A 57,671-nucleotide genomic window follows, 5' to 3' on the forward strand; every position below is an offset into this window, starting at 1 on the left:
AGACTTTTTGCAGGTCTTCAATGCTTATTATGTCGTTAAGGCTAGCGCTAGGAGAAATAACTGCGTGGAAAGTAGGCGGTAAGTTAAAAAATCTAGCATCATCATGAATAAATCTAGCATTAGGTGCATTTTCACGAGCATATTGCAACATTGGTTCTGAAATATCAAGGCCCGTTACTTGATAGCCTTGCTCGATTAATTCCTGTGCTATATGTCCTGTACCACAACATAAATCAAGAATATTTGCTCCTTCAAGAATCTTATATTGTTGTAGTAATTTTTCAAAAGGAGGCAAATTATGCTGGCAATACTTTAGGCCCCAATATTCATTATAAATCTTAGCCCAAGAGTCATATTGAGGATTAGAATTGATTGTAACCATTTACCTGTACTCCGATTTTTAATTTCTTTTTTAATTAAAATTACTAACGTTATAACTATGGTAATAAACCACCTTTTCGCAGTTCATTGATAGTACTTTTAACTGCTTCAATTACATATTCCAGGTCTTCATCGGTGTGCGCTGTCGACATAAAACCACCATTTCCTATTAGGAAAACTCCTTGATATAGAAGATGATAGGATATCAAGTCTATATTCTCTGAAGTAGAATTTCCAGAATCAGAAGTATTTCCTAAAGGAATAGAATTAAACATAGAACCGCAATTTGCTAACCGAATTGGTACTCCATCTGCTTGAAAGTAACTATTCAGTTTTTCTACAAACTGGGAAGTACGTTGATTTACCTTTTCTTGAAGAGCAGTGCCTTGATTTTTTAAATAGTTAAGCACTGCCTTAGCAGCAGCCATAGCTAAGGGATGTTTGCAGTAAGTACCGCTAAAAAATGTTGTTTCTACTTGCGGGAAAGAAGCATCCCCGTAGCTCCATATTCCACCATCAATTCTATCCATGTAGTCTGCTTTGCCTGCTATAACTCCAATGGGCAAACCACCACCTATAATTTTTCCATAAGTTGCTATATCTGCTTTAACACCAAACCATGCTTGCGCTCCACCTAAATGAAGGCGAAAGCCTGTAAGCATTTCATCAAATATTAATGCTGTACCGGATTTTTGGGTGATTTCTCTTAATTGCAACAAAAACTCTTGAGGCTGTATATTTGGTCTTTCATCTTGAATAGGTTCAACTAAAACAGCAGCTAATTCATGTTGATAAGCTTTGATTACTTCTAACGATTTAAAATCACCATAATCCAAAACTAAAACATCTTGAGCTACATTAGGCAATACACCGGGAAAACGTGGAACTACAACTAGATTGTCGTCTAATTTCTGTCTTTTAACTAAAGTGCCATCAAAATGTCCATGATAAGAGCCTGCAAACATAGCAATTTTTTGGCGGCCTGTTGTAGCGCGTGCTAGACGTAGTGCCGTCATTACGGCTTCTGTACCTGTATTACTAAAAGTTACCCGTTCCATACCAGTTAGTTTACAGAATAACTCTGCAACTTCACCAGCTAAATCTGATTGTGGGCCTATATGTATACCTTGTTCTAGCCGCTCTTGTATGGCTTCTTTAATAAAAGGTGGATTATGACCAAAAAAACTTACTCCAAAGCCCATCAACAGGTCTATATATTCATTTCCATCAACATCCCAAATTTTAGAACCAGAAGCACGTTTGCCAATAATGGGATAGACTATTTCTTTAATAGTTTTGTTAAATCCGATAGAATTTCTTCTATCTGCAAGCACAGAACGATATGCTTGAGTTAGCTGTTTCGATGTTTGTGTCCGTTTGGAATAACGGGCAATAAAGTTTTCTAGATACTGCTGTTGAGGATTCACCTTGGCTGTAGTTGTTGAATTTGTTAATTGCATAGTATTAATGTGTGGCGAATTTTATAAAGCATTAGATGTTGATCAATTTATGTTTGGGAGCCTCCAAAAATCCTTTTTGCATAAGATAAGACAAGTAAGTATTAAGCAAACTATCATCGATTGGTGGGCAAATAATAGAGGTATTTGCTAGCCCATCGAGTGTATTCTGGCAATCAAACTTTAGTACTGCTGAGTTATGATTCTGTTCACTCAGCAAGGGTACAAGTGGATATAGTGGATGTTCTGGGTAGTGTTCAGCAATGTTAATCAAATCTGCTTGCCATTGGTCATTAGAAATTTGTTGCAGTGGATAGCCAAGGGAGCGGAGTAATTTGATCAGCTTAATTGAATGAAAAGGTTGGGAATTTACAAAGTGAAATGCCTTCCCTATAGATTTTTCTTGTCTGGATAAATAGACTACGGCTTTGCTCACATAATCTACAGGAGCCATATCTTCAATCATATTGCCATCTGGCACTTTTTCAAGTTTTATACAGCCGATGATTAATCTGTATAAAAAGTCATTTTGATTGAATACTCCGGTTTTGCTGTGTCCAGAAACACGTCCTATCCTATGTATAGTTACAGTAAGGCCGCGATCGCGTGCAATGTTAACTAACTTTTCGGCAACCCATTTACTTTGCGTGTAGCCGCCAGATGGCACTTGATAATCATTGAGGTTATCTTGTTCTTGAACTATTTTTATGCCAGAATAACCTTCGGGAGAGAATACCCCATTAGTTGATATAAAATGTACAGGTTTGATTTTAACTTGACTTGCTAGCCTCAAAACTTCTTGAGTTCCTAATACATTCGCCCCCTTGAGTGTGGAATATGGAGAAGTATGATGAACCCATGCACCATTGTGATAGATAACATCAATTAATTCAGTCAATTCTTGAAATCCCTGTCTCGAAAGTCCTAAAAGTGGTTTAGACAAATTTCCGACAACGGGAATAATTCTATAACTAAAAGTTTCATTCCAAAGCAAATATGATTCGAGGCAGCTTTGAATTCTTTTTTTGCCTTCTTCTGCATTAGCAGCACGTACTAAACAATAGATATCTGCATGAGTTTGTTGCAGTAGTTCATAAAGCAAAAATGCTCCGACAAAACCTGTAGCTCCAGTTAATAAAATGTTAGTAGGCTGAGTTGGATATTTAATTGGTATTTCCAGACGGATTGTAGGATCAAGAACAGCCTCTGTTTGCCAATCGATTTGATTATTCGGAGTAATAGCAAGAGTAGAAAAACCCATTTTTTGAGCTGTTTCAATACTCTGTGTTAAACTAGCGATTGTCGGCATTTCAAACAAACTGCTTAAAGGTAGTTCTATTTTCCAAGTTTGTCGAATCTGAAAAATAAGTTGTGTTAGTAGTAATGAATGCCCTCCCAATTCAAAAAAGTTGTCTTCAATTCCAACTTGTTTAACCTTTAGCAATTCAGCCCAAATTTTCGCTAGTTGTTCTTCGATGGCTGTACGTGGTGCTATATAAGTTGTTTCAATATTAGAATAAGTCTGGCCAGGTAGAGGAAGTGCTTTGCGGTCTATTTTACCATTTGGTGTAAGTGGTAATTTTTCCAGTAATACAAAAGCAGAAGGAACCATGTACTTTGGTAAATTCTCTTTTAAGTATTTGCGTAAATGTGGTATTAGTTCGGTATTATTTACTGAATCAAAATTGCCAGTATTAGGAACAATATATGCTATTAAACGCTTATCACCAGGTTTATCTTCCCTAATTACAACCACACTATGTTGGACAACGGAATGTTGAGCTAATTTAGCTTCGATTTCTCCTAGTTCAATCCGGAAGCCACGAATTTTTACTTGATGATCAACGCGTCCAAGAAACTCTATATTACCATCAAGTAGGTAACGCGCTAAGTCACCAGTTTTATATAGACGCGCACCGTGCTTATTACTAAAGGGGTTGCTAATGAACTTTTCTGCTGTTAGTTTTTGGCGTTTAAGATAGCCTCGTGCAAGACCAGTACTACAAATGTATACCTCACCAGGTATACCAATTGGCAACGGTTGTAAATGACTATCCAATATATAAATTTGGGTGTTAGCAATTGGGCGACCAATGGTGACTAGATCATCTTCTGGCTTAATACAAGAAAATGTAGAATAGGTTGTGTCTTCAGAAGGGCCATAAAGATTAAAGACATTTTGCACAGAAGTTTCTTGATACAACTGCTGCACCAATGGTTGAGGCAAAGGTTCACCTGCTAAGTTAATGGTACGTACAGAAGCGGGTATACTATCAATTTTTAGTAATTCAGCGATCGCAGATGGAACTGTATTGATTAAAGTTACTTCTTGAGCAGCAACTGAAGTCTGTAAATGCAACAAATTTTCTGCAACAATTACCTTGCCACCCCAACTTAGAGGCACAAATATTTCAAATATTGATAAATCAAAACAGATAGACGTTGATGCTAAAACACCAGCTATGTCTTGGTCGTTAAATACTTCTTTTGCCCAATATATTAAGCCAATAGCATTTTGATGTTCAATAATAACTGCTTTTGGTTGACCCGTTGAGCCAGATGTATAAAGAATGTAAGCGTTATTAATAGGTGAAACTTGATTATTGATATTTTCTTGGCTTTCATTATTAATAATTTTCCAGTCTCTATCAACACAAATTGCTTCGGCTTGATGAGGAGGTAATGTATCTAACAGGTGTGCTTGAGTAAGTAGTATTTTTACTTGAGCGTCTTGGAGCATGAAAGCTAAACGTTGAGGGGGGTAATTTGGATCTAGTGGCAGATATGCCCCGCCAGCCTTGAGAATTCCCAAGAGTGCAACTATCATATCTAAGGAACGCTCTACACATATCCCCACCAGTACCTCTGGCTCTACTCCCAGTTTTTGCAGATAGTGGGCGAGTTGATTTGCTCTTTGATTTAGTTCTTGATAAGTAAAATAGTAATTTTCGTATACTACCGCTACAGCATTAGGTGTTTTTTCTACCTGTGCTTCAAATAATTGATGAACGCACTGGTCTTGTGGGTAATCAATTTCAGTATTATTCCACTCAACTAATAAAGTATGCTTTTCTGCTTCTGTCAATAGAGGCAAGTCTGACAAGCACTGCTCAGGATTAGCTAGAATACCTGCTAACAAATTGCCCAAATGTCCTAACATCCGAGTTATAGCATCATCATCAAAGCGATCGCCATCATAAGCAATTTCTAATGACAACTCTTGGCTAGGTACGGCTGTCACCGTTAAAGGATAGTTTGTCCGTTCATCGGTAACAACATTCAAAATTTCTAGATTATCAATTTGCCGTTTTGAAGTGTCCACCGGGTAATTTTCAAATACCAAGATGCTGTCAAATAAAGACATTCCCCGTGGGACTTCACTCCACCCTTGCACCTGTACTAACGGACTGTATTCATATTGAGAAATTTCTGCCTGTTTAGCTTGAATCTGTTTGAGCAAAGCTACAACAGAAGTATCTGCTGCTACTTGCACTCTCAGAGGTAAGGTATTGATGAACAATCCTACCATAGATTCTGCACCCGCCAGCGTTACCGGACGACCAGAGACGGTGACACCAAAAACTACATCTTTCTCGCCACTGTAATAGCTCAACAGCCAAGCCCAAGCACCTTGTACTAAAGTATTGAGGGTAATTTGCTGCTGACGAACGAGCGATCGCATTGCTGCGGTTTCGCTAGCTGATAATTTTATTTGTTGGGCTGCATGGTTTTTTATTTGGCTATGACTAATAGTCAGTGTTTTTTCAATACGGAGGTTAGTAGGAGCAGAAAAACCATTCAATGTCTGTCGCCAAAAAGTCTCAGCCTTTGACAAATCCTGTTTCTGTAGCCATTTTATGTAATCGCGGTAAGGACGGGGAGGCTCTAACCGTAATTCTTCATTTTGGCAGAAGGCAGTATAAAATTTAAAAACTTCTTCCAGCAACATTGATGTAGACCAACCATCGGTAATTAGATGATGGGTGTTCCAGACAAAATGGTAAGTATTTTCGCTGGCTTGAATTAACGCCAAACGCATCAACGGCGCTTGGGAGAGATCAATACCTAAAGTGCGATCGCTTTCTAAAAAAGCTTCTAACTTTTCTTGCTGCTCAGTAGATGAAAGACCCGTCCAGTTGTAATGTTTTAAAGGCAGTTGCACTTGACGCAGCACCACTTGTACAGGTTCTTTTAAACCTTCCCAGCGAAAACAAGTCCGCAAAATTGAATGACGCTGAATTACCAGCTGCCAAACTCGTTCAAATACAGGAATATTCAGTTGTCCAGAAAGAGTACATACTAACTGATTAAAATAAACTCCTGTATCTGGTGCAGATAGGGTATGAAAAAGTAATCCCTGCTGCATTGGTGAAAGAGGATAGAAATCCTCTACATTTTGCATACCCATTTTAAACGTCTCCAATTGCTGCAATGATGTTTTCGAGGTCAGTTTCACTCCACTGAAAGTCTGATAAATCTGCTGGGAGCGAGTTATTTTCAGAAACTTGGTGAATTAAAGAGAGTAATGCCTTGATAAAATTCTCAGCTAGATTCTCAACCGTGCTTTGGCGATGAATCGCATTGCTGTAAGTCCAACTGATTTGTAATCGGTCTGCAACTACAATGGCGTTGATATCTAGTAAATGGCGACGGCTTCCCTTTGGACTGCTTGCAGAGCCAATATCTGCATCAGCTAAACTAAAGGTTGATGATTCTGAAAGGACTTGATCAGATTGTCCTAAATAGTTGAACAACACCTCAGCTTGAGGTAGAGTTTGCAGTTTTTCTGCAATTGATTCGTCATCGCTAAGATAACGCAGTACACCATAACCAATTCCGCGATTGGGAATCTCGCGTAACTGTTCCTTGATAGTTTTTACCGTCGTGGCTGAGTCAGAAGTTGCTGGCAAGTTTAATAATACTGGGAAAATGGTCGTAAACCAGCCGACAGTTCGTGACAAATCCACATCATCAAAGATGTCTTCCCGCCCATGTCCTTCTAAATCTAAAAGTAGTGTTGGCTCTCCCATCCACTCAGCAAAAGTTTGTACCAGTGCGGTGAGTAATACATCGTTAATTTGAGTTTGGTAAGCGGCTGGTACTTTTTGTAATAAAGCTTGGGTATCTTCCACACTTAAGGAAACAGATATAGTACGAGCCGAAACAACTGTGTTTTCGCCTCCGGGAAAATCTACTGGGATGCGGGAAACGTGACGACGGGATTCTGCACACCAGTACTCTAGTTCATTTTGAAGTTCATCTAACTGGGCGTAGTTTTTTAACTTTTGCGCCCACTGCTGGAAGGAAGTTGTTTTAGCTGGTAATTTAATTGCCTCACCCGCTTGTAGTTGGGTGTAAACAGTTTGGAAATCTTCTAGGAGAATGCGCCAAGAAACACCATCAACAGCTAAATGGTGAATGATTAGTAGTAGGTAACTGGGCTGATTTGCACCACGGTCAAAAATAGCCGCTTGTACTAACGGACTCTCTGAGAGATTGAAACTAGCTTGTGATTTTGTGGCTGTAGAGGCGATCGCTAATTCTTGTTCCTGCTGTGGCAATGTAGAAAAATCGCAGCGTGTCACTGTAATATCTCTAGGAGGAGCAATAAACTGCTGCCATTCAGAAACTTCCTTGACAAAACGCAGCCGCAGTGAATCATGATGCAATATCAACTGCTGCATTACTTGTTCTAAAACCTCTGTGTCGAAATTTTGCCGCATTTCCAGCAGAATTGCCTGATTACAGTGGTGTGGCTCAGGTTGATTTTGCTCAAAAAACCAGTGTTGAATCGGGGTGAGAAATACATCACCTGTCACTAATCCTTGTTCTGCTTGGATAGTGCGAACCGTACCCGCCACTGCTGCCAATTTTGCAATTGTCTGGTTATCAAACATTTGCTTGGGAATCAATTGCAAACCAGCTTGATTAGCTTTAGCAATAATTTGGATACTCAAAATAGAATCGCCGCCCAACTCAAAGAAATTGTCGTGGATACCTACCCGTTCCACACGCAAAACCTTAGTCCAAATGTCTGCTAGTAATTTCTCCGTCGGCGTAGTAGGAGCAACAAAAGTACCTGATTCGGCTCTAACTTCTTCTGGTGCTGGCAATGCTTTTGAATCTACCTTGCCATTATTTGTCAAAGGTAGAGCCTTTAATGGTACAAAAACCGAGGGAACCATATAATCAGGCAGTTTCTCTGACACAAAGCTTTGCAGAACGTCGATAGAACTGGGTGATTCTGCATTCCAAACAATATATGCAGCTAAACGTTTGTTACCTGGAACATCTTCCCGTGCTATTACTGCGGCTTCCTTTACCCCCGAATGCTCTAGAATTACGGATTGAATTTCTGCTAACTCAATGCGGAAACCGCGAATTTTTACCTGGTCATCGATTCGTCCGAGAAATTCCAGAACCCCATCTGGTCGGTAACGCGCCAAATCACCTGTTTTATACAGTCGTTCCCCTGGTATTTGAGAAAATGGGTTAGGAATAAACTTTTGTGCTGTCAATTCTGGCTGATTGAGATAACCTCTAGCTAATCCCAAACCACCAATGTGCAACTCACCCACCACGCCAATCGGTACAGGTTGACAGTGTTGGTCAAGCACATATAACTGGGTGTTAGCAATAGGATTACCAATTGCGACTGAAGTGGAAAGATTTTCTCCTGTCGGTACTTGGTAAATGCAACACCCTACAACTGTTTCTGTCGGCCCGTATTCATTGACCAACATCGTATCTGGTGCAAACTCCCGCCAGAAAGCAATATCTTCAGCCAACAAATTCTCACCACCAATGATAAAGGCTCTGGTGCGACCTGCGGCTTCTTGCGGTGATAACATCTGACATAGTAACTTTAGGTGAGCCGGTGTAATTTTCACCAAGCTTAAGTTAGAGCGTGCGCGTAAAGCATTAGCCAGAGTTTCAATACCTTGGTCTGGTGAAAGAATTTCTACCTGATTCCCCACTAGTAACGGAGAGAACAGGCTGGTAATCGTCAGGTCAAATCCTAAAGGAGAATGAACGATTGTTCCTGTACCTTGGTCAAGATTATAAGCTTGGGTACACCAACTCAGGTAGTTAACTAGCCCTTGATGGTGAATTAATGTACCTTTGGGTTTACCAGTCGAACCAGAAGTGTAGATGATGTAAGCCAGATTGAGAGTTGTAATATCGTTGACTGGGTTATCTATTGGCTGTTGACTAATTATTTGCCAATCAGTATCTAAGCAAATTACTTGGGTTGCATCTGTTGGTAAGTTTGCTGCTAAATGTTGTTGAGTCAGTAGTACAGGTGTCTGAGCATCTTGTAAAATAAATGCAAGACGTTCTTTGGGATAGGTTGGCTCAATTGGTAGATATGCTCCACCTGCTTTGAGGATACCTAATAAGCCGATGACCATTTCTAGGGAGCGTTCTACACAAATCCCCACTGGTACTTCTGGCTTAACTCCTAATTGTTGTAGGTAATGGGCTAGTTGGTTAGCAAGGGTGTTGAGTTCACTATAAGTTAACTGCTGATTCTCAAAAATAACAGCGATGTTGTCTGGTGTGCGTTTTACCTGTTCCTCAAATAATTGATGAATGCACTTATTTTTGGGATAGTCAGTCTGGGTATGATTAAAATCAACCAGTAGTTGTTGTAACTCGTTTGGCGGTAATATCTCTAACTCATTAATTGTCGATAACGGATTTTTTAAGATACTGTGCAATAAAGTCTCAAATTCTTCCGTTAAACGACTTATATTTTCAGCACTAAATAAGTTAGCGTCATAGTGAAATTCTACAGTCAAATAATCGTTGTATTCTAAACAAGAACATTTTACTTTAAACCTATCTATACAGGCATATTGCTTATAAATTGAAAAATTAATATTAGCAGCAGTATAGTTATGCTTTTGTGGTTTAAAATCAAAACAAAATGGAAAATGTGATGTATTTATATTCTTATTAAGTTTAATATTTTCCCAATTAAAACTATCTTGCCATTCATGAATTTCTTGAAGGCGATCTTGAGTTCTCTGTAAAACTTCACTAAAAAAGCTAGTTGATCTTAAATAGCTGTGTAAAGGTAAATATTTAGCAAATAATCCTAACGCTGATTCTAATTCTTCGTAATTACGACCATCGTTAGCCGTACCAATAACTATTTCCGATTGCCCAGTTAAACGCATCAGCAATGCTTGCCAACAAGCCAATAATAATACAGAAACAGAAGTATTATGTTTTTGGGCTAAAATTTTAATTTTATTAGTAAAATCAGGATTTATCTGCAAGCTCACAAATTGAGGCTGAAACTCTTGATTGACTTGCAGTTGATTCTCTAAAGGCAAATGTAAATCCAAAAGGTGAGCAATATCCTGTTTACGCCAATACTCTCTACCTATTGCTGTATCTTCTGATTCAAGTAATTCATTTTGCCATTCAGCAATATCAGCATACTGGAGGATTTCATCAGATAATTCTTTATCTTGTAAACAAGCTTCATAAGAACTACTGATTTCATGCACCAAATTTTTCAGAGTTGCAGAATCCGCACACAATGCTGGTAAGCTCAAAAGTAATATATATTTTTGCAGTGATAAAGTTATTAGAGAGATACGCAAAATTTGACCTTTTTCGTAATCAAAAGGCAAATGAAGCATTTTTTGAAAAATTAAGTCAATTTGGGCATCTTGCTGCTGAGGTTTCCAGGCTATTAAATCATAGTCATCTTCCCAGTCAAGGCTACCATGATTAATTACTTGAACTGGAATTTCCATGCCGGGCAAGCATTGAAATTTAGTCCGCAGAATCTCATGCTTATTAACAACATTGTTTAAGGTTTCTTTAAGATGAGCTATGTCGAGCTTTCCTTCTATTAAAACTGCTACTTGGGCACGAAATGGTGTTTGCTTATTTGTGTGCTGTAACAACCACAGACGTTTCTGGAGTGGAGAAATTCGGACACCTTCAAGAGTTTTAGTTTGCATAATATTGGAAAATCAGGATTTTATTCGCATAGAGAGACAGAGAGCAATTAGGAGATAATGTTAGATTTTTGTTTAATCTTCATTAACTTATGGCGAATGGTTTGTTTATATTCTTGTTCTTTAGCTAGTTGTTGTTGATGGTCAAATTTTTTAAGTTTTTCTACTAGCTGGTTGAGTTGGATATCTGGTTGTGTAACCACAGACCGCAAAAGCATTTCTAACTGTTCTGTCATGCGGACTATAGTGTTGGATTCAAATAAATCCGTTTTATATTCAAAGCAACCACTAATACCTTCTGCTTGTTCTGAAAGTAAGAGTCCTAAATCAAAGGGTGATCTCTGCTTGTTGGTTTCGAATGGGCTAAGGGTGAGATCAGGTAAAGATAAAGTAAGTTTTTGAATATCTGGTGTGGCTATATTCTGCAAAGTAAACCACACTTGGAACAGTGGATTATAATTTAAATCTCGTTCTAGCTGCAATTCTCCGACTAACTTTTCAAAAGGTAAATCCTGATGAGCATAAGCTCCTAAAGTTACTTCGCGTGTTCGACGCAGCAATTCACTAAAAATAGGGTTTCCTGAGAGGTCTGTCCGCAGAACTAAACTATTGACAAAAAAGCCAATTAATCCTTCAATTTCACTGCGATTGCGGTTAGCAATGGGCGAACCTACAAGGATATCCTCTTGCTTGGTGTAGTAGTAGAGTAAAACGTTGAAAGTCGTTAGCAGGGTCATAGAGAGGGTAACATCTTCCCGCTTGCTAAGTAATTGCAGTGCATCGCTGAGGTCTTTGGGTAGCTGGAACAATTGGGTTGTGCCAGTATAAGTTGGCTGCAAAGGTCGAGGTTTGTCAGTGGGCAACTCTAGCTTTGTCGAAGCGTTTTGGAGTTGTTGTTTCCAGTAAGCGAGTTGAGTTTCTAGCACCTTTCCTTGCATCCATTCTCTCTGCCAAACAGCAAAATCTGCATACTGAATTGGCAATTCTGGTAGTGTCACCGATTTACCTTGGCAAAATGCTGCGTAAAAGTCTGCTAGTTCCCGAATGAGTATGGCCATTGACCACAGGTCGGAGATAATGTGGTGCATGGTCAGCAGTAATACATACTCTGCTTCGTCTAGCTGGAGTAGCGTGGCTCGAAGTAATGGCCCTTGAGCTAGGTTGAATGGGCGTTGTGCTTCTGCGAGTGCAAGGCGCTTTGCTTCAATTTCTCGTTGTTGGGGCGATCGCTCATCTCCTCTTAGGTCTACTATTGGTATAGCAATATCAGTAATCGGTTGAATTTTCTGAACTGGTTGCCCTTCGACTGTAGTAAAAACTGTGCGTAAGGTTTCGTGACGACTGACAACTGCATTCAGGCTTTGCTCTAAGGCTGTGATGTTGAGTGAACCAGTCAAGCGCACAGATGTAGGATCATTATAAGTATGATTGCCTGGATCTAATTGATCGAGTAACCATAGTCTTTGTTGAGCAAAAGACAGAGGTAAATCTTGCGATCGCAAAACCCGATTGATGGGTGGCAGTTCTAATCCTTTGCCAGTGTTAATAGCTGTTTGAACATCTTTAGCTAGTTCGGCGACAGTTGGAGACTCAAATAAACGGCGCAAGGGTAACTCGACTTTAAAGGCTTGACGGATCTGGGAGATGACACGCGTCGCCAATAGAGAATGTCCGCCCAACTCAAAGAAGTTGTCGTTGACACCAAGCTTTTCTAAACCAAGTACCTGTGTCCAAATTCCGGCTAGCATTTCTTGGACTGGGGTAACAGCAGCCACGAGATCAGATTCGGGCATCAACTGTGTCAAATCAGGTATGGGAAGCGCTTTGCGGTCTATTTTGCCATTTGGTGTTAGTGGTAGTTTTTCCAGTAATACAAAAGCAGCAGGAACCATGTACTCTGGTAAACTTTCTTTGAGGAATTGTCGTAACTGTGGTATTAGTTCACTATTATTTTTTAACTCAACATTATGAGTATTAGGAACTATATATGCTACTAGACGCTTGTTACCAGGGTTATCTTCCCTAACTACAACTATACTTTCCTGCACAACTGAATGCTGAACTAATTTGGCTTCAATTTCTCCTAATTCAATGCGGAATCCACGAATTTTTACTTGATGATCAATACGTTTGATAAACTCAATATTACCATCACTTGAATAGCGAACTATGTCGCCTGTTTTGTATAGGCGTTCTCCTGGTTGATTACTAAATAGGTTGGGAATAAATTTTTCGGCAGTCAAATCAGGACGATGGCTATAACCTCTGGCTAGACTAACGCCACTAATATAGAGTTCTCCGGGAACTCCTATAGGTAAGGGTTGTAAATTTTTATCTAAAATATAAAGTTTAGTATTAGGAAATGGTTGCCCAATAGCTACTAATTTATTAAGTTCTAAATTATTTACCGTAGTTTCAAAATAAGAACTATCAATGGTAGCTTCTGTCAGTCCATAGGAGTTAATTAAACGAGTTTGAAAACTACAAAATCTTAAAAAATTTCGGTATTCTGCTCCACTCCAACTATCAGAGCCACAAATCAGCAACCGCATAAAATCTAAACGCTGTTGGCTACTATCAAGATAGTGAATCAAATTTCTCAATACAGCAGGTACAAACTCAGCACAATCCACCTTTTCTTGTTCCATGAGTTCATACAATTGTTCTGGCGATAGCAACAAATCCTTTGAGCATAAAACCAACTTGCCACCAGAACATAAAGACCGAATCAAATCCCCTGAAAAAACATCAAAGGAAAAGCTGGCCATCTGTAAATGAGATGTTGCCTTTGTACTTAATTGGTAGATTTTTTCCCAGGCAAAATAAGCATTCACAAGGCTAAGATGTTGAATCATTACCCCCTTAGATTGACCTGTGGAACCAGAGGTATAGATGATGTAAGCAACGTTGTCTGGGTGTAATTGAATTATAGCTGGATTGGATTGAGATAATAGTGTGATGCTCTCCCAATCTTTATCTATGTATACAAGTTTAATTGGCAAAACTGGTAGATTTTGTAAAAGTTGCGTCTGGGTGAGTAATACAGAAACTTGTGCATCTCGCACCATGAAAGTCAAACGCTCTTGGGGTAATTGTGGATCTAAAGGTACATAAGCTCCCCCAGCTTTGAGAATGCCCAAAACTCCTATTATCATCTCTAGGGAACGCTCAACACAAATTCCCACCCTAACCTCTGGCTCAACACCCAGTTTCTGTAAGTAATGAGCGAGTTGATTTGCTCTGTGATTGAGTTCTTGATAAGTTAAATATTGATTTTCATATACTGCTGCTACAGCATCCGGCGTTTTTTCTACCTGTGCTTCAAACAGTTGATGAATACATTTGTCTTGTGGATACTCAGCTTGAATGTCATTCCACTTTTCTAACAGTTGATGTTGCTCATCTTCTGTTAACAATGGTAATTGAGAAAGCCGTTGCTCTGGATTAACAACAATCCCACAAAGCAATGTCTGCAAATTCCCTGCCATCCGGCGTATAGTATCTGCTGCAAATAAATCAGTATTATATTCCAGACTGCCAACCATGCCCGACGCTGTTTCGCTCATTTCCAGTGTCAAATCGAATTTGGCAGTACCACTTTCACTTTCTAGCGAATTTAAGCTCAAACCCGGTAACTTTATCTGTGTCCTTTGTGCATTCTGAAGCACAAACATCACCTGAAATAGCGGCGAATGACTTAAGTTTCGTTGTGGCTGCAATTGTTCTACAAGTTGCTCAAAGGGTACATCTTGATGAGCATAAGCCCCTAAAGCGACTTCACGCACTCGGCCTAATAGCTCTCGAAAGCTGGGATCACCTTCAAGATTAGTTCGCAACACTAAGGTATTGACAAAAAAGCCAATTAGCTTTTCTATTTCACTGTGGTTACGATTGGCAATTGGTGAACCAATCACAATATCAGTGCTGGTTGTGTAGCGATACAATAAGGTTTTGAAGGCTGCAAGCATTGTCATAAACAAGGTGGCTCCTTCTTGCTGACTCAATTGCTTCAAAGCAACAGATAGTTCTGCGGATAACTCGAAACGATGAGTAGCACCCTGGAAGCTTTGAATCGCTGGTCGTGGGTAGTCAGTAGGTAACTCTAGGGCTGTTGGCGCACCCTGCAACTGCTTTCGCCAGTAAGCAAGTTGGGATTCTAGTACTTCTCCTACTAGCCACTGCCGTTGCCATGCTGCAAAGTCTGCATACTGTATTGGTAATTCTGGTAGCCGTTTAGCATCTTGCAAAGAGGAATGATCTTGAGAAAAGGCTTCGTAAAGTGCTGTTAATTCTTGGATAAGTAGCTCCAATGACCAACCATCGGAGATGATATGGTGCATTGTTAACAAAGCTACGTATTCTTGCTTACTTAAATGTAGCAAAGTAAAACGTAGTAAAGGCCCTTGTGTTAAGTCAAAGGGCAACTTAGCTTCCTGAGCAGCCAGCCGCAAAACTTCAGCTTGCTGTTGTGCTGGTGTGATTTCTTGCAAGTTAATTACAGGTAACTGCAAAGTCAAGCTAGGAGCAATAACTTGAACTGGTTGTTGCTCAATTACTGTAAAAGTAGTTCGCAAGACTTCGTGACGTTGCACGATTTCGTTAAGACTCTGTTTTAGTGCTGCTACATTGAGTGTACCGGCCAGACGAAGGGCAAAAGATAGGTTGTAGGAAGGGTCATTAGGATCAAATTGATTCAGGAACCACAGCCGTTGTTGAGCAAAAGATAGGGGTAGGTTTATATCTCTAGGAATGGGCTTTATAGTAATCGAATTTGAGGCCAGGTTAGCAGCAGATAGAAACTTGAGGATTTCTATCTTGCGTTCTCGCAACTCGGCGCTCAATTCTGGTGTTAGTGTTCCTTGAGGAGCGTTACAGTATAAACGATCGCCATCAACCCTGAGCTTGATGTCTAAACTATCAATATAAGAAAAAAATTGATCGATGGTTTTCATAAATCTTTCTCCTCGTAACCGAACACAGTTAAAGCCATGTTTATTCAGAATCAACCAATCACAATTAACGTAGATAAATTACAGGTAAAGCATTTGTTCACAACTCTATTTCCTCGCGATCGCCAAAATTAGAACTGGCAGAAACCAAGATTTTTTTAGCTGTACTACGAATGTTTTCGATAGATTCTGAAATGCCAGTTATAGTAGGTTCATCAAATAGGTGACGTAGAGGCAAATCTATCAAGAAGGCTTTACGTAAGTGAGAAATCACCTGAGTTCCCAACAAGGAATGTCCTCCTAACTCAAAAAAGTTGTCATGGATTCCTATCTGTTCAACACCTAGAAGTTTTTGCCAAATTTCTGCAACAGTTTGCTCAACCTCATTTCTAGGTGCAATATATGCTGTGAGTAAATTTGGTCTTTGATGGTTGGAAAATAAATCTTCCTGGCTGGATAATTTCGTCTTTTGTAATGATTCCAGCTTGAGCCGTTGGTCAATCCTAGCTTGCAATTCTCCAGTTGAGACAACAATTTGAGAAATCCCAGACATGGATAACACACGTTCAAAGGCTTTTATACCTTCCTGTAATGTTATGAAAAATTGAGATGAATTTATTTCATTAATTGTATGTAGCTGTTCTTCTTTAGTTTTCCACATATCCCAGTTTATGCTACACCAAAAACAAGAATTTGTTTGGTTGTATTGATAAACAAAAGCATCCATAAAATTGGAAGCTGCGGAAGAAGAAACAAATCCTAATCCTCCTAAAACAGATGATAAAGATGATATTAAAAAACAAAAATCTAGGTTGTAGTTTCGCAAAACTTTTTCTAAAACAAATAATCCATAGACTTGAGAATGAAATTGTAATTGAGTTTCAGTTGGCAAAGTTCCTTGTATAGCACAATGTGCATTTTCAGGATTTCCAGCAGTGTGAATGACACCATGAATGTCACCAAAGCGTGAAGTAGCTGTGGCGATCGCATTGTGCATTTGTTGTTCGTTAGCAACATCAGCACTGATGACCAAAACCTCAGCGCCTAATGCCTCCAGTGCTTGTAATTTTCGGAGGTTGCAGCTAACAATATCCTGTTCATCATTAGTCGCCAACCATTGAGACCACTGCTCTTTTGCAGGCAAATCTGTTCGTCCCAGTAAAACCAATTTAGCCTGTACTTTCTGCGCTAGATATTCTGCCAGCGATAAACCAACGCTACCTAATCCATCAGTAATTAAGTAAACGCCTCCTTTCCTCAAACGAGTTTTGTCAGCAACACTCTGATCTAAGCGAACAGCCTCATAGGTTTGAATCCAGCGATGATGACCACGGTAAGCAATGACATTCTCTGTCGATTCTGCTGTAAATTCTCCTACTAGCTGATTTATAAGTTTCTCAGATGGTTTGGTGTCAGCAGCAGTAATTACCACATCAATGTGACAACAGGTAATATGAGGATATTCCTGGGGAATTACCTTGCATGAGCCAATCACTGTTGCTTTGTGTGGGCATAATTTCTCTTCGCCAGTGACATCATGTACATTACTGGTAACAACCATCAACTTTGTCGGCTCAGTTAGATTCTGTTCTGCCAGTGCTTGTGCTAAGAAAAGTAGACTGTAAAAGCCGACTTTTTGACAATCATCAAAATATTGTGTCTGTTCACTAAGGCTACTACAGGCAAAAGTATCGTTAGGTGCGACACTCCAAAAATGAGCGATCGCTTGTGGAATCAAACCCTGTTTTTGTAGTGCTTGCAGTAAAGCATGATAATCGTTGCGTTGTTCGGGATTGATTGTATAACTACCGTCACTGAGTTGAGCAAACTGCTCACCTACTTTGACTGCGATCGCATTTTGACCCTGTTGTTCTAGTCGTTTTGCTACTTCTGTTCCGATTCCATACGCATCGACAAAGACCAACCAGCATAACTTTTGCTGTGTCAGTTCACCTGTTTGCAAAACTCCCAGTGGTATAGATTGTTGCCAGCGAGGGATGTAAAACCAGTCAGCAATATCTAACTTTTTGTGTAATGCTTCTTGTCGAGATGTCGGTGCAGAAGCTGTTGGATTTGCCTCAATCCAGTAGCGTTGACGCTCAAAAGGATATGTTGGTAAGGGCAGGCGATCGCATTGCTGATGTGCGTAAAAAGCTGACCAATCCACTTGCACCCCTACTAACCAGAGCTTACCCAAAGTTTGTAGCACAAATGCTACATCTGACTGTTGCTCTTGGGGATGGCGGATTGAGGTTAGCACCATTTGCTCATTTACTTGGTGTTGCTTGACCAAGCTACTCAGTGTCCGCCCTGGGCCAACTTCTAGTAAAATTCGCTCTGGCTGTTTGAGTAACTCAATCACCCCTTCACTGAAACGCACTGGTTGTCTGAGATGCTTCGCCCAATAATTAGGGTCAGTTGCTTCGGCTGTGGTAATCCAAATTCCACTGACATTAGATAAAAATGGAATTTTCGGAGGATTAAGTTTAACTGTTTGCAACAGTTGAGTAAACGGCTCAATGATTGCTGACATCATCGGCGAATGAAAGGCATGAGAAGTGTGTAAAAGTCTACACTCCACACCTTGTTTACGCAGTTGATGTTGCAATTTTTCCACAGATGACACCGGGCCAGCTACGACACATAGAGATGGTGTATTGTAAACTGCGATCGCTAATTCTTGTGTTAACAAGGGTTGAAGTTCCGCCTGTGATAGCGTTACTGCTAACATCGCTCCAGCAGGAACTTGCTGCATCAGTCGCCCACGCATTGCAACCACAAACAAAGCATCTTCCAGCGAGAACACTCCAGCCAAGCAAGCAGCAACATACTCCCCAATACTGTGGCCTATCATCACTTGTGGATTTACCCCCCAAGCCATCCACAATTGTGCTAAGGCATATTCCACCACAAACAGGGCAGGTTGAGCGATCGCCGTTTGTTTCAGCTGTTTTTCCACCTCTTGATGTTGTGTCGCACTAGGATACAGTAGTTCTCGCAAATCTATCCCTAGATGCGGTTGAAGTAATTTGCAGCAATCATCAATCTGTTCTCGAAAAATTGACTCAGTTTCATAAAGTTCTCGACCCATGTTCACATACTGAGTACCTTGTCCAGAAAACATAAACGCCACTGGGCAATGTTTTGGTTCCTGATAGTGGGTGAATACTTCTGGTGAACCTGGAGATTTCAATGCTTTGAGTGCATCATCAATGTTCTTGCATACCAACATCCGGCGATAGTCAAAAGTTCTACGACCAACACCAAGGGTATAAGCGATATCAGCAAGATTTTTACTGGGATATTGCTGTAAATAATCAACTAAATTTGTCGTAGCAGTTTCTAGCGCCGAGTTAGTTTTAGCTGAAAGCACCAACAACTGATAATTTCTCCCCTGCTCCTCCGATTTCCTGCTCCCCTGCTCTCTTAAAGAAGGTGCTTCTTCAAGAATTACATGTGCATTAGTCCCACCAATACCAAAGGAACTAACACCAGCACGGCGAGGAATATCTTTCACTTCCCACGGAGAAAGAGCAGTATTAACGTAAAAAGGACTGTTGGCAAAATCAATTTGGGGATTAGGTTTTTCAAAGTGTAAGCTGGGTGGAATCTGCTTGTGCTTGAGAGCTAATACAGTTTTGATTAAGCCTGTCACTCCGGCAGCAGCATCCAAGTGTCCGATATTTGTTTTCACCGAGCCAATTGCACAAAAGCCTTTCTTTTGGGTACTGGCTTGAAAAACCTCTGTAAGTGCAGCGATTTCTATTGGGTCTCCTAAAGATGTTCCTGTACCGTGGGCTTCAATGTAGGTAATAGTTTCTGGTTCAACTTCGGCCACAACTTGAGCCATTCTGATTACCTTTGCTTGACCACCGATCCGGGGTGCAGTGTAGCTAACTTTGTTTGACCCATCATTATTGATAGCAGAACCTTTGATAACGGCGTGGATACAATCTCTATCAGTGAAGGCATCTTCTAGTCTTTTTAAAACTACGATTCCTACACCTTCGCCACTAACAGTTCCCTGTGCTTTAGCATCAAAGGCACGGCAATAGCCATCTGGTGACGAAATGCCGCCTTCTTGGTAAAAATAACCACCTTTTCTTGATGACTTGATGGCAACACCGCCAGCCAAAGCCATATCACATTCACCATTCAGCAAGCTTTGACACGCTAGGTGTACAGCTACTAATGAAGTTGAACAGGCAGTTTGGACTGTATAACTAGGGCCAGTTAAGTTAAGTTTATAAGAAACACGGGTAGTAAGGTAATCTTTATCACCTGCAATATTTAGTTGATGACCATTAAAAGTAATATTTTGATTTAAATAAACATTAAGTAAGTAGCTACTGAGGCTAGAACCTCCAAAAACACCTATAGCACCTTTGTATATTTCTGAGTTATAACCCGCGTTTTCCAGTGCTTGCCAAGCACACTCTAAAAATAACCGATGTTGCGGGTCGGTTATTTCTGCTTCTCTAGGATTGAAGCCAAAAAAGGCAGCATCAAACAATTCTACATCTTCTAATAGAGATGCTGCTTTGATATAGTTAGGATTTTTCAAAACATCTGGATCTAATCCTGATGACAACAATTCTTCATCGCTGAAAAAAGAAACTGAATTTACACCATTTTGGAGATTTTGCCAAAATTCCTCAACATCTTTAGCACCGGGAAATCTTCCTGATAATCCAACAATCGCTATTTCTGAACCGTTCATTCTGTTTTAAATCCTCAATTATTTATAATAGATTTCATTTTTTGCAAACGTTTTTTTTGTTGCGCTTTCCCATCTAAAATTTTGTCAGTTTGAATATCAGTTTCCTGTAAAGAAATTGTTTTTTGTTGAGACGAATTTAAATAATCTGCTAAATAACTAATAGTGGGGTATCTGAACAGATCGAGGATTGATAACTCAGTTTTAAATATTTCGCGCAATTGGCTATGAACTGTAATTAAGAGTAATGAATGCCCACCAAGCTCAAAGAAATTATCGTGAATGCCTATTTTCTCGATTTTCAAAGATTTTTGCCAAACATCTGCAATAGTCTGTTCGACCTCTGTTTGTGGCAGCAAATAAGCCACTGCTAATTCTGGACGGAAATTTTCAACTGCGGGTAGTGCTTTGTGGTCTACCTTACCGTTAGATGTCAAAGGTAGGATATCTAAAGTCACAAAAGCCGAGGGAATCATATAGTTTGGCAGCTTAGGTTCCAAAAAGCGGCGCAGTTCAGGTATTGCTAATGTCTGCTGCGGTTGTAAAGTAATATAAGCTACTAAAGTTTGATTTGCTGATTCATCTTTCCGAACGACAACTACACTCGTAGATACACATGGGTGTTGATTGATTGTGGCTTCAATTTCTCCCAATTCAATGCGGAAACCGCGAATTTTTACCTGGTCATCGATTCGTCCGAGAAATTCCAGAACCCCATCTGGTCGGTAACGCGCCAAATCACCTGTTTTATACAGTCGTTCCCCTGGTATTTGAGAAAATGGGTTAGGAATAAACTTTTGTGCTGTCAATTCTGGCTGATTGAGATAACCTCTAGCTAATCCCAAACCACCAATGTGCAACTCACCCACCACGCCAATCGGTACAGGTTGACAGTGTTGGTCAAGCACATATAACTGGGTGTTAGCAATAGGATTACCAATTGCGACTGAAGTGGAAAGATTTTCTCCTGTCGGTACTTGGTAAATGCAACACCCTACAACTGTTTCTGTCGGCCCGTATTCATTGACCAACATCGTATCTGGTGCAAACTCCCGCCAGAAAGCAATATCTTCAGCCAACAAATTCTCACCACCAATGATAAAGGCTCTGGTGCGACCTGCGGCTTCTTGCGGTGATAACATCTGACATAGTAACTTTAGGTGAGCCGGTGTAATTTTCACCAAGCTTAAGTTAGAGCGTGCGCGTAAAGCATTAGCCAGAGTTTCAATACCTTGGTCTGGTGAAAGAATTTCTACCTGATTCCCCACTAGTAACGGAGAGAACAGGCTGGTAATCGTCAGGTCAAATCCTAAAGGAGAATGAACGATTGTTCCTGTACCTTGGTCAAGATTATAAGCTTGGGTACACCAACTCAGGTAGTTAACTAGCCCTTGATGGTGAATTAATGTACCTTTGGGTTTACCAGTCGAACCAGAAGTGTAGATGATGTAAGCCAGATTGAGAGTTGTAATATCGTTGACTGGGTTATCTATTGGCTGTTGACTAATTATTTGCCAATCAGTATCTAAGCAAATTACTTGGGTTGCATCTGTTGGTAAGTTTGCTGCTAAATGTTGTTGAGTCAGTAGTACAGGTGTCTGAGCATCTTGTAAAATAAATGCAAGACGTTCTTTGGGATAGGTTGGCTCAATTGGTAGATATGCTCCACCTGCTTTGAGGATACCTAATAAGCCGATGACCATTTCTAGGGAGCGTTCTACACAAATCCCCACTGGTACTTCTGGCTTAACTCCTAATTGTTGTAGGTAATGGGCTATTTGGTTAGCACGGATGTTGAGTTCTCGATATGTGAGTTGCTCGTCTTTAAATACTACTGCAAGTGCATCTGGTACTTTTTCGACCTGTTCCTCAAATAAATGATGAATGCACTCATTTTTAGGATAATCAGCCTGTGTATTATTAAAATCAACTAGTAGTTGATGTTGCTCAACTTTTGTCAACATCGACAATGAAGCCAGAGGCTGACTAACATCTGCAATCAGATTTTCTAATAGAGTGACAAGATGCCCCAGCATCCGAGTGATAGTATCTGAATGGAAGCGATCGCAATCGTAAGATATTCTCAGTTCCAACTCAAAACTAGGGATAACTGTTACTGTTAGAGGATAATTAGTATTGTCAACAGAACTAATAGACTGAATTTCTAAATCTTTCATCCCATTTTTTAATGCAGCGTCAATGGGATAATTCTCAAATACTAATATGCTTTCAAATAAAGGTAAACCTCGCGGTACTTCGCTCCAGCCTTGCACCTCTACCAGTGGACTATATTCATATTGCCGAATTTCTGCCAGTTGTGATTGTAATTTTCTTAACCAAGATAACAAAGATTCTTCAGCATTAATTTTCACTCGTATAGGTAGAGTATTGATAAACATCCCCACCATAGACTCAGCGTTGACTAAATCTGCTGGACGACCGGAGACTGTTACACCATAAACTACATCTGTTTCTCTACTGTAGCGGCTTAAAAGTAAAGCGTAAGCTCCTTGGACAAGGGTGTTAAGTGTGAGTTGATTTTGTCTTGCTAAAGATTGTAGCGTTGCGGTGGTTGTTTGCGAAAGCTTGATTACTTGCTGATTGTATTTCTCTGGTTGCTTGAATGAGTCTTGAGTATTTAAATTAATTAAGGGTGTGGGTGCTGTAACTCCCTGTAATAACTGTTGCCAAAAGTCCTTTGCCTTGTTTATATCTTGTTGTTGCAACCAACCAATATAATTGCCAAAGGAAGTATCTAATACTAAAGGTAAATTTTTACCTTGATAAAGAGATTTGTAAATTTCTACTACTTCTTTTAAGACTAAAGCTGTTGACCAACCATCTAAAATGAGATGATGTTTACTCCAAACAAAGTAATAGCAATCATCATTATAGCGAATTAAATTCAGCCGCATTAAGCATGGCTGTGTCAGGTCAAAATTACAGGTGCGATCGCTCTCCAAAAGTTCCTGCAATTTCTGCGGCTGCTCATTTGGTTTGATATCTCGCCAATCGTGCTGTATTAACGATACTTCGACTTCCCGATGCACAACCTGTAAAGGTTTTTCTAGATTTTCCCAATAAAAAGCTGTCCGTAGAACAGTGTGGCGGTTGACTACTTCTTGCCAAGCTTGTTCAAAGGCTACAACATTAAAATTGCCCTTCAGGGAGTAACATAACTGGACAAAATAAACAGCCGATTCGGGAGCATACAAACTATGAAAGAGAATGCCCTGTTGTAGTGGTGACAGTTCATAAATATCTTGAATGTTGTCAGCTTTCATATATTTTACTTTCCACTCCCACGGTTAATTTTTGTCAGTAAAAAGTCGAGGTCTTTTTGGCTTACCTTTGCTTTGGAGAAATCAGAAGGTGTATAACCTCCTGCATCAGCCGATTGACAATGACTAATAATTTCCCGCAGTGCTTGGACAAATTTATCGGACAGACTTGAAACAGTAGCATCTTTATGTATTGCAGTGCTATAAGTCCAATCCAGTTGCAGGCTACCTCCACTCACAAACCCGCTAATATCTATAAGATGACGACGGCTTCCTAAAGGGCTACGTGCTGTGCCACTTGATTCTGAAGCTAATTTGAATAAAGAAGATTCTTGTAAAACTTGGTCAAATTGTCCTAAATAATTGAAACAAACTTCTGCTTGAGGCATAGCAGCTAAATTTTCAGCAGTATCACTGCACAGATAACGCAATACACCATAATCAAAACCACGATTTGGAATACTACGAAGCTGTTCTTTAATTGCTTTTAAAGCATCCTCAATCGCACTACTTTCTAAATTCAGCAAGACTGGAAATACAGTAGTAAACCAACCGACTGTACTAGATAAATCAACATCAGTAAAAATATCTTCTCGTCCATGTCCTTCTAAGTTAACTAACAGCATTTTTTCTCCTGTCCAGTCTGCAAAAGTTTTTACTAGTGCTGTTAAAAAAACATCATTTATCTGTGTATGGTACTTGGCTGGAACTTCTTGTAACAGTGATTGTGTTTCAGTTTCATTGAGGAATACTGAGAAAGTTTTACTTGTAGCTACAGTATTTAATCCGCTTACATAGTCCACTGGTAAAGGAGAAACTTTTTTTCTTAACTCACAACACCAGAACTCTAACTGTGAGTGCAGCGTCTTTGTGTTTGCATATTCTTGCAAACGTTCACTCCATTGTTTAAAAGAAGTTGTTTTGGTTGGTAATTGAATTGCTTGATTTTGCTGAATTTGTTCTATAGCTGTTTGCAAATCAGATAATAAAATTCGCCAGGAAACACCATCAACAGCCAAATGATGAATGATAAACAGTAAGCGATTATTTTGCTGAGAACCCAAGTCAAATAACGCCACCCTCACTATAGAACCATTTGATAAATCCAAACTTGCCTGTAATTCTGTGGCTTTGGCTTCAATAGCCGCTTTTTGTTGCTCTTGGGGAAATTCAGAAAAATCGAATTTAGTAAATGGTATTTCTGACTCAACACCAGCATTAAATGATTCCCAACCATTAGCTGCTAGTCGAAAACGCAAGCGGAGTGCGTCATGGTGTGCCAGTAAATGCTGTATTGCTTGCTGTAGAATACTCAGATCGATATCTTGCTGTAATTCTAGTAATAAAGATTGATTCCAATGATGCTGTTCAGGTAAATTTTGGGCAAAAAAGCTATGTTGAATTGGTGTGAGAGGTACAACACCAATTACCAGTCCTTGTTCTGATTCTGTCTTTGAGCTAGTATCTGCAATTAACGCAAGTTTTGCAACGGTTTGGTGTTCAAAAATTTGTTTGGGAGTGAGGCGTAAACCCGCTTGATTTGCTTTGGCGATCGCCTGAATACTAATAATCGAATCTCCACCCAATTCAAAGAAGTTATCGTGAATACTAACTTGCTCTAAATTGAGCAGTTCTGCCCAAATTTTAGCCAAGGCAATTTCTACTGGGGTACGCGGTGCAACAAAAGCAGCTTTTAATTCTGGTTTAACTGCATCTGGTGCTGGTAGAGATTTTTTGTCGATTTTTCCATTTGCTGTTAGCGGTAAAACCTTCAAGGATACAAAGTGTGAAGGCAGCATATATTCAGGCAATTTTTGCTTGAGAAAATCGCGCAATTCAGCAGATTTTAAATGTTCTTTAGGAACTATATAGGCTACAAGCTGCTTTTTCCCTGGATGAGCTTCTTTTGCAAGTACAACTACTTCTCGGATTTGTGAATCTTGACGAAGTACAGCTTCAATTTCTCCTAGTTCAATGCGATAACCATGTAATTTTACTTGGTCATCAATTCTACCCAAAAATTCTAAGTTACCATCAGATTGATAGCGTCCTAAATCTCCAGTTTTATAAAGTCTTGCGTCGGGTTTACTACTGAATGGATTAGGAATAAACCGCTCGTTAGTTAGTTCTGGTTGATTTATATAACCTCTGGCTACATTATCACCACCTATATAGATTTCTCCTACTACACCCAAAGGTACAGGTTGGCAATAGTTATCAAGTAAATATATTTGGGTATTGGCTAAAGGACGACCCAAAGGTACAGTATTTGATAGCGTATCAGTAGAAACTTCTTCTACCGGATAGGTGAGTACACCAACGGTAGTTTCTGTTGGGCCGTAGTGGTTGAAAATTTTGCATTCTGGTGCTAATTCACGTACCTGTTTAATCAAATCCCAGGTTGCGGCTTCACCACCAAGAATGAGGCGCTGACGTGGTAGAAGCTTTTCGGCGTGAGAACCTGATAATAAAGCGGATAAATGTGAAGGAACTATTTTAAGGCAATCTATGCAATGGCGATTGCAATATTCGGCAAATGCAACTGGATCAGTAGCACATTCCTCTGAAATGATATGCAAACATCCACCTGTACACAACGCCGAGAAAATTGCTGTATTACCTAAATCTGCGGCAAAAGTAGAAATAGTGGCAAAGCTAGCCGCCTCTGGTAAATCCAGTTTTTCTAATATACCGTTAACATAATTGACTATTTGCCGATGTTCAACTGCAACTCCTTTGGGTTTACCTGTTGAACCAGAGGTGTAGATTACATAAGCCAATTTCTCTGGCGTAGCAGGCTGGAGAATGTTGTCTGGAGGCGAATCGCTGATCTCTGCGTCGATAAAAACTACCCGCGCCTGGAAATTCATTTTTTCTACAAGGCGCTTTTGAGTTAACAACACCGATACTTGAGCATCCTGCAATCTGAATGCTAATGCTGCTTCGGGTAAAGAAGGTTCTAGCGGTAAATAGGCTGCACCTGCTTTGAGAATGCCAAGGATACCAACTATCATATCCAAAGAACGTTCAACGCGAAGCGCAACAACAGTTTCCGGTTTGACTCCTAATGATGCCAAATGATTAGCTAAGTTGTTAGCTTTAGCATTTAGTTGTTCATAGGTTAAATGTTGATTGCCAAAAACAACAGCAACATTATTTGGTGTGTTATCAGCCTGTGCTTCAATCCAGTGATGAATGCACTGGTATGGAGAAGGAGCAGTTTTGGTATTGTTAAATTCGCCTAATAGTTGCTGGCGTTCTTGTGGAGAGAGGATTTCTAGTTGTGCGACCACCTGCGGTACAGTAGAACTGAACGCAGTCTCTGGATTGTTAATTGCACTACTTAACAAAGTCTGAAACTGTGCTGCTAATCGCTCAATATCTTCTTGCTCAAATAAGTTCGCATCATAATATAATTCTGCTGTGAGTGAATCACCTTGATGCCAGCATAATAATTTCACCTTGAAGCGTTCAATACAGCTATAAATGTTTTGAATCGAGAAAGATACGTCACCAGCAAAATATTTACTAGGCTGGGATACGAATTCAAAGACGAAAGGTAAAAATGATGATTTCTGAGTATCTTTAGTCTCAGCGACAAAATCTTCTGAATTAAAAAAATCTTGCCATTGGACAGCTTCATTTAATTGTTTATCTAACTGCTTTAATATATCAGCAAGGATATAATTTTCTTGTATTTGAATACGAACAGGTAAATATTTGGCTAATAAACCAACTGCTGGTTGTAATTCTTGGTAATTTCTCCCATCACAACACCAAGCTAAAATAGTTTCAGATTTGTTAGTCAAACGCCATAATAGGATTTGCCAGCAAGCCATTAAAACTGTTGAAATATCTACAGTGTGTTTTTGTGCGATCGCTGCAATATTATTTGTGATAGCAGAATCAAAGTTAATCCTGATAACTTTGGGTTCAAATCCTGGCTTTTGATTAACTTTTTTTTCGTTTGGTAATTTATCTATAAGAGAATTAGACACTTTTTGATTGAACCAATACTCTTTTGCTATTTCCGCTTCTTCTCCAATTAATAACTCATTTTGCCAAGCAGCAATATCTGCATATTGTAAAGGTGTATCTTCTAGCTTATGTTCATGCAAATAAGTCTCATAAGTGACACTAATATCACGCAAAAGACGATGCAGGGATATTCTATCTGCACAAATGGTTGAGATTGCTACAAGTAAAAGGTATTGATTTTCAGATTTTTTAATTACATCAATCTGGCTAGTAAAACCTTCTTTTAAATCAAAGTATAATTTATTATACTCTTGAAATAATGCGTCAGTATTTATTTGTTGTGTTTCTGTATCTAAATTATGCCAATCATAATAGTTAAACTTTATAGATGCTTCCTCTCCAATGACTTGTAAAGGAACTGCCATTCCCGCCAATGTAGGAAAGCTAGTACGTAAAATTTCATATTTAGTCCAAACATTATGTATGGCTTTTTCTAAAATTGAATGTTCAATGTTTCCCTCTACTAGAACTGCACATTGAACCCGATATGGCTGGTGGTTCGCTTCTTGCTGTAATAACCATAAGCGTTTTTGCTGAGGTGAAATTTGAAAGCCTTCTATTGATATAGCTTGCATAATTATTCGATGTACTTAGATATATTTCAATTATTGACCTATATAAGGTTCTGCCATACCTACCAAAACTTTTCTCGCGCCTGTAAATGGCTTACGTCCATGAGCAGCTAGCATATTATCTAGCAGTAAAATATCCCCTTCTTGCCAAGAGAATGTTACTGTTTCTTGCTCATAACTTTTTTGAATTTCTTCTAATACTGAGGATTCAATTTCTGAACCATCTCCATAATAAGCGTTACGTGGTAATTCCTCAGCATTTAGTATAGCAAGTAAAGATTGGCGGACTTCAGCTTTTAAGCTTGAGATATGAAATAAATGCGCTTGATTAAACCAAATTGAATCACCAGTTTGAGGATGGGTAGCAACAGCTTGACAAACTTGGCTGGTTCTAAGTTTATTTCCGTCTAACCATGTAAAATCAATGCCGACAGATTGACAATATGCTTCGACTTCTGCTTTATCGTTAGTTTGAAATACAGTTTCCCAAGATAAATCAATTCCTTGTCCGTAATTACGGACATACATAATCTTTTTTTGAATAAATTGCTCTTTAATTTTTGGATCTATTCGTTCAAATATTTTACGACTATCCGCAATTGGTGTTTCTCCACCTTGCTCTGCTGCCTTTACACAAAAGAAGGCAATTTTCATTGGCCAATTAAGAGAATAGGCCATTTCATTATGTAGAGGAATTGATTGATCAGGCGGATATTCTGTTGATGTATATATTTTACCATCAACTTGGCTACGCGGAGTTGAACGATAAGAATATTCGATTAATTCTCCTGCTATAGCCTGCATAAAATTAGCAAATTCGCTATGAGTATTAACTGGAAAATTGCGAAAAAGTAAACCTCCATATTGAATTAATTGTTTTTCTATCCAACCACGGTTATTACTTGCCCAATTGACTAAATTAATGCCATCCACAGCAGCTTGAATAAGGAGAGGTAGCTGTTGATTAGATTCTAAGAAACTGGTTGTAACCAAGTTTTCGGAAGAAACTGTAATTGATTTTCTTTTGAATGTTTTTAGATTCATATTCTTATGCCTAATTATGATTCAACTTTGCCTGCGATCGCCTTGCGTCCGATTTTACCTAACTTCTGAATCCGAGCTTGCTGCAATTCTTGATTTTGGATGTTTTGTTGTTGTTTTTCCGTTTCCTGCAATAGTATTACTAATTGGTCGAGCCGAATATCTGGCTGTTCCACAACCTTTGTTAGTAATATGTCCAAAATAACTGCCATGCGAACAATAGTAGTGGCATGAAATAAATCTATTTTATACTCAAAGAAAGCTTCCATTCCTTCTGGTATTTCTGTTAATTGCAGTTTCAAATCATGACGAACTGTGCCACTGTCACCTTCTAAAATGCTGAGATTTAGCCCTTCTAGTTCTAGATTTGATTTAGGAGCATTTTGCAAAACAAACCATACCTGAAATAGCGGCGAATGATTTAAATTACGCTCTAGCTGTAGTTCTGCTACTAACTTCTCAAATGGTAAATCTTGGTGTGCATAAGCTCCCAAAGCTGTTTCTCGTACCTGTTGCAATAATTCTTTAAAGGTAGGGTTATGAGAGAGATTAGTTCGTAATACGAGAGTGTTGACAAAAAAGCCAATTAATCCTTCTAATTCACTACGATTACGGTTAGCGATGGGAGAACCTACAAGGATATCTTCTTGCTTTGTATAGTGGTAGAGCAAGGTATTGAAAGCTGCCAGGAGAGTCATAAATAAAGTGACACCTTCTCGCTGACTGAGAGATTTAAGGTTATTAGATAGTGTAGGTGATAGGCTGAATGAGTGTTTTTTTCCTAAAGAAGTTTGTAGTTGAATGCGCGGTTTATCTGTTGGTAATTCTAAGATTGTCTTTGCATTTTTTAACTGTTGTTTCCAGTAGGTTAATTGAGTATCAAGCCTTTCTCCTTGTAAATATTGCTGTTGCCACACTGCATAATCAGCATATTGAATTGTTAACTCTGTTAGCAGAGAAGGTTTGCTATTTGAAAATGCTTCATAAAGTGCTGAAACCTCGCGGATAAACACTCCTCCTGACCAAGCGTCAGAGATAATATGATGCATTGTGACTAACAAGATATGTTCTTCTAGAGTGAGGCGCAAAAGCACTAATCGCATCAACGGTGCTTGTGTTAAATCAAATGGTTGCTGGGCATTTTCTACTTTCAGCCTTTGTATTTCTTTTTCTCTTTCAATTACTGGTAAATGTTGTAAATCTACGATTGGTATAGGTAGTCTAAATTCAGAAATAATCTTCTGAATTGGTCGGACTTCAACAACTGTAAAGTACGTCCGTAAAACTTCATGTCGCCGGACAATTTCGTTAATACTGTTCTCTAGTGCTGCTACATTCAGTGTCCCTTGCAGCCGCACCAAATCAGAGCCATTATAAGCTGTTGAGTCGGGATCTAATTGATGAAGGAACCACAATCTTTGTTGAGAAAAAGACAGAGGTAATTCTTGATTTCGGTCAACAGGTACTAAAAAAGGAACTGAATTTAATTTAGGTTTAGCTTTCTCTATATGTTTGGCAAGTTCAGCTATTGTGGGTGATGCAAATAGATTACGTAGCGGTATTTCTAATCCAAATGCTTTTCGTACTTGGGAAATTACTTGAGTAGCTAATAAAGAATGTCCACCTAATTCAAAAAAGTTGTCGTTAATGCCTACTTGCTGTATTCCCAATATTTTTACCCAAATTCCTACCAACATTTCCTCAGTTGGGTTACGAGGAGCAACAAATGTTTGTTCTAGTTCAGGGCGGGTTTGCTCTGGTACTGGTAATGCCCTACGGTCTACTTTGCCATTAGGCGTTAACGGTAAACTGTCTAGCAGCACAAAGGCAGAAGGAATCATGTATTCTGGCAAATGTTGCTGTAGGTAATTTCGCAGTTCATTAATAGAATGTGCCGCGTTTTGATGAAAAACGACATAAGCCAGAAGAGATTGATTTTCCTGCACAACAACAGCTTCCCGCACAGCGAGATGTTGGCACAATACTGTTTCAATCTCTCCCAATTCAATCCGAAAACCTCGGATTTTCACTTGATGATCTATTCTTCCTAAATATTCAATGTTGCCATCTGGTAAATATCGAGCTAAATCTCCAGTTTTGTAAAGGCGACTTTCTGGTTGATTACTAAAAGGATTAGGAATGAATTTTTCATCTGTCAAATCTGGGCGATTTAAATATCCTCTAGCTACTCCAACCCCACCAATATGCAATTCTCCAGAAATGCCAATAGGTACTGGTTTTAAATGGGAATCTAACAAATAAATTTGGGTATTGGCGATGGGGCGACCAATTGGAACTATGGATTTATCACTTTCTTGTTGACACTTCCAGAAGGTAACATCAATCGCAGCTTCTGTGGGGCCATAAAGATTATATAGTTCGGCATCTAAAACATCAAAAAATCTTTTCTGAACTGTGAAAGATAGAGCCTCACCACTACAAATAACTCGCTTGATAGATTTTAATTTTTCTATTCCTGGTGCTTCTAAGAATACCTGAAGCATTGCAGGTACAAAATGTAGAGTTGTAATATTTTCTTCAGCAATTAAGTCTACTAGATATGCACTATCTTTATGTCCTTCTGGCTTTGCAATTACTAGACGAGCGCCTGTGATGAGAGTCCAGAAAAATTCCCAGACTGATACATCAAAACTAAAAGGGGTTTTCTGAAGTACAGCATCAATTGCTGTTAGTTGATAAGCTTGTTGCATCCAGAGGAGACGATTACAAATCCCGCAGTGCGTGTTCATTGCTCCTTTTGGTTTTCCTGTAGAACCAGAAGTGTAAATGATGTAAGCTAAATTATCAGGTGTGATTTTGGTATTTAGGTTATCTTTACTGTATTGTGCTATGTTTTCCCAATCAGTATCTAAGCAGATAGCTTGGCCTTGATATGTTGGCAGTTTGGTTAATATTTCTTGCTGCGTTAATAATAGTGGCGCTTGAGAATCTTCTAAAAGGAAAGCTAAACGCTCTAGAGGATAATTAGGATCTATTGGAACATAAACACCGCCAGCTTTTAATATTCCCAACAGCCCCACTACCATTTCTAAGGAGCGTTCTAGACAAATGCAAACCCGCTTCTCTGCTTGAACTCCTAACAATTGTAAGTAATGTGCTAATTGATTGGCACGATTATTTAATTCTCTATAAGTAAGTTTTTTATCTGCAAATATTACTGCAATAGCATCAGGTGTCTTTTCTACTTGTGCCTCAATTAAATGATGCAGGCATTTTTCAAGCTGGCTATGAGAAATCTCTAAGGAATTTTGATTAAATTCTACTAATAACTGATGTTGTTCAGTTGGTGTTAATAAAGGCAATTTACTAATAGAGCGATCGCAATTAGCAACTATACTCTCTAATAAAGTTTGAAAATGTCCCACCATCCTGTTAATGGTGTCAGCATGGAACAACTCGCTGTTGTACTCCAAAAATCCTATTAGCCCTTGCTTGGTATCTTCTACATACAAAGTCAAATCAAACTTGGCAGTCCCGTTGTCTATCATTAAAGGAGCCAAGGTTAAATTCGGCAGTTGTAGGGCTAATATTGGCGCATCTTGGAAAACAAACATCACCTGAAACAGAGGAGTGTGGCTTAATGTCCGTTCCGGTTGTAGTTCTTTGACTAGCTGTTCAAAGGGAAAGTCTTGATGAGTGTAAGCAGCTAAGGCTGTGTCGCGTACTCGTTTCACCAACTCTCTAAAACTTGGTTCTCCAGATACATCAGTTCGGAGAACTAAAGTGTTAACGAAGCATCCGAGTAAATTTTCAATTTCGCTGTGGGTGCGGTTTGCAACAGGAGTCCCAACTAATAAGTCTGTTTGCCCTGTGTAACGGTAAAGCAAGGTTTTAAACGCAGCAAGCAATACCATAAACAGGGTAACGCCTTCCTGTTGACTGAAAGATTGGAGTGCATCTGCGATCGCTTGCGGAATTATAATAGTTGCACGCGCACCTTGAAAGCTTTGTTGTGCAGGGCGGGGATAATCTGTTGGTAAGTTGAGAATTGGCGGCGCATCTTTAAGTTGTTGCTTCCAGTATGTCAGATGGTGCGATTTATCATTTAAATATTGTCTTTGCCACAGTGCAAAGTCTGCATACTGAATTGGTAACTCTGGCAAGTTTGCTGAATTATCTTGACAGAAGCCTTGGTATAGTGCTGCTAACTCTCGAAAAAAGATTTGCCATGACCAACCATCAGAAATAATGTGATGCTTGGTCAATAAGAGAATATGTTCTTGCTCACTCAGACGAATTAGCGTACCTCGAAGCAGTGGCGCTTGAGCCAGGTCAAAAGCTTGCCGAGCTTTTTCTGTAACAATTTGGTTGACTTTCGTTTCTGAGTATGTGCCTAATTCTATAGTTGTCAGCGTAAATGTGAGTTTGGGAGCAATTAATTGTAAAGTTTGCTCATCTACAATTTGAAAGCTAGTGCGGAGAATTTCATGCCTTTTAATAATTTCATTAATACTTTTTTCTAAAGCTGGAGTGTTGAGAATACCTGTAAGATGCAATAGACTAGATTCATTATATAAAGGTGTATCTGGTTGTAGCTGATGAAGCAGACACAACCTTTCTTGAGTTAATGATAAATATAAAATATCTGATGCTGTTCTTTTAAAAATTGATGTTGATTTTTTAACTTGTAAGTTTTTCTGTTTTAGCCGCATTTCAAACAATGCTCTTTGTTCGGGAGATAAAGCGGCAATTCTTTCATTAATATCTTTCACAACTAATCACCCAAATAAACTTAAAGTTGAATATTTACTTATCTGTTTTTTTATCTGATAGTTTTGCTTAAAGTCTGTTAGCTTATTTAAGCTTGTCATCACTGTATCAAAATCAAGGCCAAAATCAACGAGACAAGCTATTTCATCTACGCCAATTTCTTTCAGACGTGCAATTGTTTGACGACAACTTTCTGGCGTACCAATTAAAACTCTACCTTGTTGGAAATAGCGCTCAAAAGCAAACTCTAAAAGCTGTTGTCGATCTTCTTCGGTAAAATTTTCAGGATTAAATTGAAAATTGATGCGTTTAGCTAAGTTTTCAACTAAGCCAAAATGAGTTTTAAGATAATTACAAAAAGGCTGTTTTACTTGTTGCTTAACTAATTGTTCATTATCTCCTATATAAGTATGCATCATCAAAGACACTTTGCAACTTTTTGGATCATGACCATGTTGAGCCAAAGTACGACGATAAAGAGATATTTGTTGAGCTAAATCATCAATAGTGGCATACAACAAAGAGGTTAAAACATTAGCGCCTATTTTACCTGCACCAATAAACGTACTGTCAGCTTGGCAAGTAATCCATATAGGTACTTGAGATTGTATAGGACGGGGAAATGTTTTTATCTGAACTTTATTGCCTGAGCCATTAATAAATTCAATTTCTTCACCGTGCCAGAGTTTTTGTAAAATTTCGATGTCACGCCACATAACTTCTTTACGTTCAGCGTAATTTTCTGGACGTAATAAAAAATCATCAGCGTGCCAACCTGGTGCAAAAGAAAGTCCAACTCTACCACCAGATAAATTATCAACTACAGCCCATTCTTCGGCTACTCTAACAGGATGTTGTAATGGCATCACAATACTACCTGATCTGAGTTGAATTTTATCTGTCACCATTGCTAAGGCTGCACTAATTACCGATGGATTGGGATACAAACCTCCGAAAGGATGAAAATGGCGTTCGGGAGTCCATACTGCTGAAAATTCATGTTTATCGGCTAGTTTAGCTGTTTCTATCAAGAGTTTATATTTCTCTGATTCGGTTGTTGAGCCATCGCCGGAAAAGTAGAGTATGCTGAATTCCATATTTTTATGAAAGTTTCGCGCAAAGAAGGAGATACAAAATTTAAAGTTTATTTAACTAACTGGCGATTCTTGGGCTATTTGTCTTTGGAGTTCTTCAATGGAGAGATTTTCTACTTCTGCTAATAGTTTTGCGATTTCATCAAGTTCTTCTGATTGTGGTTGTTTTTCGAGGATGACATTAGCTAATTCCCTAACTGTTGGCGCATCAAAGAGAAGAGTACGTAGTGGTAATTCGACTTGAAAAGCTTCTCGGATACGAGAAATAGTTTGGACTGCCAGTAAAGAATGTCCACCTAATTCAAAGAAGTTATCATGAATCCCTACTTTTTCAATTCCAATGAGTTCTTCCCAGATATTGGCAATAGTTTCTTCAATTTCATTGCTAGGAGCTATATAAGTATTTTCTTGGAGAGTTCGTGAATGTCTACTGGCAGATACTTGACAAGAATTTACTGGCTTTTGAGCTAATGATAAAGATAAAGCTAATTGATTGATTTGCTCAATTCCTACCTGTAAATCTTGCGTAGAAACTATAACTTGAGGTAAAGAGGTTGCTAAAATCCGTCTAAAGCAATCTGCTCCTTCTACTGGCAGGATAGCATTTTTTAAACTTTCTTCACGCCAGTTTTTGATTTCATCAGGAACACTAGTATTAACTGCCATCCCAACTTGTTGCCAAGCGTCCCAGTTAATAGCAACTGTAAATCTGTTATTTGCTGCTGTATTCCAATGAGCAAAGGCATCTAAGAAACTATTAGCAGCACAATAATCTACTTGCCCAAATCCACCTTGAATTGAACTTAAGGAGGAACAAAGAACTAACAAGTCTAAATTGATGTGTTTGAGAACATTATTTAGAATTACTGTTCCTTGAATTTTGGGTGCAAAAACTTTTTCGGCAGTCTCTGGTATTTTTAGTTGAATCATCCCTGCACCAGCAATACCAGCACTATAGATGACACCATTAATTGTACCAAAACGTTTTAAAGATTGCGCGATCGCACTCTGCATCTGTTCTTCATTCGTCACATCAGCAGCCAGTAGCAATACTTCTGCACCGAATGCTTCTAATTGTTTGATTTTCTCGTTTTCACATTGAAGAGAACGTCCTAATAAAATCAGTTTTGCTTGTACAGTTTTTGCCAAATATTCAGCTAAAACTAAACCTATACCTCCCATTCCACCTGTAATTAGGTATACTCCTTTTTGGCGCAAGCGAATTTTATCTTCAGTAGCGGCTTCTAATGCAACAGGCTCAAATGTTTGTACCCAACGGTAATTATTCCGGTAAGCAATTATTGAATCTTTTGAGTCTGCTGTTAATTCTGCCAATAACTGCTCTAGAAAATCTTCGTTTGTTGATGTAGGCAAGAAAATATCAACCAGACGACAACTGATATTCTGATATTCTTGAGGAATTACTTTGCACGCGCCTATTATGGTTGTTTTTTCAGTATATAATTCTTCATTTCCTCCTATGTCGTACAGATGATTAGCAATAACACAAAGTTGAATCGCATCACTTATCTGTTGTTGTCCAATCGCTTGTGCTAGGTAAATAAGACTGTAGAAACCTAAATTTTGGGTTGTTTCCCAAGATAAAGTTTGTGATTGGGTAAAACTCCATAAGTGAGTAATTTTATCGGGAGTTTTTTCTTGTTCTCGTAACTGTTGTAGTAAGTTCTGATAATCATCCGCTTGAGCCGGATTGATAGCGTATGTATTGCTATCAATTTGAGCAAATTTTTCTCCTATCTTGACAGTAATTACCTTTTGCCCAAGTTGTTGTAATCGTTGAGAAAGTTGTGAACCTACGCCATATTCATCTACAAAAATTAGAGAATAACCAGAGGTAATATCTTTTGTTTTGACGAGGGGAACTCGTTTCCAAGAAGGAATATAAAACCAGTCACTAATGTTAGGTTTTTTACCCTGCTTGCTTTCAACTTTATCAGATACTTGAGTTTGTATTTCTGGTTCAATCCAATAACGCTGACGTTCAAATGGATAAGTAGGTAAAGGTACGCGGTAACGCTGTTCATGGCTATAAAAACCAGACCAATTTATCTCAACTCCTGCTAGCCAGAGCCGCCCTAAAATGTTAAGTAATAAATTAACATCTGATTTTTCATCTTGGGGATGACGTAAGGAAGGTAATACAACTTGTCCGGTGGCTTGTTGGGCGTGTTGTTTGACAAGAGTACACAAACTTCTTCCTGGCCCTACTTCTAAGAGTATGCGATCGCTTGGGGCACAGTCTAGCTGTTCGCTTTCTTGCAGCAAGACTGATAAACCATCTGAAAACTGTACTGTTTGACGTAAATGCTGCGCCCAATAATCTGGAGATGTTGCTTCTTGCGCTGAAATCCAAGTACCCGTCAAATTAGAAATAAAGGGAATTTGAGGAGGATTGAGTTTGACTTTTTTCAGTTCCGCTATGAATGGTTCTAATATCGGTTCCATCATTTGGGAGTGAAAAGCATGAGAAGTATGCAAACTGCGACACTCTATCCCTTTACCTGTCAGCTTTTCAGCAATCTTATCTACTGCGTCATAGCTTCCAGAAACCACACACAATGAAGGTGCATTACTAGCAGCTAAAGCTAAATCTTCATTGAGGAAAGTTTTAACCTCTGCTGCTGATGCAGACACAGAAAGCATTGCACCTGTTGACATTTGCTGCATTAGTCGCCCGCGTACAGCAACCAAAGTTAACGCATCCTCCAACGACATCACACCAGCAAGACAAGCGGCTACATATTCCCCAATACTGTGGCCAATCATCGCTTGCGGTGAGATACCCCAAGACATCCACAGTTGAGCCAAAGCATACTCAATTACAAACAATGCTGGTTGTGCTAAGGATGTCTGCTTGAGCTGTTCTGGTACTTGTTTTTCAGACTCGTGTGGATAAATAACTGAACGTAAATCTAACCCTAAATTCGGTTCGAGTAGCAAACAACAATGATCCACCTGTTCGCGGAATATAGGTTCAGTCTGGTAAAGTTCTTTACCCATTCCCACATACTGAGCGCCCTGTCCAGGGAACATGAAGGTAATAGAGCGTTGAGTTGGCTCTTGAAAGTGAGTTAAAACTTGTTGAGGATCGATAGTTTCTAAGGTGTTTATTGCTTCTAGAGTACTTTGACAAACCACAACACGGCGATAATCAAATACCCCACGCCCTACTTGCAATGTGTAAGCTACATCTGCCAAATTCACATCAGGATACTGTCTGAGGTGTTGAGTAAGATTCTTAGTAGCGGTTTCTAAAGCCGAATCAGTTTTCGCTGAAAGTACTAACAACTGATAATCTCTCTTTTGCTTCTCCACTCTCGTCACAAAAGGAGCTTCTTCTAGAATGACATGAGCATTAGTTCCACCAATACCTAGAGAACTAACTCCAGCACGGCGCGGTGTAGAAGTTGCACTCCATTCAGTCAGCTTTGTATTGACGTAGAAAGGACTATTAGCAAAATCAATTTCTGGATTAGGCTGCTCAAAATTTAAGCTGGGAGGAATTAGTTTATGTTGTAAAGCCAAAGCGGTTTTAATTAAACCTGTCACACCAGCAGCTGCGTCTAAATGTCCGATATTTGTTTTGACAGAACCGATCGCACAAAAACCTTTTTTCTCAGTATCAGCACGAAAAGCATTTGTCAACGCAGAGATTTCGATGGGATCGCCTAAAGCTGTTCCTGTACCATGAGTTTCGATATAGCTGATTGTTTCAGCTTCAATATCAGCCAGGGCTATTGCTTCTGCGATCGCTTCTGCTTGCCCGTTGACACTAGGCGCAGTGTAGCCCACTTTACCAGAACCATCGTTATTGATGGCACTACCTTTAATTACAGCATAAATGTGATCGCCGTCTGCGATCGCATCCGATAACCGCTTTAACAGCACTACTCCTACACCATTACCAATAATTGTCCCTTTTGCTTTGGCATCAAAGGCACGACAATGACCATCAGGTGATAAAATTCCCCCTTCTTGATGTAAATACCCTGTTTTTTGGGGTACACGAATTGAAGCCCCACCAGCCAAAGCCATATCACATTGATAATTGAGTAAGCTTTGGCAAGCTAAAGCGGTGGCGACCAAGGAAGTAGAACAAGCCGTTTGTATAGTAAGACTCGGCCCAGTCAGATTTAATTTGTAGGAAACGCGAGTAGACAAAAAATCTTTATCATTTCCAATTAGCTTTTGAAAACTATGCGCTGAACCAAGTTGGTCAATATTTAACTTAAATGGCAAATAGTTATTTAAACTAGCACCTGCATAAACTCCAATCTTGCTTTCGCATCTTTGAGCATCATAACCAGCATTTTCTAATGCTTCCCAAGCACATTCTAAAAATAATCTATGTTGGGGATCAGTCATTTCTGCTTCTTTAGGATTAAAGCCAAAGAAACCAGCATCAAATAAATCTGTATCGTCTAATACAGCGCCAGCTTTTTTATAGTTAGGATTCTTTAATAATGATGGATATACTCCAGCCGCAATCAATTCTTCATCACTGAACTGAGAAATTGCCTCAACTCCATCACATAAATTTTGCCAAAACTCTGCAATATTTTTGGCTTCAGGAAAACGTCCTGCCATACCAATTATTGCTATACCTTGATCTAATTCTTGTGCTTCTGTACTCATTATTGGTCTTGTTATTGTGCGACATCAAAGACAGATAATGTTAATAGTATTTTTGAAAAACATAACATTTAATATCAAAGAGACTTAATATTGAAAGGTATATGTTTCTTCTAGCATTACTCTAGGGACAAATTTTTTTAATTAGAATTTGCTCGCCTTGATAAATAATCTTAATTTTTGTATAAAAAACCGTTAGAAAAGCATCTATACCAATTTTTGTGTTATGTGATGCCTCTACAATATCGTTAAATGAAAAATTATAGTCATCAAAAACAATAATACCTCCGACTTTAACAAGCCCCCAGCTTAAAACAGCATCCACAAGGACATCGCTGGCTATATGAGAACCATCAATGTAAATCATGTCATAATGATTAATAGGTAGTGTTCGCAATACATCTTGCGAATTACCAACAATTTTTCTAACTTTCTCTGGTACTCCTGTTTGGGAAATATTGAAATCAAATTTTTCTTCGATAGAATTTATATAGCTATCTTCATATTCCACTTTGTGTTCAATGCTTCCCTCAAAGGTATCTATACAGGTAAGTGTTGAGGATTCATGAGTGAGAATATTATCTAATAGCCAACATGCAGACATACCTTCCCAACTACCTATTTCTAAAATATTTATACTAGGCTTGTTAGCTAAAGATATTAAATGCTGTTCCCAGATTGAGAGAGCTTGAATAAACCACGTAGTTGAAAACTTATATCCTTTCACTCTTTTCCATATTACAAGCCGTGCCAGGTTGTAGGCTACACTAGCATACTGACGCATTTCATGAGCTAATTGAAAGTCAGAGGCTGCTTCACGACTTATGGCTTCTTTCGTTAGTACTTCCACTAACCCTTTTGTCCAAGTATCAACTTGCTCTATAAGAGCCTGTTCTAGAACTGATGACCAGATAGACAAAGCCTGTGATTCTTGCCCGTCAAGGAGTAAAGCCAGGCATAAGTACCAGGAATTAGAAATAGTGGTAGGGTCTGCCTCAATGCTTTGCTGATAAAAAGCAATTGCTTCAATATATTTCTCTTGAGCTAGATATTGAGTTCCTTCTAAAAGAGATGTTTGTTCTGAAAGATTAATTTTCATTTTTTTAGCAGAGTTAATTTCGTCAATAGATCCTGGTTGAAATTAGATAGCAAATAAATGTTGATGAAAAGCTTCAACTGCTCGCTGTACACCATTTTCTGCTTGAACTCGTTTGCCTATCTCAGTTGCTTTAATTCGCATATTTTTATCATTAGTAACAGTTTTAATTGCTGCTGCTAAACTTTCGGGTGATAATTGTTCTTGCTGTGGAAATACAGAAATACCTAAGCCAGACTGTGATACTTGAAGCGCCCAAAAATAGTGTTCTGCGGTAACTCTGAACGGAGTAATAATCATAGGTACACCAGCACGTAAACAACTCATTGTCGTTCCACAACCACCATGATGTACAACTGCTGCCATTTTTGGGAATAACCACTCATGAGGTATCATTCCCTTGATATAAAATACATCATCTGTTGATTTTACATCGTGTTCTTCATCATCTAAATCCTGTATAATTATTCGTTGACCTGTTAGTTTAGCAACTTCCAGTGCTAGACTTTTGCCTAATTTTTCATGATGCCAAATATTACTAATATATACTGGAGGCGTTCCGGTAGACAAAAAATTAATCAGGTTAGTAGGCGGTTGCCAATCCTCAGAAGTATCTAAAAACCAATAGCCGGTTACATGAATTAAATCATCATTCCAGTCAGATGGTTTAGGCAAAAAAGTAGGACTATAACTGTAGAGAAAGGGTATTTTCTGCTGTTGCATTCTACGTACTATACCTTCTCTAAAAGTCAGAGGACGTAAATTCAATGTTTCCTGCCGCCATTGGTTGACTGGTTGGCAAACTGACTGCCAGAAAAGTTGGTCAAAGAATGGATAACTCAGCCAATTATAAACTTTTCCTAAAGGCTTGCCATTAGTAACAAATGGATGAGGAAAAGCTCTTGTTTGATGGTGGGGTTGAGTTGCAGAGGCAAAGCAAGGTATACCTAATTTCTCGGCAATATACAAGCATGGATAAGAAGGGCCGTTAAAAATAATTGCTTCTGCATTTTGGCAAACACGCCATACTTCAGATAGTAATCCATCTGGAAGTGATCGCACTTGATTGCTGTGCAAACCTATCGTGTTAAAAGGTGGATACGTTAAAAATACTCTGTCATCTGAATTCCATTCCATTGGAATGCAGTTAACCCCAAAGCTGGTAACAAATTCTTTCTCATCAGCCAGAGTCGCAAGGTCTACTTTATGGCCTGCTTTGTGTAATTCTAAGGCTAGAGCGACATAAGGTCTGAGGTCTCCATGCCCACCCCAAGCAACAATTTTAATCTTCATACTTTGTCTCGTACAATCTTTAAATATTTGCTACAAGCTAATGCTTTTGTTTCTGCTTCCTAATGAATTGTTGTTGTTTATTTATAGCCTCTCTTCGCTTCTGAGTGCGGCCACGCATTGACTGTAAGGCAGAAACATCATTCGTTTTTTTATCTAAATGTTTTGCCAACGACTTAATAGTTGGATTTTGAAAAATTTCTACAACTGATAAATCTCGGTGCAAAATTTCTCTGAGTTTATTGTTTACCTGTACCACTAGCAAAGAATGCCCACCAAGGTCAAAGAAATTATCATAAACACCCACTTTTTCTATCTGTAATACCTGTTTCCAAACCCTAGCTATTGATTTTTCTACCTCAGACTGAGGAGCTTGATATCTATTTGCTAATTCTGGGCGCAAATTATCTGGTGCAGGTAAAGCACGACGGTCTACTTTGCCATTGGGAGTCAGAGGTAATACTTCTAACACTATAAAGGCAGAAGGAAGCATATATTCAGGCAATTTTTCTTTAAGAAAAAGCCGTAATTCATTTACAGAAAATGTTGCTGTAGGAACTACATAAGCACTCAGACGATTTTCATTAGCAATGACTACCGTTTCTCGCACATTAGAATGTTGTGCTATAACCGTCTCGATTTCTCCTAGTTCAATCCGAAAACCGCGCAGTTTAACTTGATGGTCAATTCTTCCCAAAAACTCAATTGTTCCATCAGCACGATAACGCGCTAAATCTTCTGTTTTGTAAAGGTATTTTTTTGAGTCAAACGGACTAGAAATAAACTTTTCGTTAGTTAATTCAGGTCTATTCCAATACCCTCGCGCCAAACCCACGCCACCAATATACAATTCACCCGAAATGCCAATTGGAACAGGTTGGAATTGTTTATCTAATATATATATCTGTATGTTGGAAATGGGGCGACCTATAGGAACAAATCTTTCATTGTTATTAGCTTGGCAGCACCAAGCCGTAACATCAATAGCAGCTTCTGTTGGGCCGTAAAGATTGTGTAATTCTGAGTTCAACCGCTCAAAGAAGCGTTGTTGCAGTTCCAAAAGTAGTGCTTCACCACTACAAATTACACGTTTGATACTATAACAATTCTCTAGTCCTGGTTCCTCTAAAAACACTTGCAGCATTGAAGGTACAAAGTGCAATGTCGTAATTTGCTGTTGGGCAATGAGTTCGACTAAATAACTTGCATCTTGATGGCCACCCGGTTTAGCTACGACTAAAGTTGCACCAGTAAATAGAGGCCAAAAGAATTCCCAAACAGAGACATCAAAACTGAAAGGTGTTTTTTGTAAAACTTTATCGCATTCTTTTAATTGGTAAGTATCTTGCATCCACAGTAAGCGGTTGCATAAACCCTGATGAGTGTTAATCGCTCCTTTGGGTTTTCCTGTGGAACCAGAAGTATAAATTACATAAGCGATGTTTTCTAGTTGTAAACTACTATCTGGGTTAGCTTGGCTGTAGTCAGCAAATGCTGCACCATCAGCATCTATAGTTATTACTTTGGCTTGATGTGTTGGTAGTTCATCAATTAGATGTGGTTGCACTAGCAACAATGATAGTTGAGCATCTTCTAACATGAACGCCAAACGCTCTTTAGGATAGGTAGGATCTAGCGGTACATACGCACCGTCTGCTTTCATAATTGCTAATATCCCTACTACCATTTCGATAGATCGTTCCATACAGATACCAACAAAGGTATCTGGTTTTACTCCTAAATTTTGTAAGTAGTGCGCTAGTTGATTGGCTCGATTGTTTAACTCTCGATAGGTAAGTTCTTGGTTAGCAAAAATGAGAGCGATCGCATCTGGTGTTTTTTCTGCCTGTACCTCAAATAAGTTATGGATGCAAGCTTCTTGAGCATAATCAACCTGAGTATTGTTCCAGTCAACCAGTAGTGTTTGACGTTCAACAGGTGTCAATATTGATAACTTAGAAATACCTTGATTGGGATCACTAACTACACCCTCTAGCAAGGTTTGGAAATGCCCTACCATCCTAGCTATAGTATCTGCATTAAATAAATCGGTGTTGTATTCTAGCGTCCCTGTCAATCCTTCTTCACTATCAATCATTGATAGTAGGACATCAAACTTGGCTGTTCTTGTCTCAAGTTCCTCTGTTTTCCAGATACTATTTGATGCAGGATTCTGAAGCACAAACATCACCTGGAAAAGTGGATTATAGCTAAGATCCCGATTTGGCTGTAATGCCTCTACTAACTTCTCAAAGGGTAAATCTTGGTGAGTATAGGCCTCAACTGCAACCTTTCGCACTCGTCCCAACAATTCTGTAAATGTGGGATTTCCTTCTAGATTGGTACGTAATACTAAAGTATTGACAAAACATCCAATTAGTTGTTCTAGTTCTGCATGGTTGCGGTTGGCTATTGGTGAACCAACAAGAATATCTTCTTGACCTGTGTAGCGGTAAAGCAAAGTTTGAAAAGCTGCTAACAAGGTCATAAATAAGGTTGCACCCTCCTGTTGACCTAACTGTTTGATTGACTCAGTTAATGTCGTAGACAATATAAACTTCTGCTGCGCTCCCCGAAAAGTCTGTATTGGAGGTCTGGGGCGGTCAGTAGGTAGTTGCAATACAGGCAGATTTCCGCCTAATTGCTGCTTCCAATAAGCTAAATGCTTTTCTATAACTTGACCTTGCAACCAGTTTCGCTGCCAATACACAAAATCTGTGTACTGTAAAGGAAGCTGAGGTAGTTGCGAGGGTTTACCAGCACAAAAAGCTTGATAAATCGTAGATAATTCTTGAACTAGTACCTTGATTGACCAACCATCACCAACCAAATGATGCAAATTTATAAGTAAAATCGATTCTGTATGCAAGTGCAGCAGTTTTGCCCGCAACAAGGGTGCTTGTCCTAAATCAAAAGATAACTGAGCCTCTTGCTGAGATAACTTTTGTACTTCAGTCTGCTGCTGTTCGTCAGCTAAATCACACAAATCAACTTCTGGTAAACTGAATGCGATCGCGGAGCGTGCGTTAAGCGCAATCGCATCTGCAACTTTTTGAATGGGTTCACCATCCACTACCTCAAAGCTAGTTCGTAAAATGTCGTGTCTTTGAATAATTTCGTTAAAGCTACGAACCAATACAGAGACACTCAACTTTCCTGTCAGATGAATAGCTACCGGAATATTATATGTAGCTGTCCCAGGTTGGAGTTGGTTAATAAACCACAACTGCTGTTGAGTAAAAGTAAGTGGATGTTGGTTAGCGGCTGTCTCGACTTTAGAGATGGGCAGATACGTACTAGTCAAATTACTATTAACTTGGTCTAGTATTTGGGTTGCTAACTCAGCAATACCAGCACCATCAAAGAAGTCTGCTACAGATATCAGTACTCCAAAATCAACCTCTATCCGATTTTTTAACTCGAAAACTTTGAGGGAGTCTAAACCCAAGCTACTCAAAGGTTGGTTTAGGTCTATCTGGGAAGGCGTTACCCTCAGTACCCGTGCTACTAATTTATGTAAATAAGAGTTTAATAACTGCTGTTGTTGTTCTGATTCTACTGCTAGTAATTCTGTGCGTGTCAGACAATCTTCTGCTGCCGTTGTTGTCTGGGCAATTTCCAAAATACTACTACCAACAACCTCTAATGTACCTGCTAAAAATCCTACTTTAGTAGCCCGACGTTGAATTTTACCACTGGAAGTTTTGGGAATCGTGCCAGCTTTGATTAAAACAACTGCGTAAACTTGTACTTCATGTTCTTCTGTAATTGCTTGGCGAATAGCAGCCGTAACTTCATCTATATTAGGTTTTGCACGAAACTCTAATTCTTGTACAATTACCAAACGTTCTTCTTTTTCTACCTCTGCTGCGAAGGCTGCAACACTTGTTGCGCGTAATGTTTTATGGCTTCGTTCTGCGGTTAACTCAATATCTTGTGGGTAGAGATTACGTCCCCTGATGATAATTAAATCTTTAGCTCGTCCAGTAATAAAGAGTTCGGCATTATGCAGAAAGCCTAAATCTCCAGTTCGTAAAAATGGCCCTGACGCTCCGTTAACTCCCGTGTCTTGGAGGTAAGCGTGGAAAGTTTGCTCTGTTTCTTCTGGTCGATTCCAGTAACCATGACCAATACTCGGGCCTGATACCCAGATTTCTCCAACTTCATCGGGAGTACAGCGAGTTAAGGTTTCTGGATTGGCAATTACAATCTGCTGTTGTGGTACAACTTGACCACAACTAACTAATGCTATTGAATTTTCTTCATTGGTAGCTGCATCAATTATATGATTGCTTTCTAAAGCAGTTTTTTGTAAAGTCTTCGTTGTTACTAAAGCATTTTTGACACTACCAGTTACCATTAATGTAGCTTCTGCCATGCCATAGCATGGGTAAAAGGCTTCTGGACGAAAACCGCATTCAGCGAAGGTAGTTGCAAACCTCTCTAGAGTCTCCTGACGAATTGGTTCAGCGCCATTAAAAGCAACATTCCAACTACTTAAATCTAGGGTTGAACGTTGTTCTGGGGTAATTTTTTCAATACAAAGTTCATAAGCGAAGTTGGGAGCGCCACTAGTAGTCCCTCTATAACGAGAAATTGCTTCTAACCATCGATAGGGACGTTGGAGGAAAGCAGCTGGCGGCATCATGATACAAGGAAAACCGCCGTAGAGAGGTTGTAGCACTCCGCCAATCAGACCCATGTCATGATAAACAGGTAGCCAAGTGACAAACTTACTGCTGGAAGAATGTTCCATGTATTGGCGAGTCACGACAGCATTATGTAGTAGGTTGCCATGACTGAGCATTACACCTTTGGGTGTGCCGGTAGAGCCAGATGTGTATTGCAAAAATGCCAGTGTGTCTGTATTGATCAGAGGCTTTTGCCAACCCTCTTCTATACCAGGAGTGAGGTTGTCAGTGGCTAGCCAATGAATATGATCTATATCAAATTTATCGGCAAACAAAGATTGTACCTGAGACAAAATGCCACTTGTCGTTAGGATTATTGCGGCTTGTGCATCTTCTAGAATCGCTAAAATTCTGGGGGTGTTGCGTTGGTTGCGTGGTGGATAAGCCGGAACTGCTACCACTCCAGCATACAGACACCCGAAAAAGGCGGCAAGATATTCTAAACCTGGTGGATAAAGTAGTAACGCACGCTCTCCACTTAAACCTAAGCTTTGCAGTTGAGATGCGATCGCTCGGCTACATCTATCTAGCTCTTGATAGGTCAGGCGATCGCTTTGTGTTTCACCATCAGACAAGAATGTGTAACTCAGTTGTTTTGGCTGTCGGCTACTTCTATAACGTAAAAGTTCAACAACAGTAGAAAATTCGCAAATGCCTTCAAAGGCATTACTGCTTTGAGTATTCTTATGTTCAGGCATTTGGATGCACACCTAATTTTGGAATGTAACTGTCATAAGTGGTTTAGCTGAAAACTGCACTAGAGGTTTGTAGACTTCTTGACCAAAGTCAGATTAACGCACAGTCTTGGGTAATGGGCAAGTTTAGCGATCGCTAGAGTTCATAAATAAGAATCTTACACACAGTCTTGCAATTTATTCTCAATATTATCTATATCACATTAACGCAAATGATTCTCTTTTAATTTTTATTTTCACAGAATTCTATTAAATTTTTATCCTAGTTACTCCCTCTTTTTCGTAAAACATCATTCTTCAGATAGATGCCTTATACTTGCTTTTGACCAATCAATTGCTTTGCTAGCCATAGCACGGCACGATAAGATCCATCAAAACTTTGAATTACCTCTAAAATCATTAATGTAAATATTTTGTCCTAATATATAGAAAACCCAGTATAGTAATATACTTAAGATTAGCTAGAATACGTATATTAGCTTATCTAGGTTTATTGACATAAGTACTCAAAAAAATATATCTCTTTTAACTACTTTTTGATAATGTAATAGTCTAATCTTGATAAGACTAGTGCTAATAAATTTTAGTAAGCATCTAGAAAATCAATTATATCAGGGTGTTAACAGCTTATTAACCATGTGTGAGGAAATAGATGAAACCAGTGCTGTTACTTAAAAGCCTGTTACTGACAGGCTCATTTGCTTTATTGTTAGCAACTTCCGCTTGGGGTGAAGAAGTACAACTTCCTAAAAAACAGCAAGAAACAACTTCTAACGATCAAGAGGCGATTTCTAAACAAACTGCAAATCAACCCTATAGCCTCGCAAAAAGAGCATTAAAACACAGAACCAAAAGCACTCAAAAGCTAGTTCAAGCATCGGTAGTTGTACAAGTTACCGGAGTCAGACTCAACTCAGTCGATAAACAACTGGAGATAATTTTAGAAACGGCTCAAGGGGAACAGTTGCAACCTCTCAGCAAAAGTGAGGGGAATAATTTTATTGCAGATATCCCCAACGCTCAATTGCGTTTATCGACTGGTGAGGTATTCAGTCAAGAAAACCCATTTACAGGAATTACAGCAGTTACTGTAAGCAACTTAGATGCGAATACAATTCGGGTAACTGTAACGGGTAAAGCAAGTGCGCCAAAAGTAGAGCTATTTGATGATAATGAAGGCTTAATTTTTGGGGTGATACCAACTATATCCACTAGCCAAATACCACCAGCAGAACAACCAACCAGTGAGACTCCCCAAACCCAACCAACACCGTCAACAGAACAACCAACAACTGAAACGCCTTCAGAACCACCTACAGCCGAGACACCTGAGAATGAAGAACCAATTGAATTGGTTGTGACAGGTGAACAAGATAGATATCGTGTACCAGAAGCATCAGGGGCCACTAGAACCGATACCCCAATTCGTGATATTCCCCAATCGATTCAGGTAATTCCTAGACAGGTTTTAAAAGACCAACAAATTACTAGGCTCACAGACGCAATACGTAATGTTAGTGGTATTGTAGAAGGCGATTCTTTTGCAGGAACAGTTGATAATTTCAATATTAGAGGCTTTGATTTTAATTCAACTTTTCGAGATGGTTTTAGAGAACCTGGCGATACATTGCGAGAACTTGCCAATATTGAGCAGATAGAAGTCCTCAAAGGGCCTGCTTCTGTGTTATATGGCAATGCTGAACCAGGAGGAATCATTAACTTAGTCACGAAAAGACCTCTGAGTACGCCCTATTATTCGGCTGATTTCTCTGCGGGCAACTTTAGTTACTATCGTCCTAGTATTGATATTTCCGGCCCACTCAACCCAGATAAATCATTACTATATCGACTGAATGTTGCTTACGAGAATGGTAGTAGTTTCCGAGATTTTGTAGATAGTGAGCGTTCCTTCTTTGGACCTATATTTGACTTAAAGCTTAGTGATAAAACTAACTTATTAGTTAATGTAGATTATCTTAAAGATGAGCGCACATTTGACCAAGGTTTAGTTGCTTTTGGTCGAGGGATTGCTGATATTCCCACTAGCAGATTTTTAGGTGAACCAGGAGATAGGCGCGAAGTAGAAGAGGTAAATGTTGGCTATCGGCTAGAGCATCGTTTTAATGAAAATTTAACACTCCGCAATGCATTTCGATACACTTCAAATGATAGCTTTGATTACCGCGCTCAACCTTTAGACCTCGATGAGGGTACTGGTGAATTATCGCGTAACTTTCGATCCAACGATGACTACACTGAAAGGTACTCTTTACAAACAGATCTTGTTAGTAAATTTACGACGGGTTCAATCCAACACACACTTTTAGTTGGACTTGATCTCGCCAGACAAAAGAGTGATGGCTCACAGAGGCGGCTCCCTGGAGGATTAACTCCATCTATAAACATCTTTGACCCAGTTTACAACCTTATCTCAAGGCCAGGTCTTTCAGAACTAACAAATGTAGTTAGAGATGGTAACTCCAAAACAGAGACATTGGGCATCTATTTGCAAGACCAGATAGCATTTTCAGACAATTTTAAGCTGCTGATAGGTGGGCGTTTTGATACTGTGGATCAAAACCAGTTCAATAGGCTCTCTGAAACACGTACTATTCAGTACGATGAAGCCTTCACTCCCCGAATTGGTATTGTATATCAGCCAATTCAACCAATTTCACTCTATGCTAGTTATAGTCGCTCGTTTGCACCAAATTTTGCTCAAAGTGCTGATAACACATTTTTGGAGCCTGAACGCGGTACTCAATATGAAGTGGGCGTCAAGGTAGATTTAAATGATAAACTTTCAGCAACTTTAGCAGCTTACGAAATTACCAAAACCAATATTGGTACGGCTAATCCTAATGATCCTGATGGCTTTAGTCTGCCAATTGGAGAACAGAGAAGCAGAGGGATTGAACTAGATGTTGCTGGTGAAATTCTACCTGGGTGGAATATTATTGCTGCTTACGGTTATACAGATGCGATCGTTACTGAAAGCAATGATTTTCGAGTTGGTTCTAGAGTAGCCAAGGTACCGGAACACAAAGCTAGTTTATGGACAACTTATCAATTTCTCCAAGGTAATTTGACAGGTTTAGGCTTTGGTTTAGGTTTGTACTACCTTTCAGATAGAGTAGGTGGTGATCTCCCTACCCTTGATTCTGACGATACTTTTACATTACCTAGCTATCTGCGAACTGATGCCGCAATTTATTACAAGCGTGATAACTGGAGAGCCGCCATCAATATCGAAAACCTGTTTGGCACGAGGTATTTTGAGTCATTTAACTTTGGCAGAAATACAGTAATTCCAGGCGCACCGTTTACGGTGATAGGGACAATTTCGTTTGAATTTTAGTTAACACTATAGGAGCCACTACGTTTGTCGCCATATTTATAGACGCGTAGAGGCTTTCTATTGCTTCATTCACAGTGTGAAGAAGAAAGAGGCCAAAGTATGAAAATCAAGCTCCCTATCAAACTGTTTTTACTAGGAATTATTACTATTGCTTTACTTTGGGTAAGCCATATCTATCTTTTTCCAAATCAGCAAATTCAAGGTGACAATAACTCAGCTAGTTCTCAATTACCAGTAGCTACACGCGTAGTCAAACACGCTTTGGGTGAAACAAGAATTCCTGTCAAGCCACAGCGAATTATTGTATTAAATGATGTTGGTCTTTTAGATCCTGTTCTATCTCTGGGTGTCAAACCAATTGGTACAGTAAGTTATTTTCCACAGTACGAATTTTTATTCCGTGGTGTAACCAATGAAGAAGCAGCTGGTATTGAGATAGTTGGTGATGGAAATCAGCCTAATTTGGAAAGAGTTATTTTGCTCAAACCCGATTTAATTTTGATGCGTGAATACCAGAAAAGTTTCTATAAACAATTATCAGCGATTGCACCTACAGTTGTCGTAGATTTACCGGGTCTAAATTACTCTTTTAAAGAAAATCTCCGTTTTATTGCTCAAGTACTAGGTGAGAGTGAAAAGGCAGAAAAAGTCATCGCTCAATACTATGAACGAGTTAAAAAGTTGCAAAATTTAATGGGTGAGCGTCTAAAAAATATAGAAGTATCAGTGATTAATCTTTTTGGAGAAAATCTCATCGCTACATATTCAGATAATGAAACTTATAATCAAGTTTTCCAAGACATTGGTATCAGACTTATACCTACACTAGTAAACCAAAAGGAAGATACTTTAGTATCGAGTATTGAGGTATTAAAAAAGTACGATGCAGATATTTTATTTGTCATGAATGATACTCAGCAATTAACACAAACGTTTTTCAAAAATCCTCTTTTAACTACGCTCAAAGCAGCACAAAATAATCAAGTGTATGAAGTCCAAGTAAATAGATGGTGGACATTCGGTTTTTTTGGAGTCAATAAGCTACTTGATGACTTGTTTAAATATATGGTTCAGTCATCATCTTTGTAAATATTCAACGCTCAGAATCCGGTTCAAGAAGGATAGCTATGGTGAGTTCATAATAATTGTTGTCTAAGCTAAAATTTCTGTAGTTCGAGTTTATCCTAATAATATCAACATTTATTTACGTGATTCTTTCTGCGGAACTGTTTTGCAAGATGCTGGATTATCTCGTCCAGAATCTCAAAATTTAACGGCATCAAAAGCAAAAAATTTATTTAATAATCCGATTCAAATGTCCATCAGTAATGAATTAATCGAAAAAGCAGATGGTGATGTAATATTTATATGGACGGCTGAAAATAATGTCAAAGGCAATCAAACAGCGCAAAACAAATTAGATCAGCTTAAATTAAGTCCCCTGTGGAAAAATTTAAAAGCTGTAAAAGAAAATAAAGTTTATTTGGTTTCAAGTTACTGGATTGGGAGTGGTATGTTAGCTGCAAATGCAATTATTGATGATTTATTTAAGTATCTAATTAACACACCTTTATTTATTCGGAAGTAGTCCGAACGTCGCCAATTTAGTGTTTGAATAGTTGTTTAAATACTTTTTATAAAGTACTCAAGTATGAAATTTCATAGTTTATTTGTTTGTAAATCATGTAGTGCTGTTCTCGACCACGAAGAAGCAGACGATCGCGCCGAGGGAAATCAACTCTTACTGAAGCTGCTAGAGACTCAAAAAAATAATTTTGCTTACAGCACTCTCAATATAGAGCCTGTGGGATGTTTCTGGAGTTGCGTTAAAAAATATTCTTGTGCTGTTAGCTTTGTTTGTCCACAAAAATATACATACCATTTTGTGGATTTGACAGAAGAAAATATCACTGAGTTGTTGGAATTCAGCCTGCTTTATCAAGAAAGCCAAGATGGGTATGTTTTACCGCCGAAACTACCTGGGAAACTGCGATCGCATTTGCTAGTACGCATTCCTCCTACACCTGAGGCTATCGCTTAGTTGATATAGTCAAAAATTTAACTCTTGACCTTTGCTAATAATTTGATCTAACTTTCCTTGCGCTGCTATTTTACCTGCCTTTAGTAGAATGATTTGGTCGGCGCGACGTAAAACAGAACGCCGATGGGAAACCACAAGACAAGTTGGTATCCAATTTTCTTCTTCACTTGTATTGTTAAATATTCTTGACCATAAAGCTAATTCTGTTTCTACATCCAATGCACTAGAAAGGTCATCAAAAACCATCAATTCCGGTTTACGAACGAACATTCTAGCAGCTGCTAAACGTTGCAATTGTCCACCAGATAGCCTAACTCCTTTTGCTCCTACTAAAGTTTCCATTTTTTCATTCATGGCGGCTAAATCTTGCTCAAACACAGACATTTTTAGCGCCTTTTCGATTTCATAATCATCTTTATCTAAACCCAATAAAAGATTTTCTCTGAGGCTATAACTAAAGAGTTGGGGGATTTGAGGAGTATAAGCACTATGAGGTGGTACAAAGAAATTAATAGGGTCTTCTACTAAACAGCCATTCCAATAAATAGCACCTGATTGCTTGGGTAATAATCCTAATAAAACTCGTAGTAGTGTAGTTTTACCAGAACCAATGCGACCAGTAATGACAGTCAAACTACCGCGCTCTAGCTGAAAGCTTATGTCTGTTATTCCTTGGTTAGTACCAGGATAGTGGTAAGTGAGGTTAGATATGGTTAACAATTGTAAGCGATCGCTCTTTTGCCTTTGTGGTTGTTCTAAGGGTGGCAGTGATTGTTTGCGATTGCGTAGGTTATTCAGATAAAGTGGGTTTTTGGCGACCAAAGTATCTGCTGTCACACCAGAAAGCAAAGCTGTCATCCGTTCAAAGGAGACTTCGGTTTGCTTGTACAATGCCATGAATCTCCCTAAAGAGTTGAAAAAGCCAGTGACAAAGGAAAGATTATAAATAAACAGAGCAAAGTCACCTACAGTCAGTTTACTAGTTTGACTCTGAATTAACACAGAAGCTAGCAGTAAAATTAAACCCGTCCCTAGATTTACCATGTTTTGAAATACTGAATCTAACATGGCATTTAATAAGCTATCTCTCACCATCACTTGGCGGCGTTTGTCGTTGAGAGTGCGAAAATGATGTAACATATCTTGTTCTGCACCAGCTACTTTAATCGCTTGCACCGAACTAAACATTTCGCCTAAAATTCCTGTCACCTTTTCTGTTGCTTGGCGACTAGCTTTGCGGTATCGTTTGATGTAAGTTTCTGCTTTTTGAATAATTGCGATCATCGCAACTAAAGGCAGAAAAACAAACAAAGTCATTTGGACATTAACACTTAATAAAATCACCAAACAGAGAACAGCAAATATTCCTTCACCAAGTAGTTCCGATACCCATGCTACATTGTCTTCTATTTGTGTAGCATCATCACGAAAATAACTAATAATTTCACCTTGAGATACAGCTTTTTCCGCCTCACTGCTAACAATCATAGGTTGAGCATTAGGATTGTTTAACAAACGTTCTAAAAGATTGCGTCGCAGCAACGAACTCATGGTAAAACGGTGCTGAGTTTTGGTTAAGCGCCCTGCAAATATTGTCCCAACATGTCCTAAATTCAAAGCCAACAACAATGCAATCCAAGCTAAAGGTGTTAACCCAAATTGTGCTTTCCCTGTTAGGCTATCAAAGAATTCTCGGATAATTAGCCCAGGAATTGCAGGCAAGCCCGTAATTAAAATCCAGAAGCAGGTGTCAATTATGTAGAGTTTTGGTTGATAGCAAATTAGGTTCCATAATAATTTCCAGCCTTGTGGTTTTTTGTTTGTTGACAACATAATAATTCGTAATTTGTAATAGTCTATGGCAAGGCTTGCACTTACGTAATTTGTAATTAGAAGAATGTTAGATAAATTGGCATATCCAGAATTAAACTAATAAATCTGCCAAACCAGTCTTGAGTAACTGAGCAAAGTGCGAATTAGAGTTTTGAATTAATTCTTCTCGCAAACCATATTCGCTTACTCGACCTCTGTCCAAAATCAGAATTTGATTTGCTCTTTGCACGGTTGCTAATCGGTGAGCGATAATGATGCCGGTACGCCCAATTAGTAGCTGATCTATAGCTTTTTCAATGAGTTTTTCTGTTGTGGGATCGAGGCGTGAGGATGCTTCATCTAAAATTACTAGGCCAGGGTCTTTGAGAAAAACACGGGCAAATGCTAACAATTGCGCCTGTCCTGCTGATAAGCCGCTACTATCAGGCCCTAATTCAGTGTCTAAGTCTTTAGGTAATGAATGTAGCCATGCAGATAATCCCAGCATCTCTAAGGTTTGATAGATGCGTTCGTCGCTGATATTTTGGTTAAAAAAGGTGAGATTGTTGCGGACTGTGGTTTGGAATAACTGCACATTCTGAGTTACTAACCCGACATGCTTGGGTAAATCTGTTAAGGGAGTCTGGTTGATGGGTACATTCCCTAAGCAAATTGTGCCTGATTGTGCGTCATATAATCTCAGCAACAAGCGTGCTAAAGTGCTTTTACCGCTACCTGTACGTCCTAATAGTCCCAATACATGATTGGGCGGTAAATGGAAAGATATATCTTGCAGGATCAATTCTGGTTTTGTCTCTTGCTTTTTGATGCGTAGACTCGTGGAGGCTTGTCCTTGGACATCGCTATAGCTAAATGAGACATTTTCAAATGTAACAGAAAGTGCGCCATGAGGAAGTCGCTCTTTACCTCCTGCACTCAGTTGTGATTGTACTTGAAATAAGTCTTGGATACGATAAATGCTGGCTTCTGCCTGTTGAAGCTCTTCTAACTGAGTGCGAATCTGCTCAATTGGTTCGCTAAGAAGAGTAGTGTAGTAAAAAAATATATATGCAGTTCCGATAGTGATCGCTTTTTGATTCCAAAGGTAAAGAGCTACAGCCAAAGCAATGACATTACCTAGCGTGAATATACCGTTGGTTGTAGTCCAGAGAATAGTATCAGCAAAGCGTGCTTTGTGATAAGTTGGTAGCCAACGGTGCAGAATTTTGTAAAAGCGATGCATAACATAAGTTTTCGCACCATTTGCTCTTATGTCTTCAATGCCTGTTAGTTGCTCACCCAAAAATCCGAAAAACTCTCCATTGACTTGGCGATAGCTTCCCCAATGAGGAACGGCAATGGAACGCAGACGAATTAGGATAGATAATGCTGTGAGGGCGAAAAATGAAATAGTTATACCAGCTCGCCAATCTTCGGCGAACATCACCACAATCACACCCAAAATCAGTAGCAAACTGCCTAAGATGTAAACGCTAAATTTCGAGAAAAATTTTGAAAGGTTCTGAATATCACCGTCCACTCGTTCCACTAATTCACCAGGTGTTGAAACTTTGTGAAAAGATAAATCGAGTTTCAGGCAATGTTCAACTAAATCAGCACGTAAGGCATTAGTAGCTGTCCAAGCAACGTTTTCACCGTAGTATGTAGCCACAATTGACATTAATTGCATCACTAAAGCTACACCGATAAATAGAAATGCGGCGGAGAATAAGTTTTGTACTGAACCGCCTGCTACAGCTGTATCAATGAAATTACGTAGAATTTGCGGGTTGAGGAGTTGCAAGCCGATACTAGCTAATAGAGCGATCGCAAACTTGGCAACGCGCCCCTTTTGGGGCTTGAGATAGTCTATCAATAAATTCCAAAACTGTTCTAGACCAATTTTCATAACGTCGCCAAATTTTAGCCAGGATTGTCCCGAAAGTTATAATTTAATCAAAACTAATTGAGAAACTTATGCAAAAGCAGTATACTATAAAAACGACTGTTAACCTAGCAATAATTCTTTTTAAGTAATTTAGTACTAATAAATTCCATTAAAATTATGATTTGCTGACTTTAGCAGTGCAAAATACCAAAAACTCATTTATAAAAATCCGAGCGACTGTTGAAACAATGAGCAACGGGCGATTCTTTTTAATGTTTTATGGTGTGTAGGTCAATTTGAATATGGTAATCAACCAGATCCGTAACAAATGCCGTTTCTGTTCCGAAGTTTCCCAAGCTAATGGTGAAGACCCTATCGGCTCTGCCATAGCAGTTGAACAATATTTAATTATTGAAGCTCCACAACCCTGGCCAGTTGAGATTTGGATTGAAACCGAACCAATGCCGCAAGGAGTGTTGGACGCATTGAATTTTGTTTGGGAACATGGTAGAACAATTCGGCAACTGGCGATCGCTCCAGATCAGGAGTACTCTATACCTGGTTACAAGCACGTATTTCACTACCATAGACCAGCAGGATTATTTGCTGAGTATGAGAAACAAGCATTTCTCGTACCCGATGCTGAGATTGGCGCTTTAGCACTAGCTTTAATAAAAGAACCAGAAAAGCTACCAGATTTTGAACAGTATCGGCAAAAAAGTAATCATCTTAGAGAATTACTTGTTTGCAACCACGGTAACGTTGATGCTGCTTGTAGCAGATTTGGTTATCCTCTTTATAAAAAATTGCGTTCTGAGTATGGTGCTGTAACTAATAGCAACTTGCGCGTTTGGCGATGTAGCCATTTTGGTGGTCACCAGTTTGCGCCTACCTTAGTTGATTTACCT

Annotated in this window: 22 protein-coding genes (2 of these 22 cut by a window edge); 5 read left to right on the forward strand and 17 right to left on the reverse strand. The window is 39.1% G+C overall.

Annotation, left to right across the window (positions count from 1 at the left end):
* From G1O98_RS01180 to G1O98_RS01250, 15 genes are all read right to left on the reverse strand, one after another.
* On the reverse strand, positions 1-382 hold the 5' portion of the coding sequence (locus G1O98_RS01180; protein WP_163926793.1) for a class I SAM-dependent methyltransferase. Its footprint begins 377 nt before the window's first position; the window shows 382 of its 759 coding nt (coding positions 1-382); its start codon is at positions 380-382; its stop codon lies beyond the left edge, outside the window.
* 55 nt (positions 383-437) lie between these two features.
* Positions 438-1,841 carry an aspartate aminotransferase family protein gene (locus G1O98_RS01185; protein WP_163926794.1) on the reverse strand — a complete coding sequence of 468 codons (1,404 nt, stop codon included), beginning with the start codon at positions 1,839-1,841 and terminating at the stop codon, positions 438-440.
* Positions 1,842-1,872: 31 nt separating this feature from the next.
* Positions 1,873-6,246, reverse strand: a complete 4,374-nt coding sequence (locus G1O98_RS01190) for a non-ribosomal peptide synthetase (protein ID WP_163926795.1) — start codon at positions 6,244-6,246, stop codon at positions 1,873-1,875.
* Position 6,247: 1 nt separating this feature from the next.
* A complete protein-coding gene (locus tag G1O98_RS01195) occupies positions 6,248-10,819 on the reverse strand; it encodes a non-ribosomal peptide synthetase (RefSeq protein WP_175586461.1) in 4,572 nt (1,523 codons plus the stop codon).
* A gap of 47 nt (positions 10,820-10,866) precedes the next feature.
* Positions 10,867-15,768 (reverse strand): non-ribosomal peptide synthetase, encoded by a 4,902-nt coding sequence (locus G1O98_RS01200; RefSeq protein WP_163926796.1) that lies wholly within the window; start codon positions 15,766-15,768, stop codon positions 10,867-10,869.
* A 97-nt stretch (positions 15,769-15,865) separates the two neighbouring features.
* On the reverse strand, positions 15,866-20,485 hold the full coding sequence (locus tag G1O98_RS01205) for a type I polyketide synthase (protein ID WP_163926797.1): 4,620 nt from the start codon (positions 20,483-20,485) through the stop codon (positions 15,866-15,868).
* 14 nt (positions 20,486-20,499) lie between these two features.
* Positions 20,500-23,766, reverse strand: a complete 3,267-nt coding sequence (locus G1O98_RS01210; RefSeq protein WP_163926798.1) for a non-ribosomal peptide synthetase — start codon at positions 23,764-23,766, stop codon at positions 20,500-20,502.
* Positions 23,767-23,771: 5 nt separating this feature from the next.
* Positions 23,772-28,376 carry a non-ribosomal peptide synthetase gene (locus G1O98_RS01215; protein ID WP_163926799.1) on the reverse strand — a complete coding sequence of 1,535 codons (4,605 nt, stop codon included), beginning with the start codon at positions 28,374-28,376 and terminating at the stop codon, positions 23,772-23,774.
* 30 nt (positions 28,377-28,406) lie between these two features.
* Positions 28,407-29,417 (reverse strand): TauD/TfdA family dioxygenase, encoded by a 1,011-nt coding sequence (locus tag G1O98_RS01220; protein ID WP_163926800.1) that lies wholly within the window; start codon positions 29,415-29,417, stop codon positions 28,407-28,409.
* 14 nt (positions 29,418-29,431) lie between these two features.
* Entirely contained in the window at positions 29,432-34,147 is a 4,716-nt protein-coding gene (locus tag G1O98_RS01225) for a non-ribosomal peptide synthetase (protein WP_163926801.1), read from the reverse strand.
* 6 nt (positions 34,148-34,153) lie between these two features.
* Positions 34,154-35,242 carry an LLM class flavin-dependent oxidoreductase gene (locus tag G1O98_RS01230; RefSeq protein ID WP_163926802.1) on the reverse strand — a complete coding sequence of 363 codons (1,089 nt, stop codon included), beginning with the start codon at positions 35,240-35,242 and terminating at the stop codon, positions 34,154-34,156.
* Between the two features lie 51 nt (positions 35,243-35,293).
* The gene (locus G1O98_RS01235) at positions 35,294-39,895 is read right to left on the reverse strand and encodes a type I polyketide synthase (protein ID WP_163926803.1); all 4,602 of its coding nucleotides are present in this window, start codon (positions 39,893-39,895) and stop codon (positions 35,294-35,296) included.
* A gap of 121 nt (positions 39,896-40,016) precedes the next feature.
* Positions 40,017-40,991 (reverse strand): class I SAM-dependent methyltransferase, encoded by a 975-nt coding sequence (locus G1O98_RS01240; RefSeq protein ID WP_163926804.1) that lies wholly within the window; start codon positions 40,989-40,991, stop codon positions 40,017-40,019.
* 42 nt (positions 40,992-41,033) lie between these two features.
* On the reverse strand, positions 41,034-42,281 hold the full coding sequence (locus G1O98_RS01245) for a glycosyltransferase (protein ID WP_163926805.1): 1,248 nt from the start codon (positions 42,279-42,281) through the stop codon (positions 41,034-41,036).
* 37 nt (positions 42,282-42,318) lie between these two features.
* On the reverse strand, positions 42,319-47,667 hold the full coding sequence (locus G1O98_RS01250; RefSeq protein ID WP_163926806.1) for a non-ribosomal peptide synthetase: 5,349 nt from the start codon (positions 47,665-47,667) through the stop codon (positions 42,319-42,321).
* A 649-nt stretch (positions 47,668-48,316) separates the two neighbouring features.
* Here G1O98_RS01250 and G1O98_RS01255 point away from each other — a divergent pair.
* The 4 genes from G1O98_RS01255 (at position 48,317) to G1O98_RS01270 (ending at position 53,063) form a co-directional block, all read left to right on the forward strand.
* A complete protein-coding gene (locus G1O98_RS01255; protein WP_163926807.1) occupies positions 48,317-51,022 on the forward strand; it encodes a TonB-dependent receptor in 2,706 nt (901 codons plus the stop codon).
* 99 nt (positions 51,023-51,121) lie between these two features.
* Positions 51,122-52,111, forward strand: a complete 990-nt coding sequence (locus tag G1O98_RS01260) for an iron-siderophore ABC transporter substrate-binding protein (protein ID WP_163926808.1) — start codon at positions 51,122-51,124, stop codon at positions 52,109-52,111.
* Positions 52,112-52,253: 142 nt separating this feature from the next.
* Positions 52,254-52,610 (forward strand): ABC transporter substrate-binding protein, encoded by a 357-nt coding sequence (locus G1O98_RS01265; protein ID WP_243458313.1) that lies wholly within the window; start codon positions 52,254-52,256, stop codon positions 52,608-52,610.
* Between the two features lie 63 nt (positions 52,611-52,673).
* Positions 52,674-53,063 carry a DUF1636 domain-containing protein gene (locus G1O98_RS01270; RefSeq protein WP_163926809.1) on the forward strand — a complete coding sequence of 130 codons (390 nt, stop codon included), beginning with the start codon at positions 52,674-52,676 and terminating at the stop codon, positions 53,061-53,063.
* A 9-nt stretch (positions 53,064-53,072) separates the two neighbouring features.
* Here G1O98_RS01270 and G1O98_RS01275 read toward each other — a convergent pair whose 3' ends face one another.
* Entirely contained in the window at positions 53,073-54,896 is a 1,824-nt protein-coding gene (locus tag G1O98_RS01275) for an ABC transporter ATP-binding protein (RefSeq protein ID WP_175586462.1), read from the reverse strand.
* Between the two features lie 91 nt (positions 54,897-54,987).
* Positions 54,988-56,784, reverse strand: a complete 1,797-nt coding sequence (locus G1O98_RS01280) for an ABC transporter ATP-binding protein (protein ID WP_163926810.1) — start codon at positions 56,782-56,784, stop codon at positions 54,988-54,990.
* 281 nt (positions 56,785-57,065) lie between these two features.
* Between G1O98_RS01280 and G1O98_RS01285 the strand changes: the two genes are divergently transcribed.
* A protein-coding gene (locus tag G1O98_RS01285) for a sucrase ferredoxin (RefSeq protein WP_163926811.1) crosses the window boundary here: on the forward strand, positions 57,066-57,671 show its 5' portion. 390 nt of this gene lie beyond the right edge of the window; the window shows 606 of its 996 coding nt (coding positions 1-606); the start codon lies at positions 57,066-57,068; the stop codon falls past the right edge of the window.

Origin of the sequence: Nostoc sp. UIC 10630 (genome assembly GCF_010747425.1) — a bacterium.
GTDB lineage: Bacteria > Cyanobacteriota > Cyanobacteriia > Cyanobacteriales > Nostocaceae > Nostoc.

Excerpts from the sequence above, each read along its gene's own strand:
- G1O98_RS01195 (WP_175586461.1), bottom strand. The coding sequence starts at position 10,819 with ATGCAAACTAAAACTCTTGAAGGTGTCCGAATTTCTCCACTCCAGAAA.
- G1O98_RS01250 (WP_163926806.1), bottom strand. The coding sequence starts at position 47,667 with ATGCCTGAACATAAGAATACTCAAAGCAGTAATGCCTTTGAAGGCATT.
- G1O98_RS01260 (WP_163926808.1), top strand. The coding sequence starts at position 51,122 with ATGAAAATCAAGCTCCCTATCAAACTGTTTTTACTAGGAATTATTACT.
- G1O98_RS01210 (WP_163926798.1), bottom strand. The coding sequence starts at position 23,766 with ATGAAAGCTGACAACATTCAAGATATTTATGAACTGTCACCACTACAA.
- G1O98_RS01185 (WP_163926794.1), bottom strand. The coding sequence starts at position 1,841 with ATGCAATTAACAAATTCAACAACTACAGCCAAGGTGAATCCTCAACAG.
- G1O98_RS01275 (WP_175586462.1), bottom strand. The coding sequence starts at position 54,896 with ATGTTGTCAACAAACAAAAAACCACAAGGCTGGAAATTATTATGGAAC.
- G1O98_RS01235 (WP_163926803.1), bottom strand. The coding sequence starts at position 39,895 with ATGAGTACAGAAGCACAAGAATTAGATCAAGGTATAGCAATAATTGGT.
- G1O98_RS01220 (WP_163926800.1), bottom strand. The coding sequence starts at position 29,417 with ATGAATCTAAAAACATTCAAAAGAAAATCAATTACAGTTTCTTCCGAA.
- G1O98_RS01230 (WP_163926802.1), bottom strand. The coding sequence starts at position 35,242 with ATGGAATTCAGCATACTCTACTTTTCCGGCGATGGCTCAACAACCGAA.
- G1O98_RS01215 (WP_163926799.1), bottom strand. The coding sequence starts at position 28,376 with ATGCAAGCTATATCAATAGAAGGCTTTCAAATTTCACCTCAGCAAAAA.
- G1O98_RS01255 (WP_163926807.1), top strand. The coding sequence starts at position 48,317 with ATGAAACCAGTGCTGTTACTTAAAAGCCTGTTACTGACAGGCTCATTT.
- G1O98_RS01205 (WP_163926797.1), bottom strand. The coding sequence starts at position 20,485 with ATGAACGGTTCAGAAATAGCGATTGTTGGATTATCAGGAAGATTTCCC.
- G1O98_RS01240 (WP_163926804.1), bottom strand. The coding sequence starts at position 40,991 with ATGAAAATTAATCTTTCAGAACAAACATCTCTTTTAGAAGGAACTCAA.
- G1O98_RS01280 (WP_163926810.1), bottom strand. The coding sequence starts at position 56,784 with ATGAAAATTGGTCTAGAACAGTTTTGGAATTTATTGATAGACTATCTC.
- G1O98_RS01270 (WP_163926809.1), top strand. The coding sequence starts at position 52,674 with ATGAAATTTCATAGTTTATTTGTTTGTAAATCATGTAGTGCTGTTCTC.
- G1O98_RS01200 (WP_163926796.1), bottom strand. The coding sequence starts at position 15,768 with ATGAAAACCATCGATCAATTTTTTTCTTATATTGATAGTTTAGACATC.
- G1O98_RS01245 (WP_163926805.1), bottom strand. The coding sequence starts at position 42,281 with ATGAAGATTAAAATTGTTGCTTGGGGTGGGCATGGAGACCTCAGACCT.
- G1O98_RS01190 (WP_163926795.1), bottom strand. The coding sequence starts at position 6,246 with ATGGGTATGCAAAATGTAGAGGATTTCTATCCTCTTTCACCAATGCAG.